48 protein-coding genes and 1 pseudogene (1 of these 49 only partly in view) are annotated in these 57,155 nt (G+C 68.1%); 28 read left to right on the forward strand and 21 right to left on the reverse strand.

Going from position 1 to position 57,155, the window contains the following annotated elements; genetic code table 11:
• Nucleotides 1-95 precede the first annotated feature (95 nt).
• Entirely contained in the window at nt 96-974 is an 879-nt protein-coding gene (galU, locus tag CCO03_RS06060) for a UTP--glucose-1-phosphate uridylyltransferase GalU (protein WP_087284272.1), read from the reverse strand.
• 243 nt (nt 975-1,217) lie between these two features.
• Between galU and CCO03_RS06065 the strand changes: the two genes are divergently transcribed.
• On the forward strand, nt 1,218-2,153 hold the full coding sequence (locus tag CCO03_RS06065; RefSeq protein WP_157667527.1) for an NAD(P)-dependent oxidoreductase: 936 nt from the start codon (nt 1,218-1,220) through the stop codon (nt 2,151-2,153).
• 310 nt (nt 2,154-2,463) lie between these two features.
• Here the strand turns inward: CCO03_RS06065 and mutL are convergent, their stop codons facing one another.
• Nucleotides 2,464-4,620, reverse strand: a complete 2,157-nt coding sequence (gene mutL, locus CCO03_RS06070; RefSeq protein WP_087278597.1) for a DNA mismatch repair endonuclease MutL — start codon at nt 4,618-4,620, stop codon at nt 2,464-2,466.
• Nucleotides 4,621-4,994: 374 nt separating this feature from the next.
• On the opposite strand from mutL, the gene CCO03_RS06075 reads away from it, so the two are divergent.
• A complete protein-coding gene (locus CCO03_RS06075; protein WP_087278600.1) occupies nt 4,995-5,462 on the forward strand; it encodes a SixA phosphatase family protein in 468 nt (155 codons plus the stop codon).
• A 506-nt stretch (nt 5,463-5,968) separates the two neighbouring features.
• Here CCO03_RS06075 and ppx read toward each other — a convergent pair.
• A complete protein-coding gene (gene ppx / locus CCO03_RS06080) occupies nt 5,969-7,498 on the reverse strand; it encodes an exopolyphosphatase (protein ID WP_087284275.1) in 1,530 nt (509 codons plus the stop codon).
• A 234-nt stretch (nt 7,499-7,732) separates the two neighbouring features.
• Here ppx and pstS point away from each other — a divergent pair, with 234 nt between their 5' ends.
• The 12 genes from pstS (at nt 7,733) to CCO03_RS06140 (ending at nt 19,606) form a co-directional block, all read left to right on the forward strand.
• Nucleotides 7,733-8,770, forward strand: a complete 1,038-nt coding sequence (pstS, locus tag CCO03_RS06085; protein WP_087278603.1) for a phosphate ABC transporter substrate-binding protein PstS — start codon at nt 7,733-7,735, stop codon at nt 8,768-8,770.
• A gap of 282 nt (nt 8,771-9,052) precedes the next feature.
• Nucleotides 9,053-10,018: a phosphate ABC transporter permease PstC gene (pstC, locus tag CCO03_RS06090; RefSeq protein ID WP_087284278.1), complete on the forward strand. Its 966-nt coding sequence runs from the start codon at nt 9,053-9,055 to the stop codon at nt 10,016-10,018.
• Nucleotides 10,015-10,881, forward strand: coding sequence for a phosphate ABC transporter permease PstA (gene pstA, locus CCO03_RS06095; protein WP_087278606.1), 867 nt, complete (start codon nt 10,015-10,017; stop codon nt 10,879-10,881). The genes pstC and pstA overlap by 4 nt, the downstream gene beginning before the upstream one ends.
• Nucleotides 10,882-10,955: 74 nt before the next feature.
• Entirely contained in the window at nt 10,956-11,771 is an 816-nt protein-coding gene (pstB, locus tag CCO03_RS06100) for a phosphate ABC transporter ATP-binding protein PstB (protein WP_087278609.1), read from the forward strand.
• Nucleotides 11,772-11,824: 53 nt separating this feature from the next.
• On the forward strand, nt 11,825-12,556 hold the full coding sequence (phoU, locus tag CCO03_RS06105) for a phosphate signaling complex protein PhoU (protein ID WP_087284281.1): 732 nt from the start codon (nt 11,825-11,827) through the stop codon (nt 12,554-12,556).
• Entirely contained in the window at nt 12,553-13,317 is a 765-nt protein-coding gene (phoB, locus tag CCO03_RS06110; protein ID WP_087278612.1) for a phosphate regulon transcriptional regulator PhoB, read from the forward strand. Before phoU ends, phoB begins: the two co-directional genes overlap by 4 nt.
• Before the next feature lie 322 nt (nt 13,318-13,639).
• Nucleotides 13,640-15,067, forward strand: coding sequence for an ATP-binding protein (locus tag CCO03_RS06115; protein ID WP_087278615.1), 1,428 nt, complete (start codon nt 13,640-13,642; stop codon nt 15,065-15,067).
• Nucleotides 15,068-15,488: 421 nt separating this feature from the next.
• Nucleotides 15,489-15,950, forward strand: coding sequence for a holo-ACP synthase (acpS, locus tag CCO03_RS06120; protein ID WP_087284284.1), 462 nt, complete (start codon nt 15,489-15,491; stop codon nt 15,948-15,950).
• Between the two features lie 250 nt (nt 15,951-16,200).
• Nucleotides 16,201-17,292, forward strand: a complete 1,092-nt coding sequence (gene nagZ / locus CCO03_RS06125) for a beta-N-acetylhexosaminidase (RefSeq protein ID WP_087284287.1) — start codon at nt 16,201-16,203, stop codon at nt 17,290-17,292.
• Nucleotides 17,293-17,505: 213 nt separating this feature from the next.
• Nucleotides 17,506-17,883 (forward strand): hypothetical protein, encoded by a 378-nt coding sequence (locus tag CCO03_RS06130; RefSeq protein ID WP_087278618.1) that lies wholly within the window; start codon nt 17,506-17,508, stop codon nt 17,881-17,883.
• A 166-nt stretch (nt 17,884-18,049) separates the two neighbouring features.
• Entirely contained in the window at nt 18,050-18,496 is a 447-nt protein-coding gene (aroQ, locus tag CCO03_RS06135) for a type II 3-dehydroquinate dehydratase (protein ID WP_087278621.1), read from the forward strand.
• Nucleotides 18,497-18,709: 213 nt separating this feature from the next.
• The gene (locus tag CCO03_RS06140) at nt 18,710-19,606 is read left to right on the forward strand and encodes an alpha/beta fold hydrolase (protein WP_335583034.1); all 897 of its coding nucleotides are present in this window, start codon (nt 18,710-18,712) and stop codon (nt 19,604-19,606) included.
• A gap of 75 nt (nt 19,607-19,681) precedes the next feature.
• Here the strand turns inward: CCO03_RS06140 and CCO03_RS19535 are convergent, their stop codons facing one another.
• The 3 genes from CCO03_RS19535 to CCO03_RS06150 form a co-directional block, all read right to left on the reverse strand.
• The gene (locus tag CCO03_RS19535) at nt 19,682-19,840 is read right to left on the reverse strand and encodes a hypothetical protein (protein WP_157667528.1); all 159 of its coding nucleotides are present in this window, start codon (nt 19,838-19,840) and stop codon (nt 19,682-19,684) included.
• Nucleotides 19,841-20,218: 378 nt separating this feature from the next.
• Complete coding sequence (locus tag CCO03_RS06145; protein WP_087284293.1) at nt 20,219-21,916, reverse strand: AMP-binding protein; 1,698 nt, start codon at nt 21,914-21,916, stop codon at nt 20,219-20,221.
• Nucleotides 21,917-22,533: 617 nt separating this feature from the next.
• Nucleotides 22,534-23,601, reverse strand: coding sequence for a quinone-dependent dihydroorotate dehydrogenase (locus tag CCO03_RS06150; RefSeq protein WP_418236041.1), 1,068 nt, complete (start codon nt 23,599-23,601; stop codon nt 22,534-22,536).
• A gap of 115 nt (nt 23,602-23,716) precedes the next feature.
• Between CCO03_RS06150 and rpiA the strand changes: the two genes are divergently transcribed.
• Nucleotides 23,717-24,403 (forward strand): ribose-5-phosphate isomerase RpiA, encoded by a 687-nt coding sequence (rpiA, locus tag CCO03_RS06155; protein WP_087278626.1) that lies wholly within the window; start codon nt 23,717-23,719, stop codon nt 24,401-24,403.
• A 564-nt stretch (nt 24,404-24,967) separates the two neighbouring features.
• Here the strand turns inward: rpiA and CCO03_RS06160 are convergent.
• From CCO03_RS06160 to CCO03_RS06175, 4 genes are all read right to left on the reverse strand, one after another.
• Nucleotides 24,968-25,216 carry a GlsB/YeaQ/YmgE family stress response membrane protein gene (locus CCO03_RS06160; RefSeq protein ID WP_087278629.1) on the reverse strand — a complete coding sequence of 83 codons (249 nt, stop codon included), beginning with the start codon at nt 25,214-25,216 and terminating at the stop codon, nt 24,968-24,970.
• A 564-nt stretch (nt 25,217-25,780) separates the two neighbouring features.
• Entirely contained in the window at nt 25,781-26,896 is a 1,116-nt protein-coding gene (locus CCO03_RS06165; protein ID WP_087278632.1) for an acyl-CoA dehydrogenase family protein, read from the reverse strand.
• Between the two features lie 13 nt (nt 26,897-26,909).
• A complete protein-coding gene (locus CCO03_RS06170) occupies nt 26,910-28,085 on the reverse strand; it encodes an acyl-CoA dehydrogenase family protein (protein WP_087278635.1) in 1,176 nt (391 codons plus the stop codon).
• A gap of 6 nt (nt 28,086-28,091) precedes the next feature.
• On the reverse strand, nt 28,092-28,835 hold the full coding sequence (locus CCO03_RS06175; protein ID WP_087278638.1) for a YceH family protein: 744 nt from the start codon (nt 28,833-28,835) through the stop codon (nt 28,092-28,094).
• Between the two features lie 23 nt (nt 28,836-28,858).
• Between CCO03_RS06175 and purN the strand changes: the two genes are divergently transcribed.
• The 3 genes from purN (at nt 28,859) to CCO03_RS06190 (ending at nt 32,943) form a co-directional block, all read left to right on the forward strand.
• Nucleotides 28,859-29,452 (forward strand): phosphoribosylglycinamide formyltransferase, encoded by a 594-nt coding sequence (gene purN / locus CCO03_RS06180; protein WP_087278642.1) that lies wholly within the window; start codon nt 28,859-28,861, stop codon nt 29,450-29,452.
• Between the two features lie 189 nt (nt 29,453-29,641).
• Nucleotides 29,642-31,078 (forward strand): patatin-like phospholipase family protein, encoded by a 1,437-nt coding sequence (locus CCO03_RS06185; RefSeq protein WP_236904046.1) that lies wholly within the window; start codon nt 29,642-29,644, stop codon nt 31,076-31,078.
• A gap of 425 nt (nt 31,079-31,503) precedes the next feature.
• The gene (locus CCO03_RS06190; RefSeq protein ID WP_087278648.1) at nt 31,504-32,943 is read left to right on the forward strand and encodes an RsmB/NOP family class I SAM-dependent RNA methyltransferase; all 1,440 of its coding nucleotides are present in this window, start codon (nt 31,504-31,506) and stop codon (nt 32,941-32,943) included.
• A gap of 439 nt (nt 32,944-33,382) precedes the next feature.
• Here CCO03_RS06190 and CCO03_RS06195 read toward each other — a convergent pair whose 3' ends face one another.
• The 6 genes from CCO03_RS06195 to CCO03_RS06220 all read right to left on the reverse strand — a co-directional run bounded on the left by CCO03_RS06195 (nt 33,383) and on the right by CCO03_RS06220 (nt 37,958).
• Nucleotides 33,383-34,321 (reverse strand): ZIP family metal transporter, encoded by a 939-nt coding sequence (locus CCO03_RS06195; RefSeq protein WP_087278650.1) that lies wholly within the window; start codon nt 34,319-34,321, stop codon nt 33,383-33,385.
• Between the two features lie 9 nt (nt 34,322-34,330).
• A complete protein-coding gene (locus CCO03_RS06200) occupies nt 34,331-34,957 on the reverse strand; it encodes a superoxide dismutase (RefSeq protein ID WP_087278654.1) in 627 nt (208 codons plus the stop codon).
• Nucleotides 34,958-35,006: 49 nt separating this feature from the next.
• On the reverse strand, nt 35,007-35,522 hold the full coding sequence (locus CCO03_RS06205) for a hypothetical protein (RefSeq protein WP_157667529.1): 516 nt from the start codon (nt 35,520-35,522) through the stop codon (nt 35,007-35,009).
• On the reverse strand, nt 35,519-35,998 hold the full coding sequence (locus CCO03_RS06210; protein ID WP_157667530.1) for a hypothetical protein: 480 nt from the start codon (nt 35,996-35,998) through the stop codon (nt 35,519-35,521). The genes CCO03_RS06205 and CCO03_RS06210 overlap by 4 nt, the downstream gene beginning before the upstream one ends.
• 704 nt (nt 35,999-36,702) lie before the next feature.
• The gene (locus CCO03_RS06215; RefSeq protein WP_236904047.1) at nt 36,703-37,485 is read right to left on the reverse strand and encodes a glycosyltransferase; all 783 of its coding nucleotides are present in this window, start codon (nt 37,483-37,485) and stop codon (nt 36,703-36,705) included.
• Nucleotides 37,485-37,958 (reverse strand): YhbY family RNA-binding protein, encoded by a 474-nt coding sequence (locus tag CCO03_RS06220; protein WP_087278663.1) that lies wholly within the window; start codon nt 37,956-37,958, stop codon nt 37,485-37,487. Before CCO03_RS06220 ends, CCO03_RS06215 begins: the two co-directional genes overlap by 1 nt.
• Before the next feature lie 174 nt (nt 37,959-38,132).
• Here CCO03_RS06220 and CCO03_RS06225 point away from each other — a divergent pair, with 174 nt between their 5' ends.
• Complete coding sequence (locus CCO03_RS06225) at nt 38,133-38,789, forward strand: RlmE family RNA methyltransferase (RefSeq protein WP_087278665.1); 657 nt, start codon at nt 38,133-38,135, stop codon at nt 38,787-38,789.
• Nucleotides 38,790-39,055: 266 nt separating this feature from the next.
• Here the strand turns inward: CCO03_RS06225 and cobA are convergent, their stop codons facing one another.
• Both cobA and CCO03_RS20720 read right to left on the reverse strand, forming a co-directional pair.
• Entirely contained in the window at nt 39,056-39,835 is a 780-nt protein-coding gene (cobA, locus tag CCO03_RS06230) for a uroporphyrinogen-III C-methyltransferase (RefSeq protein WP_087278668.1), read from the reverse strand.
• A 182-nt stretch (nt 39,836-40,017) separates the two neighbouring features.
• Nucleotides 40,018-40,992, reverse strand: a complete 975-nt coding sequence (locus tag CCO03_RS20720; RefSeq protein WP_205690364.1) for a C40 family peptidase — start codon at nt 40,990-40,992, stop codon at nt 40,018-40,020.
• Nucleotides 40,993-41,439: 447 nt separating this feature from the next.
• Here CCO03_RS20720 and CCO03_RS06240 point away from each other — a divergent pair, with 447 nt between their 5' ends.
• The 7 genes and pseudogenes from CCO03_RS06240 (at nt 41,440) to zapE (ending at nt 51,234) form a co-directional block, all read left to right on the forward strand.
• A complete protein-coding gene (locus CCO03_RS06240) occupies nt 41,440-42,546 on the forward strand; it encodes a PQQ-dependent sugar dehydrogenase (protein WP_236904048.1) in 1,107 nt (368 codons plus the stop codon).
• Between the two features lie 230 nt (nt 42,547-42,776).
• The gene (locus tag CCO03_RS06245; RefSeq protein ID WP_087278675.1) at nt 42,777-43,385 is read left to right on the forward strand and encodes an isochorismatase family protein; all 609 of its coding nucleotides are present in this window, start codon (nt 42,777-42,779) and stop codon (nt 43,383-43,385) included.
• 316 nt (nt 43,386-43,701) lie between these two features.
• Nucleotides 43,702-46,574: pseudogene (locus CCO03_RS06250) on the forward strand (2-oxoglutarate dehydrogenase E1 component).
• Between the two features lie 48 nt (nt 46,575-46,622).
• Complete coding sequence (gene odhB, locus CCO03_RS06255) at nt 46,623-47,891, forward strand: 2-oxoglutarate dehydrogenase complex dihydrolipoyllysine-residue succinyltransferase (RefSeq protein WP_087278679.1); 1,269 nt, start codon at nt 46,623-46,625, stop codon at nt 47,889-47,891.
• Nucleotides 47,892-47,898: 7 nt separating this feature from the next.
• Nucleotides 47,899-48,405 (forward strand): DUF2867 domain-containing protein, encoded by a 507-nt coding sequence (locus tag CCO03_RS06260; RefSeq protein WP_087278683.1) that lies wholly within the window; start codon nt 47,899-47,901, stop codon nt 48,403-48,405.
• 2 nt (nt 48,406-48,407) lie between these two features.
• Nucleotides 48,408-49,835: a dihydrolipoyl dehydrogenase gene (lpdA, locus tag CCO03_RS06265; protein WP_087278686.1), complete on the forward strand. Its 1,428-nt coding sequence runs from the start codon at nt 48,408-48,410 to the stop codon at nt 49,833-49,835.
• A gap of 304 nt (nt 49,836-50,139) precedes the next feature.
• The gene (gene zapE, locus CCO03_RS06270; protein WP_087284299.1) at nt 50,140-51,234 is read left to right on the forward strand and encodes a cell division protein ZapE; all 1,095 of its coding nucleotides are present in this window, start codon (nt 50,140-50,142) and stop codon (nt 51,232-51,234) included.
• A 238-nt stretch (nt 51,235-51,472) separates the two neighbouring features.
• Here the strand turns inward: zapE and CCO03_RS06275 are convergent, their stop codons facing one another.
• From CCO03_RS06275 to CCO03_RS06285, 3 genes are all read right to left on the reverse strand, one after another.
• Nucleotides 51,473-52,873, reverse strand: coding sequence for an MATE family efflux transporter (locus tag CCO03_RS06275; RefSeq protein ID WP_236904049.1), 1,401 nt, complete (start codon nt 52,871-52,873; stop codon nt 51,473-51,475).
• On the reverse strand, nt 52,870-54,615 hold the full coding sequence (locus tag CCO03_RS06280) for a hypothetical protein (protein WP_087278689.1): 1,746 nt from the start codon (nt 54,613-54,615) through the stop codon (nt 52,870-52,872). Before CCO03_RS06280 ends, CCO03_RS06275 begins: the two co-directional genes overlap by 4 nt.
• 255 nt (nt 54,616-54,870) lie before the next feature.
• Nucleotides 54,871-55,119, reverse strand: a complete 249-nt coding sequence (locus tag CCO03_RS06285; protein ID WP_087278692.1) for a type B 50S ribosomal protein L31 — start codon at nt 55,117-55,119, stop codon at nt 54,871-54,873.
• A gap of 199 nt (nt 55,120-55,318) precedes the next feature.
• On the opposite strand from CCO03_RS06285, the gene CCO03_RS06290 reads away from it, so the two are divergent.
• Together CCO03_RS06290 and thrS are read left to right on the forward strand one after the other, a co-directional pair.
• Complete coding sequence (locus CCO03_RS06290) at nt 55,319-56,935, forward strand: ParB/Srx family N-terminal domain-containing protein (protein ID WP_157667531.1); 1,617 nt, start codon at nt 55,319-55,321, stop codon at nt 56,933-56,935.
• Between the two features lie 189 nt (nt 56,936-57,124).
• Nucleotides 57,125-57,155 carry the 5' portion of a threonine--tRNA ligase gene (gene thrS, locus CCO03_RS06295; protein ID WP_087278698.1) on the forward strand. It continues 1,877 nt past the right edge of the window, so only the first 31 of its 1,908 coding nucleotides appear in the window; it begins with the start codon at nt 57,125-57,127; its stop codon lies beyond the right edge, outside the window.

Raw genomic sequence — 57,155 nt, forward strand, 5'->3', positions numbered from 1 at the left:
CCGCAGCGCCACCGGGCGTAAGCGCGAGGAGTCGCCACGCAGCCAACCGCCCGAGGCCGCGCCCACGCACCCGCGCGGCGGCGTGGAACGTGCACTCACAAGGGCACGCCGCGCAGGAACTCGCGGAAGGACTCGCCCACCTGCGGGTGCTTGAGGCCCAGCTCCACCGTGGCCTGCAGAAAGCCTTCCTTGCTGCCGCAGTCGTAGCGCTTGCCCTCGTACTGGTAGGCGTAGACGGCTTCCCGGCTCATGGCGCTGGCGATGGCGTCGGTCAGCTGGATTTCGCCACCGGCACCCGGCTTCTGGGTGCGCAGCTCCTCGAACACCTGCGGCGTGAGGATGTAGCGGCCCGCCACGGCCATGCGCGAGGGCGCGTCGGCCAGCTTGGGCTTTTCCACCATGCGCTGCACGCGCAGCATGCGCTCGCCCGCGGGCTGCCCGGCCACGATGCCGTAGCGGTGCACCTCGTCGTCGGGCACTTCCTGCACCGCCAGCAGCGAACGGCCCAGCTCGGAAAACGCCTGCACCATCTGCGACAGCACGCCGGGGCCGCCATCGAGGCCGGTCATCAGGTCGTCCGCCAGCAGCACGGCAAACGGCTCCCGGCCCACGATGGGCTCGGCGCAGAGCACGGCGTGCCCCAGGCCCAGCGAACGCGGCTGGCGCACAAAGGTGCAGACCATGTCGTCGGGCACGATGGAGCGGGCGACATCGAGCAGCTCGAGCTTGTGGGCGGCTTCCAGTTCGCTTTCCAGCTCGTAGGCGACGTCAAAGTGGTCCTCGATGGCCCGCTTGCTGCGGCCCGTGACGAACACCATGTGGCGCACGCCGGCGCCATAGGCCTCCTCGACCGCGTACTGGATCAGCGGCTTGTCCACCACCGGCATCATCTCCTTGGGGCTGGCTTTGGTGGCGGGCAGAAAGCGGGTGCCCAGTCCAGCGACGGGGAACACGGCCTTGGTGATGACGGTCATGGGTGTTTTGCGGTGAAAGAAAGCCACCAGGGCCATGCCAAAATGGTTCCCACGGTGCGCAGGGGGGCCTTGGGGCACGACGGGCGCGACAGCATGGGCAGGTGAGACGCATCGGGCATCTGCGGAGACACATTGGTGAGCGAATCCACAGCACACAGCCTTCACGAAGCGCATCCAGGCGCGCGGCCGTTGATGGCGAAAAACCCGCATATCTTACTGGTCCAGCCCCTGGAGGTGGCGGCCATGGACTGGCTCGCGGCCCGCCATCCGCTGGCCTACAAACCCAGCCTGCAGTACGACCGGGCCGCCCTGCTGCGCGAACTGGGCGAGGTGCGGGCCCTGGTGCTGCCCCCGCAGGTGCAGGTCAACGCCGAGCTGCTGGATGCCGCGCCGCACCTGCGCGTCGTGGCGCGGCTTGAAGAGGGCGATGCCAACACCGACCTGGAAGGCTGCCAGCGCCGCCGCGTGCGCGTGGTGCAGGCCGCCAGCGGCGTCGCGCGCGCCCAGGCCGAGTACGTGCTGGGCGCCCTGCTGCTGCTGATGCGGCGCGGCATGGGCGTGCGGCCGTTGAGCGCCAGTGCCGCCGAAGTCCCCGTCGTCCCCGTGGGGCGCGAGGTGCACGGCAGCACCGTGGGCCTGCTCGGCCTCACGGCCACGGCCCACGCCGTGGCGCCGCTGTTTTCGGCCATGGGCGCCAAGCTCATCGGCTACGACCCGGCCGTGCACCGCAGCTCGGAGTTGTGGGGCCGGCTGGGGGTCACGCCGCTGGGCCTGGCCGACCTGCTGGGGCGTGCCGACGCCGTGGTCTGTCTGATGGGCTATGCCTCGCGTTACCGCGGCCTGTTCAACGACCGGACCCTGGCCGACTGCCGCCAGGGCCAGTACTGGGTCAGCGTGAGCCGACACGAGCTGTTCGACCCCTCGGCCCTGGCCGACGCATTGCGCGCACGCACCATGGCCGCCTGCATCATCGATTCGGCCGATGCCAGCCTGACCGAGCCGGGCGCCGAGCTCGCCGGCCTGCCCAATTTCGTGCGCACCCCCGGTCTGGCCGACAACACCATCGAGACCAAGGTGCGCGAGAGCTGGTTCATCCTCGACCGCATCCACGAAATGCTGGATTTGCCCGATGCGGACTTCGACGGCCAGATGAGCACGCCCATGCCGCTGACGCTCTGAGCATCGGCGCGCAGGTTGGTCGACCAACCGGGCCTGGCGACGTGGGCGAACGCGCGCTGGCGGCGGCTGCCGCGCTCGGCTAAATACTCGATGCGGATGTGGGCGCTGCAGGCGAAGGCGGCCGAGCCGGCGACCATGGCCCGCATGACCCATGGGACCAGGACCGCAACGCCTGCAGGTGATCACTCCTGCCCGGGCTCATTCCCATGAGTGTAGGTGGCCCGTTGGTCGGCCATGGGTTCGCGCGGCCCGCAGCGCAACGACGCTTCTGCAGGTGCCGCGCTGACTCAGCCCACGCCTAGGCGCTGCTTCAGCGCCCGCGCAGGAACAGCGCATCGAGCTCGCGCATGCTCAGCTGGCGCCAGGTGGGGCGGCCGTGGTTGCATTGGTCGGCGCGGTCGGTGGCTTCCATCTGACGCAGCAGCGCGTTCATTTCGTCCAGCGTCAGCTTGCGGTTGGCGCGCACGGCGCCGTGGCAGGCCATGGTGGCCAGCAGCTCGTGCTGGGCGCGTTGCAGCACGGTGCTGGCCTCGTGCTGGGCCAGCTCGGCCAGCACGTTGCGCGCCAGCTCGATGGCGTTGCCGCCGCTGAGGCTGGCCGGCACCGCGCGCACGGCCAGGGTGCGCGGCGAAAACGGCGAGACCTCGAGGCCCAGCGCGCTCAGGGTGTCGACGTGCGCTTCGGCCGTGGCCACTTCTTCGGGCGTGGCGGCAAAGGTGGCCGGGATCAGCAGCGCCTGCGTGGCCACGGTGTGGCCGTCGATCTGGCGCTTGAGCTGCTCGTAGACGATGCGCTCGTGCGCCGCGTGCATGTCCACGATGACCAGGCCGGCGTGGTTCTCGGCCAAGACGTACACACCGTGGATCTGGGCCACCGCGCGGCCCAGGGGCCAGTCGGTGGCGGCTTCCGCGGCCTGAGCGGCTGGGGTCGCCGTGTGCGGACTGACGATGGGGGTGGGCGATTCAGGGGTATAGCTGGTCAGCCGTTCGTGGACAAACGACGATGCAACGGTACTGCCATTTTCATCGGCGAACTCGGCGTGCGGAGCCTCGCCCTGCGTGGAGCCTGCGGCCGGGGCGAAGTGGTCGGCATGCGCCGTGTCGCCGGCCGGCGATTCCGCGTCACTGGCCGACCCCGCCGGGGCTGCCGCCGTGGTGTCCGCGGCGTCCGGCGTGGGGGCGTCGGGTGTGGCTGCAGGCCGCCACAGCGCCTGCCAACCGGTGGACGCGGGCGCCGGGGGCTGGCTGAGGTTCATGCGGGCCTGCGACCAGGCGGGCGCGGCGGGCGGTGCCGCATCGTCCGCAGGCCGGGGCACCGCAGACGCGGCCTCGGTCTGGCCGGCCAGGGCGGCACGCGACGCGGCCAGCGCGTCGTCCACGGCGTGGCGAACGGCCTGGTGCACCTCGCGGCTGTCGCGAAACCGCACCTCGATCTTGGTCGGGTGCACGTTCACGTCCACACGGGCCGGGTCGATGTCGACGAACAGCGCGTACACCGGCTGGCGGTGCCCGTGCAGCACGTCTTCGTAAGCGGCGCGGGCCGCGTGCACGATGACCTTGTCGCGCACGAAGCGGCCGTTGACGTAGGCGAACTGCTGATCGGCACGGGCGCGCGCCACATCCGGCAGGCCCACGCGGCCGTGCACGCGCACGCCGTGCTGGGCGCCCAGCGCCTGGGCCGAGTGGTAGACCACGGGCAGCGAGTTGCGCAAAAAGTCTTCGCCCAGCACGTCGGCCAGGCGCCGGTCCAGCGCCGCCTCGCCGTGCTGCGCGCGCCACTGCGCGACCAGCTTGCCCTCGTGCCAGATGGCGAAGCCCACCTCGGGCCGGGCCAGCGCATGGCGGCGCACGGCCTCGAGGCAGTGCGCCAGTTCGGTGTTGTCGCTTTTGAGGAATTTGCGCCGTGCGGGCACGCTGAAGAACAGCTCCTTGACCTCGACCGTGGTGCCGGGGCTGCGTGCCGCGGCGCGCAGCTCGCCGGTGCGCGCATCCAGCAGGTGGCCCTGGCTGTCGTCGGCCGTGCGCGACAACAGCGATAGCTCGGAGATCGAGGCCACGGCGGCCAGCGCCTCGCCGCGAAAGCCCATGGTGCCGACGGCCTCCAGCTCGCGCAGGTCGGCGATCTTGCTGGTGGCGTGGCGCTTGAGGGCGATGGGCATTTGCGTGGGCGCCATGCCCATGCCGTCGTCCTCCACGCTGATCAGGCGCACGCCGCCGGCCAGCAGGCGCACGGTGATCTGCGTGGCGCCCGCGTCCAGGGCGTTGTCCAGCAACTCGCGCACCACCGAGGCGGGGCGCTCCACCACCTCGCCCGCCGCAATCTGGCTGATGAGTTCGTCGGGCAATTCGCAGATGGGGCGGCGCGGCTGGCGTGCCGGGCCGGCCGGGGGCGCAGCTGGCGCCGTGGGGGCCGCCGACGCGGGGGCCGCCCATGCGGTCAGCGGGCTGAAATCGAAGGTGTTCGCCATGGGGCGATTTTAGGGAGGGGCAGGGCGCACGGCGGCAGCAAGGTCAAGCGTCCGGGCCCGGGCTGACGCACCGCGGGAGGAGGCCGAATGCATGCGCGTATTGCCCTGGCGCGCCCAGCGCGGATCGAGCCTGTTCGTGGCATGACGCGCTCAAGCCGCGCGCATGCGCAGCGAACCGATGCCGCGGGTTGCTGCCCGCCAGGGCGGCGCTGTAGGCCACCCGGTGCATCGTCCCAGCCTGGCGCGGCGGCGGACGACGAGGTGGGGGCCGGCCGCGGGTCGGCGCCGGCCATCACCCTTGGGCACCGCGTTGACACCGGGGCTGGCTACCATCGGCCGCTGATTCATCAACCCGACGTGACAAGGACCCGACCATGGATTTGTTGGTGTGGCGCCATGCCCAGGCGCACGACGCGCGGCCCGGACAGGCCGACCTGGACCGTGCCTTGACCGCGCGCGGCCAGGTGCAGGCCGAGGTCGTGGGCGCGTGGCTGAACCAGCATTTGCCGCGCGACGCCCGCATCCTGGTCAGCCCCGCGGTGCGCACGCGGGCCACGGCGGCGGCGCTGAACCGCGCCTGGGACGTGGTGCCCGCGCTGGCGCCGGATCAGCCCGTCGAGGGCGTGCTGGCGGCCAGCGGCTGGCCAGAAGGACTGCCGGGCAGTGGGGCCACGCTCATCGTGGGCCACCAGCCGACGCTGGGTCAGGTGGTGGGGCGGGTGCTGGGCATGGCGGAGGGCTGTTCGGTGCGCAAAGGCGCGCTGTGGTGGTTGCGCCGCCGCGAGCGCGACGGCCGCGCCGAAACCGTGCTGATGACGGTGCTCAACCCAGACTGGATGTGACCGGCCGGCGCAGGCGCCGCTTGGCTTGGGCGCGCGTCGGGACCGATGTCGATGGCCAGCCGCTGGCCCCCTCGGTCATGCCCGCAAGCCGGGCCTCGCGCTCTTGCGCCTGTGCGGGCGCTCGGCCATGAACCGCAGACGATCGGCGGTCAGGTGGGTCACAACCAGCCCGGGGACGGACACCCGACCCTTGAGTGTCTTCAGCCCAGCTGCGACCGCTGAGACGTCCAAGGGCCTTGGACGGATTCAGGCCACTTCTTTGGAATTGAGGTATCGGGCTATTTCCGTCGGAGATGCGGACGCAAGCGGTCCATACTGCTCGGCAATTTGGCGGCAGCCGTCGCGTGCGGCCGCTCATCTGCTGATGAGCCACGCCAAGCGCCCTCAACGGCCTGCACAGGGCCGTTGGCACGCTGACTTGGAAGCTGGTCAGGGGCCGTCGCCCCGTCGGAGGACCGGTGACCGTCCGCTCGAAACGAGCCGCGCGGGGACAAGGGCGGCCCGCGTCAGCTCTCGGTTTCGAGCACCAGTTGCCAGGGCGAGCGCGCCCACATCTGCGCCTCTTCGTCCAGCAGGTGGGACGACAGCGGCCACTGCTGCGCCCAGGCGCGGGGCACGGTCAGCACCAGGCGGGCGGCGTTCTTGGTGCGGCAGCGCAGGCTGATGCCGCCCAGCACCGGGTCGCGCCGCGCATGGCAGAGGATGACGGCCAGGCGCATGCAGGCCAGCTGCTGCACCCACAGCGGGCTGGCCCAGTTGCCGATCATGTCGGTGCGCTGCAGCTTGCCGCGCTGGCTCAGCACCAGCTCGCTGATGCGCGACAGCTCGGGCGTGGCGAAGCCGGCGGCATCGGCGTTGCGCAGGATGTAGGCGCCGTGCTTGTGGTAGCCGCTGTGCGAGATGGCGGTGCCGACCTCGTGCAGCCAGGCCGCGCGCTCGAGCTCCTTGCGCCCCAGGGCCAGTTCGTCGGCGGTCAGCGTGGGCACGTCGGCCTTGGCGCGGGCCTGCACGCTGTCGAACAGGTGCATGGCGGTGTTGGTCACGCGGCGGGCCTGGGCGGCGTCCACGCCGAACTGCTCGGCCACGCGGTAGACGGTGGCGGTGCGCATGTCGGTGGCGTCGTGCTCGCGGTCGATCAGGTCGTACAGCACGCCCTGGCGCAGCGCGCCTTGTGCGGGGTAGAGCGTGTCGATGTCCAGCAGGTCGACCAGGGCGCTGAGCACGGCCAGACCGCCGGCGATGATGGGTTTGCGGTCGTCGCGGATGCCGGGCAGGTTCAGGGCCTCGGCCTGGCCGGCCTTGATGAGGCGGTCGCGCAGCCAGTCCAGCCCGGCGCGCGTGATGCCGCCCGTGGACTGGCCGGCGTTGACCAGGGTTTCGGCGACGGCCCCGATGGTGCCCGACGAGCCGTAGGCGCAGTCCCAGCTGTCTTTGGCGTACAGCTGGGGCACGTCGGCCAGCAGCGCCTTGGCGGCCATGTCGGCGGCGTCGAAGGCCTTGCGCGTGAGCTCGCCCTCGGGAAAGAAGCGCTGGGTCCAGCTGACCGAGCCGGCCTTGAACGATTCGGTCTGCTTGGGGCTGTAGGCGCGGCCGATGATGAGTTCGGTCGATCGGCCGCCGATGTCGATCACCAGGCGGCGTTCGTTCGACTGCGGCAGCAGCCGGGCGGCGCCGATGTAGATCAGACGGGCTTCTTCGCGGCCCGGAATCACCTCGATCGGGAAGCCCAGGATTTTTTCGGCCTGGGTGACGAATTCGTCACGGTTGGTGGCTTCGCGCAGGGTCTGGGTGGCCACGGCGCGCACCTGGGCGCGCGGAAAACCGGCCAGGCGTTCGGCAAAGCGGGCGAGGCAGGCCCAGCCGCGTTCCATGGCCTCGGGCGTGAGGGCTTTGGCGTTGGTCAGGCCGGCGCCCAGGCGCACGGTTTCCTTGACGTAGTCGGTTCGGTGAACCTGGCCCCGATCCAGGCGGCCGATCTCGAGGCGAAAGCTGTTGGAGCCCATGTCCACAGCGGCAAGTCGTGTTCCGTTGTCCATGTTGACCTTTGATGCGGCGCGCAGCATAGCACCCGGGCCAACCGGGGTCGGGCGCTGCAACGCACGGTGGCGCGCGTGCCGGGCCGCGTGTGCCGGCAGGGGCGCGGCGGCCGGCTGGCGCGGGCGGCGGCCTCACATTCCGACACCTTCATGACTGTCACAAACCTGTCATGCAACGTTCTTAAAGTCCCGTCATCTCCTCAACCGATCCATTCACGGACTCAAGGATTCGACATGAACACGACTCGCCAATTCGTTCTCGTGGGCCTCGCTGGCCTGGCCTTCGCAGGCGCCGCTTCGGCTCAGACGGTGACGGGCGCCGGTGCCAGCTTTCCGGCACCGCTGTATGCCAAGTGGGCGGCCGATTACAACAAGGCCACCGGCGCCAAGGTGAACTACCAGTCGGTGGGCTCGAGCGCCGGCATCCGCCAGATTGAAGCCAAGACGGTGGACTTCGGCGCCTCGGACGCGCCGCTGACCGACGAAGACCTGGCCAAGAAGGGCCTGGTGCAGTTCCCCACCGTGGTGGGTGGCGTGATCCCCGTGGTCAACATCCAGGGCATCAAGCCCGGTGAGCTGAAGCTGTCGGGTCAGGTGCTGGGCGACATCTACCTGGGCAAGATCACCAAGTGGAACGACGCCGCCATCGTCAAGCTGAACCCCGGCGTGAAGCTGCCCGATGCCGCCATCGCCCCCGTGCGCCGCGCCGATGGCTCGGGCACCAGCTTCGCCTTCACCAACTACCTGAGCCAGGTCAACGCCGAGTGGAAGTCCAAGGTTGGTGAAGGCACCGCCGTGAACTGGCCCACTGGCGCGGGTGGCAAGGGCAACGAAGGCGTGGCCGCCTTCGTGGGCCGCCTGCCCAACTCGATCGGCTACGTGGAATACGCCTACGTCAAGCAGAACAAGATGAACTTCGTGCAGCTGCAAAACGCCGCCGGCAAGTTCGTCAGCCCCGACGACACCAGCTTCAAGGCCGCCGCCGCTGGCGCCGACTGGGCCAAGTCCTTCCACCAGATCCTGAACAACAAGCCCGGCGATGCCTCGTGGCCCATCACCAGCGCCACCTACATCCTGATGCACAAGGAGCAGATCAAGCCCGAGCAGGCTGCCCAGGTGCTGAAGTTCTTCGACTGGGCCTACACCACCGGCGACAAGGCCGCGACTGACCTGGACTACGTGCCCATGCCCGCTGAAGTGAAGAAGCTGATCGCCGAGCGCGCCTGGAGCCAGATCAAGGACGCTTCGGGCAAGGTCCTGGCTGCCAAGTGATCTGATCAGTATGCCGATGTTTTCGATGCCTCAATATCAAGAACAAAGGCATACCTCATCAACAATCTGCATGAATCATGCAAGGCTGGCGACTGGCGGTATCGGTCCCAGCCTGGCGGTTCACGCGGCCTCTCCTCACCCCTCAAGAAGACCCCCGCCAGGACCTGAACGCTGCAGCCGTCAGCCTCCTGCACCCACCCAAGGCAGGTATAAAACGTGTCTTCCTCCATCCCCGTGAGCTCGCTGCCCGCCGAGGCCGCACCTCCGCGCAGCCCGTCTGCCATGACCGCACCTCAACCTCCGCGCCAAGCGCGCACCGGCCCCTTGGCAGACCGCGTGTTTGCAGGGCTGGCCAAAGGGGCAGCCCTGCTGACCCTGACCCTGCTCGTGGCCATCATGGTCACGCTCTTCATCGGCGCCTGGCCCGCCATCAAAGAATTCGGCCCCGCCTTCCTGACCAGCGCCGTCTGGGACCCCGTGCAGAACCAGTACGGCGGCCTCGTGATGATCTACGGCACGCTGGTCACCTCGTTCATCGCGCTGCTGATTGCCGTGCCCGTGAGCTTCGGCATCGCCCTGTTCCTGACCGAGCTGTCGCCGGCCTGGCTCAAGCGCCCGCTGGGCATCGCCATCGAGCTGCTGGCGGCCATCCCCTCCATCGTGTACGGCATGTGGGGCCTGCTGGTGTTCGCCCCCATCCTGGCCACCTATGTTCAGCAGCCGCTGCAGGGCTGGTTCGGTGGCGTTCCCGTGCTGGGCGCGCTGTTCGCCGGCCCGCCGGTGGGCATCGGCATCCTGTCGGCCGGCATCATCCTGGCGATCATGATCATCCCGTTCATCGCCTCGGTGATGCGTGACGTGTTCGAGGTGACGCCCGCCATGCTCAAGGAGTCCGCCTATGGCCTGGGCTCCACGACCTGGGAGGTCGTCTCCAAGGTCGTGCTGCCCTACACCAAGACCGGCGTCGTCGGCGGCATCATGCTGGGCCTGGGGCGCGCCCTGGGCGAAACCATGGCCGTGACCTTCGTCATCGGCAACATGAACCAGCTCAGCTCGATCTCGGTGTTCGAAGCCGCCAACTCCATCACCTCGGCCCTGGCCAATGAGTTCGCCGAAGCCGGCCCTGGCCTGCATCAGGCCTCGCTGATCTACCTCGGCCTGGTGCTGTTCTTCATCACCTTCGTGGTGCTCGCCCTGTCCAAACTGATGCTCAATCGCCTGGAGAAGGCCGAAGGGAGCAAGTCATGAGCCAATCGCTGACCTCGCCGGCCACGCTGTCGCTGTACCGCCGCCGCAAATTCGTCAACAGCATCGCGTTGACCCTGTCCATGGGCGCCATGGCGTTCGGCCTGTTCTGGCTGGCCTGGATCCTGTTCGAGGTGCTGCACGCCGGCATCTCGGGCCTGAGCGCGGCCACCTTCACGCAGATGACGCCCGCACCCAACGCCGAAGGCGGTGGCCTGGCCAACGCCATCTACGGCTCGCTGCTCATGGTGCTCGTCGCCACCTGCATCGGCACGCCCATCGGCACCATGGCCGGCATCTACCTGGCCGAGTACAGCCCGCGTGGCACGCTGGCCGGCGTCACCCGGTTCGTGAACGACATCCTGCTGTCGGCCCCGTCCATCGTCATCGGCCTGTTCATGTTCGAGATGGTGGTGGTGCGCATGCACGGCTTCTCGGGCTGGGCCGGCGGCCTGGCCCTGGCGCTGATCGTGATCCCCGTGGTGATCCGCACCACCGAGAACATGCTGAAGCTGGTGCCCACCGGTCTGCGCGAAGCCGCCTACGCCCTGGGCACGCCCAAGTGGAAGGTGATCCTGGCGATCACGCTGCGTGCGGCCCGTGCCGGCGTCATCACCGGCATCTTGCTGGCGGTGGCCCGCATCGCCGGTGAAACGGCCCCGCTGCTGTTCACGGCGCTGAACAACCAGTTCTGGAGCTCGAGCCTGTCGGAGCCGACGGCCAGTCTGCCTGTGGTGATCTTCCAGTACGCCATGAGCCCTTACGAAAACTGGCAGCAGCTGGCGTGGGCGGGGGTGTTCATCATCACCGTGGCCGTGCTGGGCCTGAACATCCTCGCACGCTTCCTGACGCGCAAGAAAGACTGATGGCCCTGCCGGATCGGCCCGCGTGATGCGCGTCGGCCCGGCACCACCCTCTCAACCTCACACCGAATCCAGCCATGCAATCCACCCTCAACCCCGAAGTCCTCGGCACCCGCGACGTCGCTGGCGCAGAGGCCCCGCGTTCCAAGCTGTCGATCAAGAACCTGAACTTCTACTACGGCAAGTTCCACGCGCTCAAGAACATCAACCTCGAAATCCCCGAGAAGAAGGTCACCGCCTTCATCGGCCCCTCGGGCTGCGGCAAGTCCACGTTGCTGCGCATCCTCAACCGCATGTACGAGCTCTACCCCGAGCAGCGCGCCGAAGGCCAGCTGCTGCTCGACGGCGAAAACCTGCTCGACCGCAAGCTCGACGTGGCGCTGATCCGCGCCAAGGTCGGCATGGTGTTCCAAAAGCCCACGCCGTTCCCGATGTCGATCTACGACAACATCGCCTTTGGCGTGCGCCTGTTTGAAAAGCTCAGCAACTCGGACATGGACGACCGCGTGGAGTGGGCACTGCGCAAGGCCGCGCTGTGGAACGAGGTCAAGGACAAGCTGGGCCAGAGTGGCTCGGGCCTGTCGGGCGGTCAGCAGCAACGGCTGTGCATCGCACGCGGCATCGCCATCAAACCCGAAGTGCTGCTGCTCGATGAGCCCTGTTCGGCGCTGGACCCGATCTCGACCGGCAAAATCGAGGAGCTGATTGCCGAGCTCAAGGACGACTACACCGTGGTCATCGTGACGCACAACATGCAGCAGGCCGCCCGTTGCAGCGACTACACCACCTACATGTACCTGGGTGAGCTGATCGAGTTCGGCCCCACGGAACGCCTGTTCTTCAAGCCGCAGCGCAAAGAGACCGAGGACTACATCACGGGCCGCTTTGGCTGAGGACGGAGGACACCATGCCCAACAACAAGCCCCCATCGGAGACCCCGCAAATCATGGTCGAGAAACACCTCTCCAGCCAGTTCGACAGCGAACTGAACACCGTTTCCACGCGCGTGCTGGAAATGGGTGGCCTGGTCGAAAACCAGATCCAGCAAGTCGTGTACGCGCTGGCCAATCTCTCGTCCGATGTCGCGGAAAGCGTGATCCGCAACGAGGTGCGCGTCAATGAACTGGAAATGGAGATCGACCACGACCTCACCAGCATCATCGCGCGGCGCCAGCCCACGGCGCGCGACCTGCGCCTGCTGCTGGCCATCTCCAAGACGACGGCCAACCTCGAGCGCGTGGGCGACGAGGCCACCAAGATCGCGCGCATGGTCAAGTCCGTGCTCGAGTCCGGCGTGGTGCGCTCGCTGCCCGCGCACGAGCTGCGCATCTCGGCCGACATGGCCTCGGGCATGATCCGCCAGGTGCTGGACGCCTTTGCCCGCCTGGACGTGCCCACGGCCTACCGCATCCTGAAGGAAGACGACAAGATCGACGCCGAGTTCGACGGCTTCGTGCGCAAGCTCATCACCTACATGATGGAAGACCCGCGCACCATCTCGTCGGCCCTGGACCTGGTCTTCGTGGCCAAGGCCATCGAGCGCATCGGCGACCACGCCAAGAACATCGCCGAGCAGATCATCTACATCGTCGACGGCGATGACGTGCGCCACTCGACCTCGTCGAGCGCCAACCATCAACGCCCCATGAGTGCAGAGGTTTCCAAGGTCACGCCATGAAGAACATGCCCCGCGTGCTGGTGGTGGAGGACGAATCGGCCATCGCCGAGCTGATCGCCGTCAACCTGCGCCACAACGGCTTTGCCCCGACCTGGGCCATGGACAGCGAAAGCGCGCAGCGCGAACTCGACGCCGTGCTGCCCGACGTCATCCTGCTGGACTGGATGCTGCCCGGTGAGAGCGGTCTGTCGCTGCTGAAGAAGTGGCGCGCGCACGAACGCACCAAGGGCGTGCCCATCATCATGCTGACCGCCCGCAGCGACGAGGCCGACCGGGTCGCGGGGCTGGACGTGGGGGCGGACGACTACATGGTCAAGCCGTTCTCGACCAAGGAAATGCTGGCGCGCCTGCGGGCCGTGCTGCGCCGCCGCTCGCCCGAACACGCGGGCGGGCAGGTGGCGATTGGCGAGTTGCTGCTCGACGCGGGTACGCACCGCGTGAGCTTCCGCGACCAGCCGCTCAAGGTGGGGCCCACCGAGTTCAAGCTGCTGCATTACTTCATGCAGCACCCCGAGCGCGTGCACAGCCGCGGCCAGCTGCTGGACCGCGTCTGGGGTGACCACGTGTTCATCGAAGAGCGCACCGTGGACGTCCACGTCAAGCGCCTGCGCGAGGCCCTGGGCGATGCCGGCGCCATGATCGAGACCGTGCGCGGCGCGGGCTACCGCCTCACGGCCCAGCCTCTGCTGCAGGCCAAGCGCGGCGCGGGCGCCGGCGCGGCCAGCGATCGCGGCATGGGCGGCCTGAGCCTGGCGGGCTGAACCGTTGGTCGATGCGGGTGCACCTTCAATGCCCTTTGTCAATGCAGTATGCATGGGTGGCTGTTTGAATGACAACGGCAATCCATGCATACTGTATTTTCATTGTGGTGAACCACCATGACGCGCAGGCGCTAGCCGGACCGGCGCGCATACGGACTTCGTCCTGGTCTGCCGGCGGGCTGCGGTGTGTGCTGCACCGGGGCGCGCGCAGCGGCCGCATCAGGGGCACACGCATCCAGCCAGAAGCAGGCCGGGCCGACGCGGCCGGGCCGGTGAACTGGTGAGGCCGTTGGCACAAGGCCGTTGAACAACCGAGTCGAGCATGCTGGCACGTCTTTTCTTTGTGGTGGTGGGCCTGGTCGCGGCGGGGGCGCTGGGCTGGCACCTGGCGGACTGGCCGGGCGCCACCGTCGGCGTGGCCCTCGCCGCCATCGGCCTGCAGCTCATCGACCTGGTGAGCGCGGCGCGCGTGCTGGGTTGGCTGCGCCAGAGCCTGGAGCAGGACCTGAGCGACCCGCCCCGCGTGATGGGCGCCTGGCGCGAAGCGGCCGACCGCATGCGCCGCCGCATGCGCCAGGGCAACCAGAAGCTGGACGCGGCCGGCGCCAAGCTCGATTCCTTCCTCGACGCCATCCAGGCCTCGCCAAACGGCGTGATGCTGCTGGACGCGCAGGGCCGCATCGAGTGGATGAACGCCTCGGCCTGCCTGCATTTCGACCTCGACGCCGAGCACGATCACCTGCAGCACGTGGCCAACCTCGTGCGCGACCCCCTGTTCGCCGACTACCTGCACGCCCAGATGAAGGCCAAGCCTCCGGCCGAGCGCGCCGCGGCCCCGTCCGCACGCCCGGGGCCGGGCAATGTGGTGGTGGCCGGCTCGGCCAACGCCCAGGGCGGCGGCATCACGCTGCTGCGTTGGACGCAGGCGCAATCGGTGCTCAAGGTGCAGCTGCACCCCTACGGCGACGGGCAGCGGCTGCTGCTGTCGCAGGACTTCACGGCCATGGCCAAGGCCGAATCCATGCAGCGCGATTTCGTGGCCAACGTGTCGCACGAAATCCGCACCCCGCTGACCGTGCTGGCGGGCTTCATCGAAACCCTGCAGACCTTGCCGCTGGAAGACGCCGAACGCGCCCGCTACCTGGACCTGATGGCCAAACAGGCCGACCGCCAGCAGGCCTTGATCAGCGACCTGCTGACCCTGTCCAAGCTGGAAGGCCGCGCGCGGCCCGGCACCGACGAGCGTTTCGAGGTGCAGGCGATGGCCGCCGAGTACCAAGAGCAGGCGCAGGCGCTGTCCGAGCAGGTCTGGGCCGAGGGACCGCCCCAGCAGCTCAGCTTCGAGGGCGGGGCCGGACTGCACATCGTGGGCAGCCGTAGCGAATGGCTGAGCGCCTGCACCAACCTGATCAGCAACGCCATCCGCTACAGCGGCCCCGGTGGCCGCGTGAACGTGAGTTGGACCGTGCTGCCCGATGGCCAGGCCGAATTCGCCGTGAGCGACAACGGCCCCGGCATTGCGCCCGAGCACGTTGCGCGTCTGTCCGAGCGCTTTTACCGCGTGGACAACAGCCGCTCGCGCGAGTCGGGCGGCACCGGCCTGGGCCTGGCCATCACGCGCCAGGTGGCCCAGCGCCATGGCGGCGAGCTGCTGATCCAGAGCACCCTGGGCAAGGGCTCGCGCTTCGCCCTGCGCGTGCCGGCAGCGCGTGCCCGGCTGGTGCACGACGGCCAGGCCAAGGCCGCGTGACGCGGCATTGGGTGATGGGGTATGGCGCTGCTACCGTTTCTCTGTCATCGGCATTGACAGGATACCCTGTGATGGGGTGTTGAGGTGGGCTGCAAGCAGCTGCATTCAGCGGCGGCCGCCACGGCATGCCCTTGCCCCAGGCCAATTGCTGGGGGCCTGACGTCGGGGCCGTGGCTCTTGGGCGTGGGCCGGCTGTCGCCACCGGACGCACATGCACCCATCTGTTCAACACCAGACCGCTCCTGCGTCGGTCACCCGCCGTCTGCGTGACCTGCGCCATCGTGTGGCGACTGCCGGCTGACTGACGCGGGATCGGCGATTGCGCGCGGCCTGCCCTCTGCAGGGCCAGGGCTTGGCGGCCGGTGGCGCCTGCGGCGCGCACCTTGCCGCAAGCTGCCGACATGCTGCGATGATCGCCCCCATGAGCACCACGCCTGTTCCCCCACCGCAGCTGGCCGCGTCGCCGCTGCCCTTCAGCTCGGCCATCTACGGCATCGGCACCGACGTGTGCGACATCCGCCGCATCCGCGACACCTTCGGGCGCCACGGCGAGCGCTTCGTGCAGCGCGTGCTGTCCGAGGGCGAGCAGGCGGTCTGGCGCCGCCGCAGCGAGCGCTGGCCCGAGCGCGGCGTGCGCTACCTGGCGACGCGGTTTTCGGCCAAGGAGGCGTTCTCCAAGGCCATCGGCGTGGGCATGCACTGGCCCATGCAGTGGCGCTGGTGCGAAATCGCCAACGCCGCCAGCGGGCAGCCGCACATCGTGCTGCACGGCGACCTCAAGCCCTGGTGCGACGAGCGCGGCCTGCGCTTTCACATCACCGTCAGCGACGAGAGCGACTACGCCACCAGCTTCTGCGTGGCCGAGCGCGGGCCCGTGGCCTGAACCTCCAGCCGGCTGGGCGCCTCTGTGCGAAGGCGCCTGCCTGCGGGGCTTTGGGGGGAGGGCGACGAGCACGGTCCCCCGTTCGGCCGGCTGCTGGTGAGCGCCGCCCCCGACTGGGTCGATGCGGTGACCGCCGCGCCCTAGAATTGCGCAACCCCGCCGGCGAAGCCCGTGCCCGTTGCACGCGCCGCAGTCGCCGGACCTGGCCCACGCCTTCACCGCAGCTCTCAGGCCGCGCGGCCTGCCCACCATGCTTGAACACGCCCCCCTCATCCTTGACGTTGCCGGCACCAGCCTGACGACCGACGACCGCCGCCGGCTGGCCCACCCGCTCGTGGGTGGCGTCATCCTCTTCACGCGCAACTGGGCCAGCCGCACCCAGCTGACCGAGCTGTGCGCCGCCATCAAGCGCGTGCGGCCCGACCTGCTGATTGCCGCCGACCACGAAGGCGGCCGCGTGCAGCGCTTCCGCACCGACGGTTTCACGCACCTGCCCAGCATGCGCACGCTGGGCGAGCTGTGGCTGAACGACGGCCGGGGTGCGAATGCCCGTGCCGGTCAGGGCGCCATGCGGGCCCAGAACGCCGCCACGGCCGCCGGTTATGTGCTGGCGGCCGAGCTGCGCGCCTGTGGCGTCGATTTCAGCTTCACGCCCGTGCTCGACCTGGACTGGGGCGACAGCCAGGTGATCGGCGACCGCGCCTTCCATGCCGACGCGCGCGTGGTGGCCACGCTGGCCAAAAGCCTGATGTTGGGGCTGCTGCAGGCTGGCATGGCCAACTGCGGCAAGCATTTTCCGGGGCATGGCTTCGTGGCGGCAGACTCGCACGTGGCCCTGCCGGTGGACAAGCGGTCGCTCAAGGCCATCCTGGCCGACGACGCCATGCCCTACGCCTGGCTGCAGACCGCGCTCACCGCCGTGATGCCGGCGCACGTTATCTACTCACGCGTGGACAAGCGACCCGCCGGCTTCTCGGCCCGCTGGCTGCAGGACGTGCTGCGTGCGCGCCTGGGGTTCGAGGGCGCCATCGTCAGCGACGACCTGTCGATGGCGGCGGCCCGCCAGCTCGACGGCCGTGAGCTGAGCTTTGCCGAGGCCGCCCTCGAGGCTTTGCGGGCGGGCTGCGATCTGGCGCTGATCTGCAACCAGTCCCTGGGCGGCGGCGCCGTGCTCGACGAGGTCATCGACACCGTGGCCCGCGCCGTGGTGCAGGGAGGCTGGCAGCCCAGCCGCGCCAGCGCCCTGCGTCGCCAGGCGCTGTTGCCGGCCACGCCCGCCCTCGATTGGGACAGCCTGATGGTGAGCCCGCGCTATCGGCAGGCCCTGGCGCTGTTGCCGTGATCGATGGATATCAGGGTATGCTGTTGGGTGGTTCATGAATTCATTGGGAGTGGGTTCATACCCCGTCATGTCTGGCATGAGGCAGGCAAAAATCCTTGCGACCGCCCTTGAAATTCCGTTCTCGCGGATCATGTGAACACCATGCGGGCCGGCCAAAACGGCAGGCCCCCATCCTTTGACTGCAACGGGGCATCCGCCCCCATACCGAGAGCCATGAACACCGTTTCCCGCGTCCTGTCCGATCTTCTGGCCACTGCCGTGCGCGTGCTGCTGTGGCTGACGGCAGGACTGGCGGCGCTGACCGTCACGCTGATGCTGATGCTGGGCTTGGCGCTGGCCGGCGTGTGGGCCATGCTCACCGGCCGCCGTGCCTGGTGGACGCAGTTGCGCCAGGCGCGCACAGCCTCGCAAGCCATGTGGCAGGCGCGCCGGCAGGCCGCGCATGGCGCCGACCACGCCAACCCGGGCGCGGCGGCCGATGCCGGTGACACTGCCGCCAGTGCCGCACGCGCCCCGCTGGCGCAGCGCCGCTTTGGCCGCGCCGGCCGCATGGACGTCAGCGATGTGAGTGCGCGCAAGGCGCACGGCTGAGGCCAGTACCCCGCTCAGGGGCGGGCGCCATCGTCATGCTGGCGCCAGGCGCTTGGGCCGCCCATGAGGCGGGCTGCTCCTGTGCCGATGACGTGACAGAGCCTCACCGGGCCTGGCGTACGCAGCCACTAAACTTGGGGTTTTCGCCAAGTTTGACCACGCCGCCATGAAAACCGCCTTCGTCTTCAACGGCCCCAACCTCAACCTGCTGGGCCAGCGTGAGCCGCAGGTCTATGGCCACCACACCCTGGCCGACGTGCAGGCCTTGTGCGCGCAAGCCTGTGCCGAGCTGGGCCTGGCGCTGGACTTTCGCCAAAGCAACCACGAGGGCGACCTGATCGACTGGATCCACGCCGCCGGCCAGGCGCAGCAGGCGGGCCAGGCCGTGGGGGCCGTCATCAACGCCGGGGCCTACACGCACACCAGCGTGGCCCTGCACGACGCCATCAAGGGCGCGCAGCTGCGCGTGATCGAGCTGCACATCAGCAACGTGCACGCGCGCGAGGCCTTTCGCCACCACAGCTACCTCTCGCCCGTGTCGCAAGCCGTGATGTGTGGCTTTGGCGTGGCCGGCTATGCGCTGGCCCTGCGCGGCCTGGCGGATGGCGCATGAGGTCGGCCCGAGCCGACCGGCCCAATGGCCCCGATCACCTGAATTGCCCCGAGAGGGGCCGCACGCAAGCAATGCATGCCAGTATGGCCCGGTCTCCGTTTTCTTGTGAACGGCAGGGCATGCATACCCCATTTGTATGACCATGTGGCGGTCTGCAAGCCCTCGCGGCGTGCCGCGGACGGCTTGCGACCCACGCCCAGCCCAGGAGCCGATGTGCCGTTGATCGATACCCCCCCGTCCTTGCCCGAAGCCGTGCGCAGCCGCCTGGCCCAGGCCACGCGTTTTTTCACCCCCGTCGATGGCGGCCGCATGAGCTGGTACGCCTGGGGCAACGCCCACAGCGCGCAGCCGCCCGTGGTGTTGTTCCACGGCGGCAGCGGCAGCTGGACGCATTGGGTGCACGCGATCTTGCCGCTGGTCGATGCCGGCCGCTACGTGGTGGCGGCCGACCTGCCGGGCTTCGGCCAATCGGACAAGCCCGACCGCGGCGGCGATGCCGACGCGCTGAGCGAGCCCCTGGCGCAGGGGTTGGCCAACCTGTTCGAGGGCCGGCCGATCCACCTCGTCGGCTTCTCGTTCGGCGGCCTGTCGGCTGGCCTGATGCTGGCGGCTGAAGCCGAGCGTGAGCGCCGGGGCGAGCCCCGGCGCGTCAACGCACAGCGCATGGTGTTCGTGGGCGCGCCCGCCATGGGCGTGGTGCCCGAGCGCCAGTTCGAGCTCAAGGCCTGGCGCCACCTCGAGACCGAGGCCGAGCGCGACGCCATCCACAAGTACAACCTGGGCGCGCTCATGCTGGCGCACCCGCAGAACATCGAAGGCCTGGCTTTCGAGATCCACAAGGCCAACATGGCCAACGACCGCGGCGGCCGTCGCCGCCTCGCGCACACCGACATCCTCGCGCGCTCGCTGCCCCCGGTGACCAGCGAGGTCTATGCCATCTACGGCCAGTACGACGCGCTCTACAAAGCCTGGATCGGCCAGCTCGAAGCCGCCTACCGGCAGGCCGCGCCGCAGTTCAAGGGCATGCAGCTCATCGAGGGCGCGGGCCACTGGGTGCAGTTCGAAGCGCCCGAGGCCTTCAACACCGCGCTGGCCCAGGTGTTGGCCTGAGCACCCGACGGCCGCCGCGTCCAGCCGCAGGACCGTTGGCCGGGGCCACGTGACCCGATCAGGCGCCTGAGCCGGTCATCGGGCGCTGGCGTCGTGGCTGACCGAGCGCCCGGCCGATGAGGGCGAGGCGGACGGTTCGGGCCAGTCCACGTCGGCGGGCAGGCGGTGCACCAGGGCGCGGGCCTTGATCGGTGCAGGCACTTGACGCAGCCAGGCGCTGGCTTTGCGTGACATTGTCAGCCAGTATGGGGTGAGTGCCGTTTATTTTATGAGGATAAATGGCTCATGCTGGTCCATCTTCTGATGGGCTACCGTTCTACCATTGAACTACACCCTATGGGCTGATCGGCGGCGCTACACCGATCACGCGCGGCCTGGCCAGGTGCCGACCGGCGGCTCACGCGCCGAGTCCGCCGGCCTCTGGCGCGTCACCGCACCCATCACCCGGCATAAAACACGCCATTCGGCTCGCGATTCGGCGCCATGGTCTCCATCGGCATGTTCGAGGCGGCGGGGCGCGCGTACTGGTGCGGCTACTTCGAGGTGCTGCGCGCCTGCCTCAGGCTGGGTGGCCTGCAAACAGACCTGCCGGCGCCGGACGGGCGCTGGCAGTCAGCGCACCTCGCGGCGCAGGATCTTGCCGGTCACGGTCTTGGGCAGCTCGTCGCGGAACTCGATCAGGCGCGGGTATTTGTAGGCGGCCATGTTGGCCTTGCAGTGGGCGATCAGCTCGTCGGCCGTGGCCTGGTGGCCGGCCTTGAGCGAGACCACGGCTTTGACGGTTTCGCCGCGGTAGGCATCGGGCACGCCGACCACGGCGACCTCGCGCACGGCGGGGTGCTGGTAGAGCACGTCTTCCACCTCGCGCGGCCAGACCTTGTAGCCGCCCGCGTTGATCATGTCCTTTTTGCGGTCGACCAGGTAGAACCAGCCGCGCTCGTCCATGAAGCCCACGTCGCCGGTGCGCATGCCGCCGTGCAGCAGCGCGGCTTCGGTGGCTTCGGGCATGTGCCAGTAGCCGCGCATGATCTGCGGCCCGGCCGAGACGATTTCGCCGATTTCACCCACCGCGGCCTCCTGGCCGGCGTCGTTCACGATGCGCACCGTGGTGTTGTAGACCGGCACGCCGATCGACATCGCGCCGCTCACCGGGTCGACCGGGGGCTTCACCCCCAGCGGCACCATGTGCGAGGGCGAGCAGGTCTCGGTCATGCCGAAGGCGTTGTGGATGACGTGGCCGGTCAGGCGCTCGAACGCGTCGGCCGTGGCCGGTGCGATGGGCGCGCCGCCCGAGTAGATGGCCCTGAAGCTGGCGAAATCGGCGCGCGTCACGCCCGGGTGGTTCATCAGCGCCAGGAAGGCCGTGATGGCGCCGATGGTGAAGGTCGGGCGCGTCTCGCGGATGGCATCCAGCATCACCTCGGGGGTGAAGCGGTGGCACAGCACCAGCGTGCACGGCACCCTCAGCGCCAGCGCCATGTGGCCCACCAGGCCCGTGATGTGGAACAGCGGCGCGAGCCCCAGCACCACGTCGTCGGCCTGCACGCCGACCCAGTCGCGGTAGACCTGGGCGTTGAAGGCCAGGTTGCCGTGCGTGTTCATGGCGCCCTTGGGCTTGCCCGTGGTGCCCGAGGTGTAGGTCAGCAGCGCCAGGTCGTTGGCGCTGGGGACGCTGGCCAGCGGCCGCGGCCGGTCGCCGCTGCGGGCGATGGCCAGCAGGTCGACCACGCCGTGGGGAACCGGCAGGCGCTCGCTGTGGCTGAGCACGCGCCGGTCGGTGCGCGATTGCCAGTCGAGGGCGCTGGTGGTCACCACCGTCTTCAGGGCCAGCGGACCGTCGTCGTTCTGGGCGCCATCACCTTGGGAGCCATCGCCCTGGGCCAGCATGGGCGCGACGACCTCATGCCACAGCTCGTCCAGGCACAGCAGCGCCTGCGCGCCCGAGTTGCCGAGGATGTAGCGCAGCTCGCGCTGCTTGTTCATGGGGTTGACCGGCACGGCCACGCCACCGGCTTTCCAGGCCGCCAGCAGGCCGATGACGAAGGCCGGGTTGTTCTGGGTGTAGACGGCCAGGCGGTCGCCAGGCGCAAAGCCGCGCGCCTGCAGCTGGGCGGCCAGGGCGTCGGCGGCCGCGTCGACCTCGCGCAGCGTGAGCTGGCCGTCGAAGTAGCGGATGAAGGGCCGGTCGGGCGCGGCGGCCAGGGCCGCGGCCAGCAGGTCGATCATGTGGCTGAACTGCGGCGTGATGCGGGCGGGCTGCCCCGGGGCGTACTGCTGCAGCCAGGGCTGGGTGGCGCTGGCGCCGGTCATGCGGCCACCCCGGCGCCGAAGCGGTGAAGCGGATGAAGCGGGTGAGGCAAGGTGGCGCGGCGGTGGGGTGCGTGGCCCATGTTCGGTCTCCAGGTCAGGTCGAGGCCAGCCTTCGGGGGTGCTGACCAGGCCCATTCGACGGGGTCGCGGCATGGCGGGCTGTCGCCCAATCGACAAAACGGCAGTATGGCCTGATTCCGTTGAGTAATTGATCGGCATGCTCGGATACTGCTGGCCACGCCACGCCACGCCACGCCACGCCAAGCCAAGCCAAGCCAAGCCAAGCCAAGCCAAGCCAAGCCAAGCCAAGCCAAGCCAAGCCAAGCCAAGCCAAGCCAAGCCAAGCCAAGCCAAGCCAACGGCGACAAGGGCGTACGGCGACGTACGGTGCAAAACCTCGGACGGGGTGGCCGCGGTGTTCAGAAGCCAATGTGGGGTCAGTCGACGCTTCGCACGACGTGGCGGAGGCCATGCACGGCCGAGATGCTGGTCCGCTTCGTTCACCAAGGCGCAGCTTGCGCGCCAAGCGCCTGCGCGAAGCACGCCGCGCCATGGCGAGCTGGCGCTGCGAGGCCGGCGATCGTGCCCGATGTGGTCACCGCCCCCCAGCCCGGCGATCAGCCCTGGGTGTGCGCCTTGGCAGTTGCCTGGGCAATGGCCTGGGCCGCTTCGTGCACCAGGGCCGGGCCCTTGTAGATCAGCCCGGTGTAGATCTGCACGGCGTCGGCGCCGGCACGGAGCTTGGTCACGGCGTCGGCGCCCGAGCCGATGCCGCCCACGCCGATGAGGGGAAAGTCGGGGCCGAGCGCGGCCCGCAGCTGCCGGATGACGGCGTTGCTGGCCGCGAAGACCGGCTTGCCCGAGAGGCCGCCCGCTTCGCCCGCATGGCGGTGGCTGGCCACGGCGTCGCGGTTCAGCGTGGTGTTGGTGGCGATCACGCCCAGGCGCTGCGTGGGCTGGCCGCTGTCGGCGTCGCAGCCATGGCGCTTGAGCGTGGCGGCGATGACGGCGACCTGGGCGTCGTCGAGGTCGGGCGCGATCTTGACGAACAAGGGCTTCTCGGCGCCGTGCTCCTGCGCCAGCTCGGCGCGGCGGCCCATCAGCGTGGCCAGCAGCGCGTCCAGGGCCTCGTCGCCCTGCAGCTCGCGCAGGTTCTTGGTGTTGGGGCTTGAGATGTTGACCGTCACGTAGTCGGCATGGGGGTAGACGCCGGCCAGGCCGATCAGGTAGTCGTCGGTGGCCCGCTCGATGGGGGTGGCGGCGTTCTTGCCGATGTTCAGCCCCAGGCGCATGCGCGTGGCCGTGGCGCGGGCGCCGGGCTGGCGGCAGCGCGCCGCCTTCACGTTGCGCACAAAGGCCTGCAGCCCGTCGTTGTTGAAGCCCAGGCGGTTGATGAGCGCGTCGTGCTCGGGCAGGCGGAACATGCGGGGTTTGGGGTTGCCGGGCTGGGCCAGCGGGGTGACGGTGCCGACTTCGACCAGGCCGAAGCCCATGGCGGCAAAGGCGTCGATGCAGCGCGCGTTCTTGTCCAGCCCCGCGGCCAGGCCCACGCGGTTGGGCAGGTCCATGCCGGCCAGGCGGATCGGGTCGTTCACCTGCGGGTTGCCCCAGGCGCAGGCCAGGGGGCTGTGCTGCAGCTTGGCCAGCGCATCCATCATGTGCTCGTGGGCGGATTCGGGGTCCATGGCAAAGAGCGCAGGGCGAAGCAGGGCGTAGGGCAGTGGCATTGGTCGGATAATTCGGGGTTTTTGGGCGCCGAAGGCAAGGCTTCGCGCGTTGAACTGGCACGGATTTTCTCAAATGACGCAAGACGAACTCAAAACATGGGTGGGGCAGGCCGCGCTGCGGTACGTGGTGCCGGGCGAGATCGTGGGCGTGGGCACGGGCTCCACGGTGAACAAGTTCATCGATGCCCTGGCCGGCATGGCCGGGCAGATCCAGGGCGCGGTGTCCAGCTCCGAGGCCTCGACCGCGCGCCTGCGGGCCATCGGCATCCCGGTGTTTGACGCCAACGAGGTGGGCGAGCTGGGCGTCTACGTCGACGGGGCGGACGAGATCGACGGCCGCGGCTACATGGTCAAGGGCGGCGGCGCCGCGCTCACGCGCGAGAAGATCGTTGCGGCCCAGGCGCGGCAGTTCGTCTGCATCGCCGACGAGTCCAAGCGGGTGCAGACGCTGGGGGCGTTTCCGCTGCCGGTCGAGGTCATCCCCATGGCTGCGCAGGCCGTGGCGCGCCGCTTTGCCGCCGGCGTGCAGGGCACGCGTGGCGAGGCCACGCTGCGCCTGAAGGACGGCGCCCCGCTGGTGACCGACAACGGCCAGCACATCCTCGACGTGCGCGGCCTGCAGATCACCGATCCGCTGGCGTTCGAGCGCGAGGTCAACCAGTGGCCGGGCGTGGTGACGGTGGGGGTGTTCGCCAACCAGCGTGCTCACGTGTGCCTGTTGGGCACGGCCCAAGGGGTGCAGACGCTGACCTTCGCCTGACGCGAAGCCGCGAACGGTGGGCGAGGAGTTGCTGCAGTTGAGGTGACAGGCCCCTGCCGCTGGCCAAGGCTTCATGCCCGCACGGCACGCGGTGCAGTCTTGGCATCAGATACAAGCCAATTTTTTGCAGTATGCATCCATCACCGATGGATCATGAACGGAAATTGGCTTATACCCCATCGGTGAATCGTGAGTGCTCACGGCCTGATGCGGGATGCGCCGGGCAGGCGCGGGCCCCGAACCGTGGGCAAGCGCCGCGCCCACCCATCTGCCCGTTCATGGGCCGAGCAGCAGATCCAGACGTCGAGCCCGGCCCGCGGTGATGGCGGAGGCGCGGGCTTGGGCGGCCTGCTGGGCCACCTCACGTCTTGCCCGCACGCGGCGCGACGTGGAACGAGCAACCATCCCGAATGCAGAGCGTCTGAGGCCGCCAGCGCATGAGTGGTGGGTTTCGCCGCGTGCGGCGGGCGCGTCAGCTGCAGCGGTGCATGACCACCGTTCGAGCGGGCAGCAAAAAGCCCCGAGCGTTGGCGCGTCGGGGCTCGAAGTCGGGGGTGGCAGCGCTTACTTCTTGCCGCTGACCAGGCCGTAGATGAACAGCACGACGATGGCGCCGATGACCGAGGCGATGAAGCCGGCCGACTGACCGGGCTGGTACAGGCCAATGGCCTGGCCGCCGTAGGTGGCCGCCAGAGAACCCACGACGCCCAGCACGATGGTCATGATCCACCCCATGGCGTCGTTGCCGGGCTTGATGGCGCGAGCGATCAGGCCGACGACGAGGCCAATGAGGATGGTCCAGATGATGCTCATGACGAGTCCTTTCGGTGTGACGATGCGCCGAGTCTAGCCAATGTGTGCGTGTCGGCTGTGACGCCTGGGATGCCCGGTGCGGGGAATCGAGGGATATGCACGCGCGCGCCGGTCCAGCGAAGGCGGCCACGGCGGTGGCGCGGGCGGCCGGTGTGCGGTGCAGCCGACTGGCAACGGTCTGCGTCGGCGGACGCCTGCAGGATCGGCGGTCATTGATGCGGTCATCGACCCTCCAGGCGGGCCCAGCGCCAGGGCCGCGAGACCCGGCCCCATGGCCATCGTGGGCACGCTGTCGCGGCGGGGTGCCCGCAGCTTGGCTGACCGCACGGATGTGGCAGCAAGCTGGCCTGCTGCCTGCCACCTGCCACCTGCCACCTGCCACCTGCCTCCTGCCTCCTGCCTCCTGCCTCCTGCCTCGAATTGATGAATGGAGTATGAGGTGTTTGCCGTTTCTGGAGAAACGGGATTGAGTCTATACCCCAACGAACATGCAGGCGAGGAACATCAACCGGCAAGAAAAAACCCCGTCGCGGGACGGGGTTGTGCAGGGAGTCAGGCCTGAGCTTATTCAGCCACGCTGACGAAGTCCTTCATGTTGGCCGACACGACGCCGAGGTTGTACATCGAGTCGCCGAAGTTCATCTCGATCTGCGTCAGGTACTTGAAGTAATGGCTGCCCACGTACTCGTCGGTGATGCCGATGCCGCCATGCAGCTGCACGGCGTTCTGGCCGAGGAAACGGGCTGAGTTGCCGATCTGCACCTTGGTGCGGGCCAGGGCCGTCTTGCGGTCGTCGGCCGACTGGGTCAGCTTCAGGGTGCCGTAGTAGCTCATCGAGCGACCGAGTTCCAGGGCCATCTTCATCTCGGCCATGCGGAAACGCAGGCCCTGGAAGGTGGACAGCGCCACGCCGAACTGCTTGCGCTGGTTCAGGTAGTCGGCGGTCAGGGCCATGAACTTGTCCATGGCGCCCACGGCCTGGGCCGAGACGCCGGCGATGCCCACGTCCACGGCGTGCTGCAGAGCCGCAGCGCCGTCGGCCGTGATCAGCGTGGCGGTGGCGCCGTTCAGCGTCAGGTCGCCCGCGCGCGAGCCGTCCTGCGTGACGTAGCCGGTGGTGGCCACGCCTTGAGCCGAACGCTCGACCAGGAACAGGGCCACCTTGCCGTCGGCCACGGCGGGCACGATGAAGGCGTCAGCCTGGTCGGCGGCGGGCACCACGCCCTTTTGGCCGGTGACGGTCCAGGCGCCGCCGGCTTGCGTGGCCTTGGCGTCGACCTTGGTCAGGTCGTAGCGGGCCTTGCGTTCCTGGTAGGCCAGCACGATCAAGGCTTCGCCCGAGGCGACCTTGGGCAGCCAGGCGCCTTGCACGGCTTCAGGGGCATAGCTGGAGAGCACCACGCCGCTGATGATGGCTTGCACCAGGGGCTCGAGCACCATGCCGCGGCCGGCTTCTTCGAGCACCACCATGGCGTCGATCGGGCCCAGGCCCATGCCGCCTTGGGCTTCGGGCACGGCCAGGCCGGTCAGGCCGAGTTCGGCCAGCTGGTTCCAGGTGTCGCGCGAGAAGCCACCGGCCGTCACGGCCTTGCGACGCGATTCAAAGTCGTACGCCTTGTCCACCCACTTGCGAACGGCGTCACGCAGGGCTTGTTGGTCTTCTGAGAAATCGAAATCCATGTTAACAGTCTCCTTAGCCCAGCACGGTCTGCGCGATGATGATGCGTTGCACTTCGGTCGAACCACCGTAGATGGTCGTCTTGCGCATGTTGAAGTAGGCCGGGGCCAGGGGAGCCAGGGCCTGGATGGCCTGGTCGCCTTGCCAGCCCGCTTCCATGGCTTCGCGCATGTAGGGCAGGCTGTAGGGGCCGGCGGCCAGCATCATCAGCTCGGTGTAGCGCTGCTGGATCTCGGAGCCCTTGATCTTCAGCAGGCCGGCGATGTCCAGCGAGTTCTTGCCCGACTTTTCAGCCGACAGGACACGCAGCACCAGCATTTCGAGCGCCAGGATGTCGATCTCGAGCAGGGCGATCTGGTCGCGGAAGCGCTGGTCTTCCCACACGCCTTCGGCCTTGGCCACTTGCTTGAGCTTCTCCAGGGCGTACTTGGAGCGGTTGACGTCGGCGATGTTGGTGCGCTCGTGCGAGAGCAGCAGCTTGGCGTAGGTCCAGCCCTGGTTTTCTTCACCGATCAGGTTTTCGACCGGCACTTCCACGTTGTCGAAGAAGACTTCGTTCACGTCGAAGCCGCCGTCCAGCAGCTTGATGGGACGCACGGTCACGCCAGGCGACTTCATGTCGACCAGCAGGAAGGAGATGCCGGCTTGCTGCTTGACTTCGGTGTTGGTGCGCACCAGGCAGAAGATCCAGTCACCGAACTGACCCAGCGTGGTCCAGGTCTTCTGACCGTTGACGATGTACTTGTCGCCCTTGCGCTCGGCGCGCGTCTTCAGCGAGGCCAGGTCAGAGCCCGAACCGGGTTCCGAATAGCCCTGGCTCCACCACACTTCGCCGCTGGCGATGCCAGGCAGGAAGCGCTTTTGTTGCTCGGCGTTGCCATAGGTCATGATGACCGGCGCCACCATCACGGGGCCGAACGGCAGGATGCGCGGGGCACCGGCCGCTGCGCAGGCTTCTTCGAACAGGTGCTTTTGCACTGCGGTCCAGCCCGGGCCACCAAATTCCTTGGACCAGCCGGCGCCGAGCCAGCCTTTTTTGCCCAGGATTTTCTGCCAGGACTGCATGTCCTCCTTGGTCAGTTCCAGGCCGTTTTTTTGTTTGTCGGCCAGAGCCTTGGGCAGGTTGGCGTTGACCCAATCGCGGACTTCGTCGCGAAAGGCGAGTTCTTCAGGGGTGTAGGCAAGATCCATAACGGTTCAGTCTCCAGTCAGAGGGTCGCTTTTATCACAATTTTGAGACAGACTTGGTCTTTTTTGAGACAAGCCCAAGGCTTCACAGAGTGCTTGCAGCTGCGTTTCCAACTCGCTCACGCGGGATTTCAAGGCGCTGATGTCGGCTGCCGTGTCGCTGTCCGGGGTGGCCGGGGCGGGGCTCTGGCCTGCCTGCGCATTGTGATGGGAGCCACCGGTCAGCAACTGCGTCCAGCGTGACTCCCGCTCGCCAACTGTACGGGCTAATCGGGTCACCAATGGACCGCCTTTTTCTGCACTGCGGTTTGCCAGCTCGTCCAGAAAGGCCTCGACCGAGGAAATGTCGGCAAAGCGGTGCCAGCGTTCGGCGTTCAGGCGCAGCTCACCCGCCGTTTGCGGGCCGCGCAGCATCAGCAGGCCCAGCAGCGCAGCCGACTGATCGGGCACGGCCAGCACGCGCGTGAACTGGTGGCTGTACTTGGGGGTTCGGCCACCGCTCACCTCGTGGACGAGGTGGCGCTGCCGCAGCTCGTCCAGCGCGGCCAGCACCTCGGCCTCGGACAGCTGCAGCACGGGGTCGCGGCTGGTTTTCTGGTTGCAGCCTGTCACCAGCCCGTTGAGGGTCATGGGGTAGGTGTCGGGCACGGTGCGGGCTTTTTCCATCAGCGTGCCCAGCACACGGGCCTCGACCGGGGACAGCGGCGTCTGTTGCGGGTCGAACGGGGTGGGGGCGGTGGGGGTGATGTCCATGAGCGCAGATAATTTCGGGTTCCATGAAAAACATCGTCATTCTCATCTCTGGCACGGGCTCCAACATGGCGGCCATCCTGGAGGCCGCCGAACGCCAGCATTGGGAGCGCGAGCACGGCGTGCGCGTGGCCGCCGTGATCAGCAACAAGGCCGATGCCAAGGGGCTGCAGACCGCCGCCTCGCGGGGGGTGGCCACACAGGTGCTCGACCACAAAGCCTACGCCTCGCGCGCGGACTTCGACGCCGCGCTGGCGCAGGCCATCGACGCCTTCGAGCCGGCCCTGGTGGTGCTGGCGGGCTTCATGCGCATCCTGACCGAGGGCTTTGTGCAGCACTACGCCGGGCGGCTGGTCAACATCCACCCCTCGCTGCTGCCGGCATTCGCGGGCCTGCACACGCACCAGCGGGCCATCGACGCCGGCTGCCAGTTCGCGGGCGCCACCGTGCACCTGGTGACGGCCGAGCTCGACAACGGTCCCATCCTGGCGCAGGCCGTGGTGCCGGTCTTGCCGGGCGACACGGCCGATGCGCTGGCCCTGCGCGTGCTGAGCCAGGAGCACGTCATCTACCCGCGCGCTGTGCTGCAGTGGCTCACGCGGCCCGGCACGGCCGCCTGACTCTCGGAGTCTGCGGCTTGCCTCCACCAACGCAGTTCGGTGTGGGTGTGAGGCGGCTTGGGGGGGTGAGCAGGGTCAAGCCCACGTTCGGACGCCTGAGCCGCCGCGGCAGTGCCTGGATCAGGTCGTCGTCGCTTTTTGACCGCAGGTGCGCGGCCCCAGGTGATTGCTGCAGTGCACAATCGGCCCATGCGCAAATCGAGATCCAAGCCCACGTCCCGGCTGCAGGCCGGCAGCCAACCAGGGCCACGCCCTACAGCGCCCCTGGCGCAAGCCGGCAGCGTGCCGGCGACGGACGCGATGTCCCAGGCGGGCGCTCAGGCGGCGCCGGCCACCACGCCTGAACCCGTTGAGACTCCCGCAGCGGCTGAACCGGCTGCAACCCACGCAACGCCTGAACCCGTTGTAACCCACGCAACGCTTGGACCCGCGGCAACCCAAGCGCCGCTGCCCAGCATCGTCGATGGCCAGTCGCAAACCTTCCTGAAGCGCGACCTCAGCCAGGTCACCAAGGCGCTGGTGCTGCAGGGCGGCGGGGCCCTGGGGGCTTACCAGGCCGGCGTGTTCGAAGCACTGCACCGCGACTACAAGGTGCTGGACTGGGTGGCTGGCGTCTCGATCGGCGCCATCAACGGCGCCTTGATCGCGGGCAATGCGCCCGAACGCCGGGTCGAGGCCTTGCAGGCCTTCTGGCGCCAGGTGTCCTCGGCCCCGGGTCAACTGATGCCCCGCTGGGGCGGCGACGAGCAGCTGCTGGCCGAGGCCAGCGCCGGTGCCGCCATGGTGTTTGGCATTCCCGGCATGTTCAACCCGCGGCCCACGCCGCTGTGGCTGTGGGGGCTGGATGCCCCGCTGGCCGGTGTGTACGACACCGCGCCGCTGCGCGAGACCCTGCTCAGGCTGGTCGACTTCGACCGCCTCAACCACGGTGGCGTGCGCTTCTCCGTCGGCGCGGTGAACGTGCGCACCGGCAACTCCATCTACTTCGACAACCGACACCAGACCATTGGCCCCGAGCACATCATGGCCAGTGCCGCGCTGCCGCCGGGCTTTCCGGCCGTGCACATCGACGGCGAGGACTACTGGGACGGTGGCGTCGTCAGCAACACCCCGCTGCAACACGTGCTGGACCAGCAGCCACGCGAGCTGCCGCTGATGGTGCTGCAGGTCGACCTGTTCAGTGCGCGCGGGCCCATGCCGACCACCATCGGCCAGGTCATCGCGCGCCAGAAGGACATTCAGTACTCCAGCCGCACGCGCATGAACTCCAACGTGCTCGAAACGCAGATCAACCTGGGCGAAAAGCTGGCCGCGCTGCTCAAGCGCCTGCCGCCCGAGCTGCAGGACGACCCCGAGGTCCAGCTGCTGCGCCGCCACCTGCACCGCAAGCCGGTCGACATCGTGCACCTCATCTACCGCTCGCAGCGCCCGTTCGCGGCGGCCGACTTCGAGTTCTCGCGCGCGGCCGTGCAATCGCACTGGCAAGCGGGTGTGCGCGACATGCAGCACACGCTGGCCCACCCCGATCTGCTGCGCGTCACCCACGCCCAGGGCGTGACCACCTACGACCTGGCCGACGACGCACACCACCAGGTGCGCCACCGCGTTGCGGCGGGCATGGTGTGAAACGAAATTCAGGCAGTATGGTGTGATTGCCGTTTCATCAGAAACGAGACTGATGCCATACTGCCTGAGTGTGTGACGCGCAAGACGGCACATGGCCACGCATCGGGGCCTGTCCTCACCAGCCCCCGGTCGTGACGGGGGACCTGTGACGAGACCCCCATCCAGGCAGCCGGGGGCCTGACGCGCAAGGCGCCCGCAGGCTCGGGGCTTGAACCCCACGGCCGCGCGGGTGAGGTGAATGCGTTGGTGACGCAGGGCGGACGCACGAGGGTCGTGTGCCGGGTGGTGACGCCGCACCTGCCGACCACGCCCATCGCGTTCAGGCCGTTGGCCCACGGCCGCGAACCCCCTGGACGAGGCTGAACCCGCGCTGGACGTTGTCTGCGTGGCAGGGGGCACGCAGGCCCGGATGGGACAATCGCCGCATGCCCAGCTCCAAACGATCCAGCCCTTCCCGTGCGCCGTCGGCGCAGCACCCGCGTGGCGGCCAGCGGCCGCGCAGCGGTCCGGCGACCGGCCACAGCCTGGTGGACCAGGTGGCGCTGCTGCTCACGCAATTGCGCCAAAGCCCGCAACCGGCCGATGCGCTGCTGGCCGCCCATTTCAAGCAACACCGCAACCTGGGGCCGCGCGAGCGCGGGGCCATCAGCGAGGCCTGCTTTGCCGTGCTGCGCGAGCGCAACTGGTTCACCCACCTGGCCAAGGACGGCCCCGGCGAGGCCGCTGGCCGCACGCGCCGCCTGGCCCTGCTGGCCCTGGCCCACACGGGGGCCGGCGTGGCCGGTGCCACACCCGAGGAGGCGGTCTGGCTGCAGCAGGCTCAGGCCACCGCGCAGCCGGCCAACCTGGACGACCCCATGCGCCACAACCTGCCGCAGTGGCTGGCGCAGCGCCTGCAGGCCCAGCTGGGTGACGAGGCCTGGCCGCTGGCGCAGGCCCTGCTGACGCCGGCGCCGCTCGACGTGCGCGTCAACATCGCCAAAGCCAAGCGATCGGCCTTGGCGGTATCGCTGGCTGCCGATGGTTTTGAGAACGACAGCACGCCGTACTCCCCCTGGGGCTTGCGCATGCAGGGCAAGCCCAGGCTCACGCAGAGCGACGCCTTCCGGCAAGGCGAGATCGAGGTGCAGGACGAAGGCTCGCAGCTGCTGGCCCTGCTCGTCGATGCGCGGCGCGGCGACATGGTGGCCGATTTCTGCGCCGGCGCGGGCGGCAAGACCCTGGCCATGGCGGCCATGATGCGCGACCAGGGCCGCGTCTACGCCTTCGACACCTCGACGCACCGGCTGGAAGGCCTGCAGCCGCGCGCCCTGCGGGCCGGTGTGCGCAACCTCTACCCCATCGCCATCGCCCACGAGGCCGACGAACGCCTGAAAACGCTGGCCGGCAAGATGGACCGCGTGCTCGTCGATGCGCCCTGCACGGGCCTGGGCACGCTGCGCCGCAGCCCCGACCGCAAGTGGCGGCTGTCCGAGGCCGAAGCCGACCAGTACCCCGAGCTGCAGGCGCGCATCCTTACTGCGGCGGCGCGGCTGGTGAAGCCCGGCGGCCGGCTGGTCTACGCCACCTGTAGCCTGCTGCGCGAAGAGAACGAAGACCTGGCCCGGGCTTTCGCGGCCGCGCACCGCGATTTCGAGCCGGTGCCCGTGGCCGAGGTGCTGGCCAAGGCCAAGGTGGCGCAGGCCGAGGCGCTGACACACAGCCTGGGGCCAAGTCGGGTGGAGGCGACGGTCGCCGCGGCGGACGAGGCGGCTTCGGAGCCGGCGACCGCGTCGCGGCTGGCGCCGTCGCCCTACCTGCGGCTGTGGCCTCAGCGCCATGGCACGGACGGCTTTTTTGCCGCCGTGTGGCAGCGCCGCCGCTGAACGGCGCAACGCGTGGCCATCGCCTGCTGCCGACATCGAAGCCGGTGAACGCGTGATGCGGTTGGCGATTTCGGCTCGTCTTCGGCTTCGGTGCGGCCCATCGACCGCAGCGGCAGGGCGCCTGAAGCGCTTGGCCCGCCCCTCCAGGCGGATGGTCTTTACCCATCTCGCCGAGGCGGACCCGCCCTGGGCGTCACGCTGCACGCGGAGCAACCCTGAAGCGGAGACCGACGCCGATGGCCGTGCGCGTCGGTTGGGCGAGGGCCGTGGCCTGCGGGCCTGTGAACCCCGCGTCGTCAGGCGGCCCGCATGCGGTCCAGCACGTCGATGCTGGGTTTTTCAGAGTTCTTGAAGGCAGTATGCGCTTATTGTCGTTGATGTGAAAACGAGAAATGCCACATACTGCTTGCTTTGAAGGCGGCAGCTTTGTGATGCCGCATCAAGCCAGGGCCGTGTCCAGCACCATCATCAGCACGAAACCCACCATCAGGCCGGTGGTGGCGTAGGCCTCGTGGCCCTTGCGGTGCGACTCGGGGATGATTTCGTGGCTGATCACGAACAGCATGGCGCCGGCCGCGAAACCCAGGCCCCACGGCAGCAGCAGGGTCGAGTGGCCGATGATGGCGGCGCCGGCCACGGCGCCCAGCGGCTCGATCAGGCCCGAGGCAATGCCCAGGGCCACGGCATGCAGGCGCGAGTAGCCGGCCGCAAGCAGGGCGGCCGCCACCACAAAGCCCTCGGGCACGTCCTGGATGGCGATGCCGATGGCCAGGGCATTGGCCCGCATGCTGTCGGTGCCGGCGTAGCCCACGCCGATCGCCATGCCCTCGGGCAGGTTGTGCAGGGCAATGGCGAACACGAACAGCCAGACGCGGCGCAACTGCCGGCCGTCCGCCCCCTCGGGGCCTTTGATGAAGTGCTCGTGCGGCAGCAGGCGGTCCATCAGCAGCAGGGCGGCACCGCCCAGCAGGATGGCCATGCCGACGATGCTGCCCGCCGCCCAGGGGCTGCCGCCCCAGATGCCGGAAGCCTCGGCGGCTTCGAGCCCGGGCAGCACGAGTGAGAACGCGCAGGCCGCGAGCATGACGCCGGCGCCAAAGCCGAACAGGGTGTCCTGCACCCGTTCGGAAGGCCGGTGCGACACGAGCACGGGGATGGTGCCCAGTGCCGTGGCGAGCGCGGCGATGCTGCCGCCCAGCAGGGCGGCCCGAACCGAGGGCTGGTGCAGCAGCGCGTCCCAGAGCATGGCGCAGGTGACCAGCACGCCGGCGGCGCAAATCGCCAGGCCGATCAGGGTCTGCAGCCGGAACGGCCCCAGGCGCAGCGCGGGTCGGCCGGCGTGGGTAGCTGCAGGGCCGTCGTTCGGGTGGTCGGGCATGGCAGGCCTTCAGCGCGGCTGGGCGGCGGCGTAGCGGCGGGCGACCTCGGCCCAGTCGACGACGTTGTAGAAGGCGGCGATGTACTCGGGGCGGCGGTTCTGGTACTTGAGGTAATAAGCGTGCTCCCACACGTCCAGGCCCAGGATGGGGGTGTTGCCCGAGGCGATGCCGGCCATCAGCGGGTTGTCCTGGTTGGCGCTGCTTTCGACGCCGAGCTTGCCCTGGGCGTTCACGGTGAGCCAGGCCCAGCCGCTGCCGAAGCGGCTCAGGGCGGCTTTGGTGAAGGCGTCCTTGAAGGCGTCGAAGCCGCCCAGGTCAGCCGTGATGGCGGTGGCCAGGTCACCTTGGGGCTGGCCGCCGCCCTGGGGCGACATCACGAGCCAGAACAGGCTGTGGTTGGCATGGCCACCGCCGTTGTTGCGCACCGCGGCGCGCACGCCTTCGGGCAGCGCGTCGATCTGGGCGATCAGCGTTTCCACCGGCAGGTCGGCGTGCGGCGTGCCCTCCAGGGCCGCGTTCAGGTTGTTCACATAGGTCTGGTGGTGCTTGGTGTGGTGGATTTCCATGGTTTGCGCATCGATGTGGGGCTCGAGCGCGGTGTAGGCATAGCTCAGGGTGGGCAGGGTGTAGGGCATGACGCGTCCTGTGGTGGTGAAAGGGAAAGAGCAGTCCAAGGTCCGTGCCTCATTGCAGCCGGCGGCCGGGCCAGCGGCTGGCCTGGGCTTCGACCGGCGGCGGGGGCTTGGACACCGCCGCGTGCGAGCCAGCTGGGCGCGATGCGGGGCCGGGCAGTTCGCGCTGGGCGGCCAGCAGGTGGTGCAGCTGGCGGCCGATGGCGCCCTGCAACGCGGCGGGGGCGGTGTCGTCGTGCAGCCGATGGGTCAGGTCCTGCCATGCGGCCTGCAGGCACTGCGCCGCGCTCGCGGTCTGGCCCAGGTCGACATGGCAGCCGGCGAGGTTCAGGTGGGCCACGATGAATGCCGCCACGCGGTGGTCGTCGACCACCTCGCCGACGGGCAGGTCCAACAGCTGCCGCGCCACCTGGGTCGCTTCGTCGTGGCGGATCAAGGCCGGCAGCGGGCGGTGTGCGCGGCTGTGGTCCAGGCCAGCGCGGCTGAGCCGCTGCCAGCGCGCAAGCAGCGGGTGGTCGGGCACGGATTCAGGCTTGGTCGGAGGGCAGGGCCTGGGCGTGTCCGTCATGGTGTGTCCCCGGCGGCGGTGCGGGGGGCGCGGGCCGTCAGCGGCACCGCGTCGGGGTGGTTCACCCGCACGCAGGTCTGGCCCAGGCGTTTGCAATCGTCGCCGTCGCGCCAGAAGTCGTCGTGGCTGACGCAGCCCGTCTGGCAGAGCACCAGGTCGATCGCCAGCAGGCCGTGGTGCAACCAGTGCTGGGCCCACTCGGGGGCAATGGGGCTGGCTTCGCAGGTGATCAGCTGGCCGCGGTTGGGCGCCAGGCTGGTGTCGCGTGCCAGGGCCCGATCCTCGCGTTCCCACGCCATGAGGGTGCCCTGCAGGATGAGCATGGCGCGCAGGCGCATCAGGTGGGTCTGCAGGCGCGCCACTTCCTGGGTCTTGCCTTGCATCAGGTCGGCCCAGCGCCGCTGCAGCTCGCCATAGCGACGCAGCAGCACCGCATGCTCGCGGGCCAACTGATTGACGTCTTCCGAAAATGACACCCAGCTTCTCCATGTCCGCGGCAACCGCGGCGCGGTGACGGCGCGTCTCTGTTGCACACGGGTGCCTGAGCATATCAAATGCTAATGATTCTCATTAATTTCCATGGAGTCGGCAGTGTTTTGCGGTGTGCCAGGCGACGGGAAGGAGGTCAAGTGGGGGCGCGCCTTGTCGCGTCTGACGTCGCGCCCTCGGCTGCGCAGGGCCTGCACGCCGGCAGCCGGGTGGGCGCTGCGGGCCAGGTTGCCACCTGCATGGTGAAGTGGAGCGAGCGGCCACTTCGGATTGCACTGTGCGCCGGCGGTGGGTCAGGGTGAGGCTGTGGCGCGTCCCGGGCTGCGGTGGACTGAACTCGGCTCAAGGGGTGATGAATGCGGGTCGCGTTGACGGCGCGGAGCCGCAATCGGGCGAATCGCCTTGCCCACCCGACGCTGCTTCAGCGCGTGGGCGATGACGCGTGCGTGCGCGGCGGCATCGCGACGGGACGGGACGTTGCACGACGCGCGAGGTCGAGGCGGGCATGTCAATCGGACGAGCGTTCCAGCGTTGGCTGGGCTCAACGCGTGTGACGCTGCCGGCGATGTTGCGCGGCTGATCCCGGCTGCTCGGCGTCGGGACCGCGCGGGCCGGGTTCAGGCGCGTCCGGGAAGGGGTGCAGCGTTGCAGCCCGCGCCACCGGCCAACCAGGCGCGGGCCGGCGCCGGGCTCACTCGCGCCAGTGATCGGCGATCCAGCGCGCGGGTTCGATGTGGGCAAACCGCTTGTTGCGCCGGCCGGCCAGCGCGTCGGGCGGGTTGACCTCGCCGTGGAAGATGACGATCTTGGCGTTCGCCGGCACAAAGGGCTCACGCCAAAGGTTGGTGGGCCAGGCCGGGATGCCGTGGTACTTGAAGCTCGGGCACCAGCCGTCGGGCCAGTAGTCGATCACGCCCTGCTGGTGCAGGACGTCGGACAGGAAGGCCTGCTCGTTGCGGTAGCGCTGCTGCACCTCGGCCATGTGGCCGCGGAAGTGGGCCAGCACGTCGGCATGGGCGCCCAGCTCGAAGCGGTAGACCGAGGAGTTGCCCGTCACGCGCTCGCCCAAGCGCCAAAAGCGCGGGTAGTCGCGGATGATGCGGAACGGGCCGGGCAGCTCGAAAAATGCATCGATGCTGTCCACGATCACCACGTCCAGGTCCAGGAACAAGGCCGTGCCGCGCAGGCCATGCAGGTCGGCCTCGAAGGTGGTCAGCTTCTTCCAGGCGCCATCGCGCTCGCCCGGCTTGAGGTTCAGGTTCAGCGGCGGGATCGGCAGGCACTGCACGGCGGGGTTGACCCCGCGGCCGTCGTCGGTCAGGCAGACGAAGTTGAAATCGCCCGTCAGGTGGCGCCGCACCATGGCGTACAGGCGGTTGACGTACTCGGGCCCGTACTTGGTGCCCCACTTCATGCACAGGATGTGGCGCTGGGCCGCGCCGGCCGCCGCGCTTGCAGGCAGTCCGTCGCTCATCAATCGGCCTGGCGCTTCTTCACCGACTTCTGCTTGGGCTTGGCGCGCTTGACCTTGCCGCTGGCCGTCAGGCGTTCGTTGCCCAGCACCTTGACCAGACGCACTTCGGGCCGCTGCCCGCCGCGCTTGCTGTGCTTGAGCACCTTGATTTCCTTGGGCCCGGGCATGCGGTCGTCGCCCAGGGCCTTCTCCTTGTCCGGGATGGGGCGCCACAGCACCAGCAGCTTGCCGATGTGCTGGATGGGCGCGGCGCTGAGCTCGTCGCACAGGCGCAGGTAGATGGCCTCGCGCGCGGCGCGGTCGTCGCCGAACACGCGCACCTTGATGAGGCCGTGGGCGTTCAGGGCACCATCCGCCTCCTTGAGGACGGCGGGCGTGAGCCCGTCGGCGCCGACCATGACGACCGGATCCAGGTGGTGGGCCTCGGCGCGATGGGCTTTTCGCTCGGCGATGGAAAGGGTAATTTGGGGCATAGGCCGTATTATCCCCGCCTCACCCGGGAAGACCGCGCCGTGACGGCGTGGCTTGTTGGCTGGCAGGCACACGGGCGGTCTGCGGCCACCTGCGCCGGCGCGGCGGCCGTTTCGGGCCGCAGGACGCCAGGCCTTCTCATTCACCGCGCCCGTTCACGGGCTGCTGCATTCCCCATGAAAGTCAAAACCAAAAGCAAGAAGGTCAACAAGGCGTGGCTGAACGACCACGTCAACGACCCCTACGTGAAGATGGCCCAGCGCGATGGCTACCGGGCGCGCGCGGCCTACAAGTTGAAGGAAATCGACGAAGCACTGGGCTTGATCAAGCCCGGCCAGCTGGTGGTGGACCTGGGCAGTGCGCCCGGTGCCTGGAGCCAGTACCTGCGCCGGCGCATGGCGCCCGAGGGCGCAGCCACGGGCGAGCTCAACGGCACGCTGATCGCGCTCGACATCCTGCCCATGGAGCCGGTGGACGGCGTGACCTTTCTGCAGGGCGACTTCCGCGAGGACGAGGTGCTGGCCCGGTTGCGCGAGACTGTGGGCGACCGCCAGGCCGACGTGGTGGTGTCGGACATGGCGCCTAACCTGTCGGGCATCGAGACCGCAGATGCCGCGCGCATCGCGCACCTGATCGAGCTGGCGCTGGAGTTTTCGCAAAGCCACCTGAAGCCGGAAGGGGCGCTGGTGGTCAAGCTGTTCCACGGCAGCGGCTACAGCCAGTTGGTCAAGCTGTTCAAGGACCACTTCCGCGTGGTCAAGCCCATCAAGCCCAAGGCCTCGCGGTCGCGGTCATCCGAAACCTTCCTGGTGGGCATCGGTCTGAAAGGCTGAATGAGGAGTATGGGCTGATTCCCGTTTCAAAATGAACGGAAATTGGGTGATACCCCATCCAGGCGCTGTGAGTGCGGTGGCGAGAATACCGGGCAGACGCCCATGCTGCGATGGCGCACGCCTCGAACGAGCAGCTGCAGCACGCGCATGTCGAATCGCTGATCGCCCTGGGGTCGTCCGATGCCGCCGTGACGAACAGCCAAGGCCGGGTCATCGCGCTGGCCGACCACGCGCCGCATCAGGCCCGCCCTCAGCCGCTCAGTGACTCAGTGGTGGGGCGCCAGCAGCGGATGCAGGCTGACCACGCCGCCGATCATGATCAGCGCTGGCGATTCCACCTGATGCGCCACGGCCAGGGCGGGCAGCCGGGCCACGGTGCCCGTCACCACGCGTTGCTCGGGCAGGCTGGCGCGCTCGATGAGGGCGGCCGGCGTGTCGGCCGGCATGCCGTGCGCGACGAGCTGCTCGCTGATGATGGGCAGCGCGCCCAGCCCCATGTAGATGACCAGCGTCTGCTTCTGATGCACGAGCGAGGGCCAGTCCAGGTCCACGTGGCGGTCGCCATGCAGGCCTTGCAGGTGGCCGGTGGCCAGCACCACCGATTGCGCGTGGTCGCGGTGCGTGAGCGGGATGCCGGCCAGGCACGACGCGGCTTGCGCGGCCGTGATGCCGGGGATGACCGTGAAAGGCACGCCGGCCTCGGACAGGCCCGCGACCTCTTCACCGCCGCGGCCGAACACATAAGGGTCGCCGCCCTTGAGGCGCACCAGCGACCGACCCGCGCGCGCGAAGCGGATCATTTCGGCCGTGATCTCGGCCTGGGGCAGGGTGTGCAGGCCTTTGCGCTTGCCGACGTGGATGCGTTCGCAGTCGGCGGGCAGCAGGTCCATCACGGCGTTGGAGACGAGGTGGTCGTAAAGCACCAGCGTGGCTTGCGCCAGCGCACGCGCGGCCTTGACGGTGAGCAGCTCTGGGTCGCCGGGGCCGGCGCCCACCAGGGTGACGTGGCCCAGGGCCGGAGACGGGGAATCGGGTGTGTTCGTCATGGAGGGGGCGAGCATACGCAAATTTCAGCCCCGAACGACTGCGCGGTGCGACGAGGGATCGGACTCATTGGGCATCCATGGGGTATGCCAAGGTGCCCATTTCATTGCCAACGAGGATGTGGGCATACTGCATGAAAAAAGCGCCTTGCGGCGCTTGGCTGGCGGGGCGGATCACCGCGCGATCACACCTTGCGGCCACTGGATTTGGCGGCGGTCTTCACCGAGCCGGCCTTGCGGGTGGCGGCGGATTGCCTGTCGGCCTTGGCGTTGGACTTGGTGCTGGCCTTGGCCGTGCTGCGGGCCTTGTCCCGGCTGGTTGACGCGGCGGCCTTACCGGCCGCCTTGGTGCGGGGGGCTTCGGCGCGTTGAGTCTCCGTGCGTTTGACCTCCGCGCGTTGGATCGCTTCAGCGCGCTTGACGGCCGGGCTGGCGGGCGCTGCCACGGCGTTGCGGGTGTCCGCTTCCGTCAGGTTGACAGCCGCGGCTTGGATGTCCTGGCCGGCTTCTTGCGCGGCGGCCAGCTGCAGGGCCAGTGAGGCGGTGTCGCTGCGGCTGGACGCGTCGCTGGCGGTCAGCTGGTAGGCGCTGGCGTCCTGGCTGGGGGCGTAGGCCGACGCCAGGCGCGGCGCTTCAAACTCGCCGCTCTGGGCGGTCACGCGGCGGGCGCCGTCGAAGCGGCTGCGCCAGTAGTTGATGTCCATGTTCTCAACGCGCACGCGGGCGCCGGTGCGCGGGGCATGGATGAACTTGTTGTCGCCGATGTAGATGCCGACGTGGCTGTACGAGCGGCGCATGGTGTTGAAGAAGACCAGGTCGCCGGGGCGCAGCTCGTCCTTGGCGATCTTCTGCGTTGACGACGCTTGCTCGGCCGCGCGGCGCGGCAGCACCAGACCCAGGGTCTGCTTGTAGACCGCGTGCACCAGGCCGCTGCAGTCAAAGCCTGTGTCGCGCGAATTGCCGCCCAGGCGGTAAGGCACGTCGAGCTTGGCCATGGCCGAAAACACCACGTCGCCGGCCCGGCTGGACAGGCCCTGGGCCTGCTGGGTGAGCCGGTGCATCAGGCTGGAACTCTCAGCCTCTGCAGTTGCTGCGGTCAGGGGGCCAGCCTGGGCCAGGCTGGCGGCAGAGAACAGGGCAGCAACAAGCAGCTTCTTCATCGGTCAACACTTCGTGTGCATTGGCTGTGACCCCACCGGCGGATGCCGGGTGACGCAACAACGCTGTTGGAGGATGTGCCCTCTCTGGCGAAGGCCTGCACGTTCTCGCAGGAATCGTGCCGGCCTGTGCTGGCTGGTGAGGGCATTGCAGAGGCCGTGAAAAACACCACGGCATCCTGCAAATCGGATGGCGGCAGATGATAACCGCAACTTTCTGCAACACAATCGAAAATAGCGTGAAAGTGCTGCTTCGGTGTCTAACGTGGGTGGATCGTGAGGGAATGGCTTTGTGTGGTCGAATGAAGCCTTCATTGCGGAGGAACAATGTCACACGACACGCCATGGCTCCCAGGGAATTCAAGGGTTAACCCTCATCATCCATTCGGCCTACTTCGGGTTGCTCGGCAGGCCCTCATCGGGATGGTGGCGGTGGGTGCATTGATGCAAATGGTTGCAAATGAAGCGACTGCGCAACCGGCCGTGGCCGAGCCCGTGACGCCCCAGGTCGTTGCCAAAGGCTTGCGCCACCCCTGGGCGGTGGCTTTTTTGCCGGAAGGGCGCTTCCTGGTGACCGAGCGCCCCGGAGCCCTGCGCGTGGTGCAGGCCGATGGGCAGGTGGGCGCGCCGCTGCAGGGCGTGCCCACGGTGGCGGCGGGCGGGCAGGGCGGCTTGCTCGATGTGGTGCTGGATCACGACTTTGAGCGCAACCGGCGCCTGTACCTGTGCTACAGCGAACCGGCCGACGAGCCCGGCGCGAAGGCGAACAGCACGGCGCTGGCGTCGGCGCGCCTGTCGGCCGATGGCGCGCGCCTGGAACAGGTGCGTGTGATCTTCAGCCAGCGCCCCAAAGTGGCCAGCACCGCCCATTTCGGGTGCCGCATCGTGCAGGGCATGCAAGACAGCCGGCCCGACGGCACGGTCTTCCTGGGCCTGGGCGACCGCTACTCGGAGCGCGATTCTGCGCAGAAACTGGACACGCACCTGGGCAAGCTGGTGCGCGTCAACCTGGATGGCTCGGTGCCCAAGGACAACCCCTTGGTCGGCCGGGCCGGTGCCCTGCCCGAGATCTACAGCTGGGGTCACCGCAACATCCAGGGCGCGGCGCTGGATGGGCAGGGGCGCCTGTGGGCCGTGGAGCACGGGGCGCAGGGCGGCGATGAGCTGAATCGGCCGCTGCCGGGCGTGAACCACGGCTGGCCCGTGATCACGCATGGGGTGGATTACAACGGCAGCAAGATCGGCGAGGGCAGCGCCAAGGCCGGCATGGCGCAGCCCGTGTGGCAGTGGACGCCCTCCATCGCCCCGTCTGGCCTGGTGTGGCTGACCAGCGACCGTTACGGCAAGGCCTGGCAGGGCAGCGCGTTCGTGGGCTCGCTGAAATTCCGCCATCTGGTGCGGCTGCAGATGAAGGGCGACACGGTGGCCGGGCAGCAGAGCCTGCTGCAGAACCTGAACCAGCGCATCCGCGATGTGCGGCAGGGGCCCGATGGCCTGTTGTACGTGCTGACCGACGCGCCCGACGGGCAGCTCATCCGCCTGCTGCCCAAGCCTTGAGCCTGCGAGACTGGCCGGCCCGAGCAGTTGCGGGTCAGGATGATCCGTTTGGTTGAATTGGCAGTATGGGGTGATTGCCGTTAATGTGAGAACGGGAATTCGATCATACTGCCTCATCCAAATGACGCCCCAAGCGGATCGTCCACCCAACGCAGAGGACGCCATCTCGCCGTGTCGCCGTCCGTCCCGACAATCGGCGGTTTGACAGGCTTTTTGGATAGGAGTGTTCCGTGTTGCTCGACGTCAACGATTCTCAGCTGGTGCTGGTCGATTTTCAGGCCAAGCTGATGCCGGCCATCGCCGATGGCGCCGCCGTGCTGCGCAATGCACAGCGGCTGGCGCAACTGGCCCGCTTGCTGCGCGTGCCGGCCGTGCTGACCGAGCATTGCCCCGACAAGCTCGGGCCCAGCGACGCGGCCTTGCTGGAGCTGGTGCCCCAGCGGCTGGACAAGGAGAGCTTCAGCGCCGTGCCGGCCGGCCTCGTCGAGGCCTTGCTGCCCCGGCCGCAGGCCAAAGCCCCGCAGGGCAACGCCCGCAGCCTGCCCAAACACCTGCGCAAGCCCGAGGTGGCCGAGCCCGAGCGGCGCTCCATCGTGCTGGCTGGTTGTGAGGCGCACGTCTGCCTGTTGCAGACCGCGCTCGATTTGTTGGACGAGGAGTGGGACGTGTGGGTGGTGACCGATGCCTGCGGCTCGCGCACCGACCGCAATCGCGATGCCGCCTACGACCGGCTGGCCGGGGCCGGTGCCGAGCTGGTGACCTGTGAAATGGTCGCCTTCGAGTGGGTGCGCGACGCCAGCCACCCGCAGTGGAAAGACGTGCTCGCCCTCATCAAATGAGGGCTTCTGCGGTGTGGGCGGGCCGGTGATGCACCGTCTGCCGCGCTGCGCAAGCACCCCGCACGCAAAGCCCTACATGCGCCGTCGCCTTGACGTGCCGAGGGGTGCACTGGCGGGCCAGGCGTGCGCAAAATGCCACACACCTTTCGCCCGTGCGGCCCATGCCTTGCGCCATGGTGGCACAATTCGGGCCGCATTCACTGTCCCACAGGTCCTTCCCTGCCACAGTCGCATCCGCCAGCCGGTTCAGCCGTGAAGCGGAAGGTGTGTCAAACCAACATTCTTCTCCCTCAAGGGGAGTAAAGGTGAGCGAAGCATGAGCGAGGAAAAAACCGTTTACACGGCTTTCCAAGGTAACTCGTATCTCTTTGGCGGCAACGCGCCGTATGTCGAAGAGATGTATGAAAGCTATTTGGCCAATCCTGGCAGCGTGCCCGATTCGTGGCGCGACTATTTCGATGCCTTGCAGCACGTTCCTGCCGTGGACGGCAGCAACAGCAAGGACACCCCCACCTTCCCGTCATTGCCGCCTTTGCCGAGCGTGCCAAGCAGGGCACCACGCGCGTCGTGGAAGCCAGCGGCGCCGATTCGGAGCTGGGGCGCAAGCGCACGGCGGTTCAGCAGCTGATCGCGGCGTACCGCAACGTGGGCGCCCGCTGGGCCCACCTGGACCCGCTCAAGCGCACGGAACGCCCGGAAATCCCTGAGCTCGAGCCGGCGTTCTACGGTTTCTCCGATGCCGACATGGAGACGGTGTTCAACACGAGCAACACCTTCTTCGGCAAGGAATCGATGCCGCTGCGCGAGCTGCTGAATGCCCTGCGCGAGACCTACTGCGGCACCATCGGCGCCGAGTACATGTACATGACCGACCAGACGCAAAAGCGCTGGTGGCAGCAAAAGCTCGAAAGCGCGCGCACCAACCCGCAGCTCAGCGTCGAGCAGAAGAAGCGTGTGCTGGAGCGCCTGACGGCTGCGGAAGGCCTGGAGCGTTTTCTGCACACCAAGTACGTGGGTCAGAAGCGTTTCTCGCTCGAAGGCGGCGAGAGCTTCATCGTGTCCATGGACGAGCTGGTCAATCAGGCCGGCAAGCACGGTGTGCAGGAAATCGTCATCGGCATGGCCCACCGCGGCCGCCTGAACGTGCTCGTGAACACGCTGGGCAAGATGCCCTCGATGCTGTTCGCCGAGTTCGACCACACAGCCCCCGAGAACCTGCCCAGTGGTGACGTGAAGTACCACCAGGGCTTCAGCTCTGACGTGTCGACGCCGAATGGCCCGGTTCACCTGTCGCTGGCGTTCAACCCCTCGCACCTGGAAATCGTGAACCCGGTGGTCGAAGGCTCGGTGCGCGCCCGCATGGATCGGCGCGGCGATCCCATGGGCAAGCAGGTGCTGCCCGTGCTGGTGCATGGCGACGCCGCCTTTGCCGGCCAGGGCGTGGTCATGGAAACCCTGGCGCTGGCCGAAACCCGCGGCTACCAGACGGGCGGCACGGTCCACATCGTCATCAACAACCAGATCGGCTTCACCACCAGCGATCCGCGCGATGCCCGCTCGACCATCTATTGCACCGACGTGGTGAAGATGATCGACGCCCCCGTGCTGCACGTGAACGGTGACGATCCCGAAGCGGTGGTGCTGGCCACGCAGCTGGCCCTGGAATTCCGCCAGACCTTCGACAAGGACGTGGTGGTCGACATCGTCTGCTACCGCAAACTGGGCCACAACGAACAGGACACGCCGGCGCTGACCCAGCCGCTGATGTACAAGAAGATCGGCCAACACCCCGGCACGCGCAAGCTCTACGCCGACAAATTGGCCGCCCAAGGCCTGGGTGAAACCCTGGGCGACGACATGCAGGCGGCCTACCGCGCTGCCATGGAAGCCGGCCGCCACACCGTGGACCCCGTGCTGACCGATTTCAAGCGCAAGTTCGCGGTGGACTGGTCGCCCTTCCTGAACCAGAAGTGGACCGACGCCTGCGACACGGCGATTCCCGAAGCGGAATGGTCCCGCGTGGCCGAGCGCATCACGACCGTGCCCGACGGCTTCACCGTGCATCCGCTGGTGCGCAAGGTGCTGGACGACCGCGCGGCCATGGGCCGTGGCGACATGAACGTGGACTGGGGCATGGGCGAGCACATGGCCTTCGCCACGCTGGTGGCCAGCGGCTTCCCCATCCGCCTGTCGGGTGAGGATTGCGGCCGTGGCACCTTCGTGCACCGCCACGCGGTGCTGCACGACCAGAAGCGCGAGCGCTGGAACGAGGGTACCTACCTGCCTCTGCAGCACGTGACCGACAGCCAGGCGCCGTTCACCGTCATCGACTCCATCCTCTCGGAGGAAGCGGTGCTGGGTTTTGAGTACGGTTACGCCTCGACCGACCCCAACACGCTGGTGATCTGGGAAGCCCAGTTCGGCGACTTTGCCAATGGCGCACAGGTGGTCATCGACCAGTTCATCGCCTCGGGCGAGGTGAAGTGGGGCCGTGTGAACGGCTTGACGCTGATGCTGCCGCACGGCTACGAAGGCCAGGGTCCCGAGCACAGCTCGGCCCGCCTGGAGCGTTACATGCAGCTGGCCGCCGACACCAACATGCAGATCGTGCAGCCGACCACGGCCAGCCAGATCTTCCATGTGCTGCGTCGCCAGATGCTGCGCAACCTGCGCAAGCCGCTGATCATCATGACGCCCAAGTCCCTGCTGCGGAACAAGGACGCCACGTCGCCGCTGGTCGAGTTCACCAAGGGCCAGTTCCAGACCGTGTTGTCCGATGCCAAGCAGCCCAAGGGCAGCGATGGCGTCAAGCGCATCGTGGTGTGCTCGGGCCGCGTCTACTACGACCTGGCCAAGCGCCGCGAGGAAACGGGCGACAACAGCGTGGCGATCCTGCGTGCAGAACAGCTGTACCCGTTCCCGCACAAGGCTTTTGCGGCGGAAGTCAAGAAGTACCCCAACGCCAAGGAAATCGTCTGGTGCCAGGATGAGCCGCAGAACCAGGGTGCCTGGTTCTTCGTGCAGCATTACATCCACGAGAACATGCTCGATGGCCAGAAGCTCGGTTACGCCGGCCGTGCCGCGTCCGCATCGCCCGCCGTGGGTTACTCCCACCTGCATCAGGAGCAGCAAAAAGCCTTGATCGATGCCGCGTTCGGCAAGCTCAAGGGCTTTGTTCTGACCAAGTAATCGGTCCTGTCTCCACGTACATCAAGAATTTCTAGGAATACACGTCAAATGGCCATCGTAGAAGTCAAAGTCCCTCAGCTCTCCGAATCGGTTTCGGAAGCGACTCTGCTGCAATGGAAGAAGAAAGTCGGTGAAGCGGTCAAGGTCGACGAGATCCTCATCGAAGTCGAAACCGACAAGGTGGTGCTCGAAGTGCCCGCGCCTTCGGCCGGCGTCATCGTCGAGATCGCCCAAGCAGACGGCGCCACGGTCGTGGCCGATCAGCTGATCGCCAAGATCGACACCGAAGCCGTGGCGGGTGCTGCAGCCCCTGCGCCGGCCCCGGTGCAGGAAGCCCAAGCTAACGCGGGCGCCACGGCGACGCCTGCGGCCGCCGCGTCGGGCAACGCCAGCAAGTCGGACGTTGCCATGCCGGCAGCGGCCAAGCTGCTGGCCGACAACAACCTCAAGGTCGGCGACGTGGGCGGCACCGGCAAGGACGGTCGCGTCACCAAGGGCGACGTGCTGGCCGCTGTGGCGGGCGGCGCCAAGCCTTCGGCGGCACCGGTGGCCATCCCCACGGGCGTGCCCACCAGCGCGTTGCCGCAGGTGGCTGCACCCAAGGTGGACCTGGGCCAGCGCCCTGAACAGCGCGTGCCCATGACCCGCCTGCGCGCCCGCATTGCTGAGCGCCTGCTGCAGTCGCAAGCCACCAACGCCATCCTGACCACCTTCAACGAGGTCAACATGGCGCCCGTGATGGAGCTGCGCAAAAAGTTCCAGGACGACTTCGTCAAGGAACACGGCGTCAAGCTCGGCTTCATGAGCTTCTTCGTGAAGGCCGCTGTCCACGCGCTGAAGAAGTTCCCGGCCGTCAACGCCTCGATCGATGGCAACGACATCATCTACCACGGCTACTTCGACATCGGCATCGCCGTCAGCTCGCCGCGTGGCCTGGTGGTGCCCATCCTGCGCAACGCCGACCAGATGAGCTTTGCCGACATCGAGAAGAAGATCGGCGAGTTCGGTCAGAAGGCCAAGGAAGGCAAGCTGTCGATCGAGGAAATGACCGGCGGTACCTTCTCGATCTCGAATGGCGGCACCTTCGGCTCGATGATGTCCACCCCCATCATCAACCCGCCGCAGTCGGCCATCCTGGGGGTGCACGCCACCAAGGACCGTGCCGTGGTGGAAAACGGCCAGGTCGTGGTTCGCCCGATGAACTACCTGGCCATGTCGTACGACCACCGCATCATCGACGGCCGCGAAGCCGTGCTGAGCCTGGTCGCGATGAAGGACGCGCTGGAAGACCCTTCGCGCCTGCTGTTCGATCTGTGATCGAGGCATGAAGCCGCTCAGCACCTCGGTGCCGGTGCAAAGCGTGGTGGCAGCCCGGCTGCCCACCGCGGACTTTGCGGACGCCTACGAGGTGCGCAACCCCGATCCCGGTTTGAGTGCCTTGGCCTTGTGGCTGCGCACCATGGCCGGTACACCCTGGTGGGTGGACCGGGCCATGGACCTGCGCAATGCCGTGGTCAAGCGCCTGGGACTGAAGGATCTGGGACGGCTGGGCGGCGTGGATTTCAACCAGCCAGCAACGCAGTACCGCGTCGGTGACCGGGTGGGCGTGTTCCACCTGCAGCACCTGGCGGAGCACGAGGTCGTCATGGCCGATTCGGACCGGCACCTCGACGTGCAGGTGTCCTTGTGCAAGACCGGAGCCGACCGGGTGGTGGTTTCCACCGTGGTCCATGTGCACAACCTGCTCGGGCGGCTGTACATGCTGCCCGTGGCGCCGGTTCACCGCCTCATCGTGCCGAGCATGCTGGCTCAGTTAGACAAAAGGTTTTGATCATGAGCACTCAATTCGACGTCATCGTCATCGGCGCCGGTCCCGGCGGCTACATCGCCGCCATCCGCGCAGCACAGCTGGGCTACCGCGTGGCCTGCATCGACGAATGGAAGAACGCCAAGGGCGGCGCCGCACCGGGCGGCACCTGCACCAACGTGGGCTGCATCCCCTCCAAGGCACTGCTGCAGAGTTCGGAGCATTTCGACCATGCCAACCACCACTTTGCCGAGCACGGCATCAGCGTGGGCACGCCCAAGATGGACGTGGCCAAGATGCTCGCCCGCAAGGACAGCGTGGTGAAGCAGAACAACGACGGCATCCTGTACCTGTTCAAGAAGAACAAGGTCACTTTCTTCCACGGTCGTGGTTCGTTCGTGAAGGCCGTGCCGGAAGGCTACGAGATCGCGGTCCAGGGCGACAAGGCCGAGACCCTGTTGGGTCAGCAGGTCATCGTCGCCACGGGCTCGTCGCCGCGCGCGCTGCCCGGCACGCCGTTTGACGAAGAAAACATCCTGTCGAACGACGGCGCGCTGCGCATCGGTGCCACGCCCAAGAAGCTGGGCGTGATCGGCGCCGGCGTCATCGGCCTCGAGATGGGCTCGGTCTGGCGTCGCCTCGGCGCCGAAGTCACCATCCTGGAAGGCATGCCCACATTCCTGGGCATGGCCGACGAGGCCGTGGCCAAGGAAGCCAAGAAGGTGTTCGACAAGCAGGGCTTGAAGGTCGAGGTCGGTGCCAAGGTTGGTGAGGTCAAGGTGGCCAAAAAGGGCGTGTCGGTGGCCTACACCAACGCCAAGGGCGAAGCCCAGACGCTGGACGTCGACAAGCTCATCGTCTCCATCGGCCGCGTGGCCAACACCCAGGGGCTGAATGCCGAGGCCGTGGGCCTGAAGCTGGATGCCCGTGGCGCGATCGAGGTGGATGACGAGTGCCGCACCAGCCTGAAGGGCGTGTGGGCCATCGGCGACGTGGTGCGCGGCCCCATGCTGGCGCACAAGGCCGAGGAAGAAGGCGTGGCCGTGGCTGAGCGCATCGCAGGCCAGCATGGCCATGTGAACTTCGACACCATCCCGTCGGTGATCTACACCAGCCCTGAAATCGCCTGGGTGGGCAAGACCGAGCAGCAGCTCAAGGAAGCCGGCGTCAAGTACAAGGCCGGCAGCTTCCCCTTCCTGGCCAACGGCCGTGCGCGTGCACTGGGCGACACCACCGGCTTCGTCAAGATGATTGCCGATGCCGAGACGGACGAGATCCTGGGCGTGCACATGATCGGCCCGCTGGTGTCCGAGCTGATTTCGGAAGCCGTGGTCGCCATGGAGTTCAAGGCCAGCGCCGAGGACATCGCTCGCATCTGCCACGCTCACCCGACGCTGTCGGAGGCCACCAAGGAAGCCGCCCTGGCGGTGGACAAGCGCACGCTGAACTTCTGATGTCAGGATGCGCAGCGGCGGCACTTGGGTGACGCTTCTGCGCGCAAGCATGGGGTATGGTGCGATTCGCGTTGATCAATGAACGTGAATCGTGGCATACCCCATGATTTTTTGGCTTGGGTCCTGACGAGGCCCGCAGTCCCGTGGCCGATGCGGCGCGGGCGACACGCTCCAGCGCAGTTGGCGTCGGCCGTGATTGGATGGGAGATTCCTGGTGACATCGAAACAGGCTGACAAGCCCAAGGCGGGCGCCGCCAAACTGAAGCTGCCGGCTTCGGCCCTGACAGGGCCCACGCAGGGCGGCGTGTGCAAGGCCTATGAGGCCGAGTTGGCCGAACGCGGCTACGTGGCGGACGAGGCACAGCTGAACGCCATCATCGCCTTGCAGCATTGCGCCGACGAGTGGGCGACGTACAAGGACAAGCGTTCCAACGCCTTCAAGCGCCTCATCAACCGCGTCGAGATTCCCAAGGGCGTGTACATGTACGGCGGCGTGGGGCGTGGCAAGAGCTTCCTGATGGATTGCTTCTTCAACGCGGTGCCGATTCGCCGCAAGACGCGGCTGCATTTCCACGAGTTCATGCGCGAGGTGCAGCACCAGCTCACCCATGAGCTGCAGGGCATGGCCAACCCCCTGACCGAGCTGGGGCGCCGCATCGCCAAGAAGTACCGCCTGATCTGCTTCGACGAGTTCCACGTGGCCGATGTGACGGACGCGATGATCCTGCATCGCTTGCTGGTGGCGCTGTTCGACAACGGCGTGGGCTTTGTCACCACCTCGAACTTCACGCCCGATGGCCTGTACCCGGATGGCTTGCATCGCGACCGCATCCTGCCCGCCATCGAGCTGCTCAAGCAGCGCATGAACGTGCTGAACGTGGACGTGGGCGTGGACTACCGCATGCGCACGCTGGAGCAGGTGGAGCTGTACCACGCACCCCTGGGCAAGGCGGCCGACCAGGCCCTGAACGAGGCCTTCAACCAGCTGGCCACGGGGCCGGATGAGGACCCGGTGCTGCACATCGAGAGCCGCGAGCTGAAGGCGCGCCGCAAGAGTGGCAGTGTGGTGTGGTTCGACTTTCGCACGCTGTGCGGCACGCCGCGGTCCCAGAACGATTACCTCGATCTGGCCACGCGCTTTCAGACGCTGTTGCTGTCGGACGTGCCCCGCATGGCACCGGCGCAGGCGTCGGAGGCGCGGCGCTTCACCTGGCTGGTGGACGTGCTGTACGACCGGCGCGTGAAGCTCATCATTTCGGCCGAGGTACCGCCCGAAGAGCTGTACACCGAAGGCCAGCTGTCGCATGAATTCCCGCGCACGGTCTCGCGCCTGAACGAGATGCAGTCCAAGGAATACCTCTCGCTGGAGCGGCGTACGGTGGACACGCACCTGACCTGAGCCAAGCCGGCCGCGGCGCAGCGGCGGCCTTGGACGCGTCGCGCGTCGCTGAACCGGCTGGATCGGTCAGGAGGAAATGTCCATCCCTGCATGGAGTATGGACTGGATGCCGTTGATATAGAGACGGGAATCGGCGGATACCCTGTTCAGTGGAAGGTGAACATCACCCGGCATGGCCCCATCACGGTGGGTGAAGCGCAGGCGTCGCTGGCTTTCCCTGTGCAGGGCATGGTGGACCTCAGAGCGGGGCGGCCAGGGCCCGATGTGCGTCCTCGGGTGAACGGGCGTGGCGCCAGACCAGCAGCAGAAACAGGCCTGCCACCACGACCAGGGCGCAGGTGCTGGCGAGCCAGAAAGCTCCGGGGCTGTGCAGGGCAGGCCACGGTCCCAGGCCGCTGTAGGCCAGGTGATACCCGCCATAAAGACCGGCCCCCCACAGCAGCAGGCAGTAGATGAGCAGCGGCTGCAGCGTGACGCCATAGCACCGCAGCACGAACAGGCTGACCGATTGCAGCGCGTCGGCCAGGTGGTACAGGGCGACCAGGCCCAGCAGCGTGATGGCGAGTTGCGCCACATCGGGTGCGGGGCCATAGCCGCCGACGATGGCGGTCCGGGCCAGCCACATCAGGCCCGCGCCACCGGCGGCCACGGCAGCCGTGACGCCCAGCCCCAGCCAGGCGACGCGCCGGGCGGTGTCGGGGTGGCCGGCGCCCAGCCAGAAGCCCACGCGGGCACTGAGCGCGATGCCCATGGACAGCGGCATCATGTACAGCACGGCGGCGAGGTTGGAGGCGATCTGGTGCGCCGCCAGCGCCACCGCGCCCAGCCGGGCCGAATACAGGGCCATCAAGGTGAAGGCGCTGACCTCGACCAGCACGCTGAGCCCCGCGGGAATGCCGAGCTGCAGGAAGCCGCGCAGCTGGCGCCAGTCGGGGGCCTCCATGGGTTGCCAGATGCGGTAGGGCCGGTACCAGGTGTGCCTGCGCATCAGCGTCAGGCCCAGCGCGCACAGCGCGGTGTACACGACCAGCGTGGCCCAGGCGCAACCCACGGCACCCAGGGCGGGCAGGCCGGCGCCGCCGAAGGTGAACCAGATGGAGAGCGGCACCTTGAGCCCCAGCGCGGCCACCTGCAGCCAGGTCACCATCTGGGGGCGCCCCAGGCTTTGGTTGAACGTGGCGTACAGGCGGAACAGCAGCGCGGGCGTCAGGGACCAGGCCAGCACCTGCAGGTAGGCGGTGACCGCGGCCTCTTGCTCGGGCGGCACCCGGGTCCAGCGCAGCATGGGGCCGGGGAACATGAGCACGGCCATGCCCAGGGCGATGGCCGCGCCGCACAGGTAGAGCGACTGGCGCAGGCTGGCGCCCACGGCGGCCTGCTCGCCTGCGCCGTGCAGGCGCGACCAGATCGGCAGCAGGGCCTGGATGACGGAGAACAAAGCCACCGACACGCTGATGTAGACGGCCGAGCCCACCGAGAGCGCGGCCAGCGATTCGGTGGCGTGGCGGCCGGCGACGACGGTGTCGGTCACGCCATAGGCCATGACCGCCAGCTGCCCGAGCCACACCGTGCCCGCATGGCGGGCGAGCACGCGCGATTCATGGCCCAGTTGGGGAAGGGGGCTGGCAGCGTTCGTCAAGGCATCACTTTCTGGCGATACACCAGCATGTCTTCGTCACGGTCATCGCGATCGGTGGGCCGGCGGATGGCGCGCACCTGTTCCCAGGCGCTGGCGCGGGGGTCCTGCGCCCAGGCGGCGCGGGCGTCGGCGTTGACGATGGTGAACGCGCAGCGGTCGTCGGTGCCGAAGACGCGCAGCACCGAAGGCTGGCCGTGGTCATGCTCGAAGTAGTACTGCACGGCCGCGATCTGCGGGGCCCGCAATTGGTAGCTGTTCAGACAGGTGGCGCCGGCCACCACGCTGTGCAGGCGCTGGATCTGGGCCGCATAGCTGCGCGCGTAGTCCAGGGCCGGCAGCCACAAGGTCATCAGCAGGCACCAGCACAGCACCGCGCCCCCGGCCGGCAGGGCCAGGCTCTTCCAGATGGCGGCGCGGCTGCGCTTGGTGCGCCAGCGTACCAGCCAGGCCCAGGCCAGCGTGGCCACCACCGCCACCACCGTGGCGACGATCGAGAAGGTGGGCGTGAAGCCTGGCGCCAGCCGCGCGACGTTGGCGGCGGGTTTGGGCGGGAAGCCCGTCATCATGGACAGCCAGACCACCCAGATGACGATGGCCCAGGCACTGAAGAACAGCAGCGTGCACCAGTCGATGAGGGCGGAAATGCTGCGGTCGAACGTGGGCAGGGCAAAGGCGGCCAGCACCGCCAGGGCGGGCAGGGCCAGCAGCAGCGCGCGGTCGCCGCTGGCGGTCGCGCACGCCGTGAACACCGCGGGCAGCATGAACAGCAGGGGCAGGGCGAGCTGCCGGTGGCGGTCCAGCTGCCGCAGCTGGCGGCGCCAGCGCCACAGCGTCCACAGCAGGAAGGGCCACGCGGGCCACAGGAACCAGATGAACAGCCGCACCTGGCTGGTCCAGTGGTTGGGGTTGCCACTCAGGTTCCAGGTGAAGAGGTCCAGCTGCACAGCCAGCAGGGCGCCCAGCAGCGTGGCCAGGCTCATGGCCGCACAGGGCAGCCAGGTGCCGTGTCCGCGCGTCTGAGGCTGCGGGTTGCGGACGGTGCGGGCATGGGCCAGCAGCAGCAGCAGGGCGCCGCCGCCGCCATAGATCAGCGACAGCCAGGGCGCGCCCGACAGGCTCATGGCCACGAGCCCCAGGCCGGCCACGCCACTGCCGCGAAGGGGGCGATGGGGCATGGCGGCCAGCCCATACAGCACCGCGGTGGAGGCGGTGAGCTGCACCAGGGGCGCCGCCGTTTCGTGCGAATACTGGGCCAGACCCAGGGTGGCCAGCAGGGCCAGCAGCGTGCCATCGGCGATCACGCGCGCGTAATCGGTGCTCTGCGCCTCGCCGCCAAAGGCGAACGCCACGGGCTGGGCGCCGACGTTGCGGGCCAGGTGGTAGGCCGCATACCAGGTGCCCCACAGCGTCATGCCCAGCAGCGCCATGAACGGCAGGCGGGACACCAGGTCCTGCCAGCCCGCGAAGGGCAGCCATTGAAGGGCGATGGCCCCGAGCCAGTAGGGCAGCGGGCCGCTGCCGGCATCGGCGGCCACATCGAGCAGACGGGGCTGCAGCCAGTCGGACCAAGGCGAGCGGGCGAGCTCGCGCATGAAGCCAAAGCTGGCGATGTCGGCGGCTTTCCAGGGCTCGCGGCCCAGGTAGCCCAATGCCACGTAAGCGGCGCACAGCAGCCACAGCACCGCCCGCGGCAGGCGGCGCACCGCAGACTGGGCAACGATGACGGGGCTGGAGGTGTTCAAAACGAAGCGGAGGTGAGGCGAGGGGCCAAGCCTAACGCAATCCGGTGCACACGATGCACGCTGGCTTGCATGGCCATGTTGCGGCAGTATGCATGAGTTGCCGTTTGTTTTTTATCAGGAGTGGGCTGATACCCCCTTGGATGGAAAAGCGGCAAGGACAGTTTGCCGCGTGTTTTGCGCGCAAGCGGGGTGCGCGCGTCACGCAAAAGAAAAGGCAGCTCGAATCGAACTGCCTTGCGCGGGGGCGAAGAAGGATTACTTCTTGCCGAAGCGATTGCGGAAGCGCTCCACGCGGCCACCCATGTTGTCCACCGACTTTTGCGTGCCGGTGTAGAAGGGGTGCGATTCGCTGGAGGTGTCGAGCTTGAACAGGGGCAGCTCGCGGCCGTCGTCAGCGGTGCCGGTTTCCTTGGTGGGCGCGCACGAACGCGTCACGAACTTGAAGCCGTTCGACAGGTCCACAAACAGGACGTCGCGGTAATTGGGGTGAATGCCTTCTTTCATCTCTCTATCCTTGCTCAGCGATAGCCGCAGGCCGCCCCTTGCAAACCCTTTGCAAGGTCATGAAGCGCCAGTACTTGTCGCAGGAAACCGCGCATTATAGCGCTGCGGATGCGAGCAGTGAATGCCGCCAGCGGATGTCATACGCCTGTCGTTCAAGCCCCCTAGCCTCGCCGCTTGCTTGACTGTTGCCTGTTGACGTATGCGATTGCTTCACACCCTGCCGGCGCTGACCCTGATGGCGGCGCCCGCGGCCTGGGCTCAGGGCGCTGCCTTGAATTTGACCCTCCAGTTTTCTCCCTTGGCGGCCGGCGGTGGCGCCATCTCTGCGGTGCCTGTTGGGGGTGCCGCGACCTGGTGGGCGGCGGTGGCCGTGGCCGGCGGCCTGGGTTGGCACCTGCGTCGGCATCGCCTGGCGGGTGCCATGGCGGGGCTGGCCGCAGGACTCGCGGTGGCGACTGCGCTGCTCACCAGCGCCCCGGTTGAGGCGCTGGTGCAAGAGCAGGCGTTGGAAGTGGCCCTTCAGCGCAGCCCGGTTTCGGTCGACATGAGCGGCGCGCAGCGCCATGTCATGACCTTCCGCAACGACGCCGGGCAGGCCATTCGCCTGAACGGTGTGGCCTTGGCGGGCACGGACCAGGCTGCCCACACGATCTGGCGTTGGGGTGCGCCCGTGGGCAGTGCCCCGCGTTGCGAGGTCGGCCTGGCCTTGGCGGCGGACGCCAGCTGCACGGTGGTGGTGGCACCGCGCCCGCAGGTGGGCGAGGCGATTCAGGTCGTGCTGAAGGATCTGCACCCCACGCAGCCGTCCGTGGGGTATGACCAGATCTACTACCACCTGGCGCGCAAGCAACCCAACGCAGCGCGGTTTGAGCCAGGCACCAGCCGGTATGACGACTACATGAAGGACACCGTGGGCAAGCGCGTCTCGGACTATTGCGCGGACAACGGTTTGGACGATGTGGTGGCCGGCAGTTTTGTGCCCGAGACGGTGAAGCTCAGCGATGCCAGCAGCTTTGCCTGCAAGCGTTCGGCGACCGAGGTGGAAGCCGGTGGCTTGAAAACGGTGGTGGTGGGCCCGGGCGGCCAGCTGTACCTGACCGACGGCCACCATGGCTTCACGACGCTGTGGGAGCTGGCCGATGGCGGGCCGGACCTGCCGGTCTGGGTGCGGGTGACGGGCGACTTCAGTGCCGCGGCCACCTCCGATGCGTTCTGGCAGCAGATGGTGGCGACAGGTAACGCCTGGCTGTACGACGCGCAGGGTGCTGCCATCACGCCGGCGCAGCTGCCCGCGCAACTGGGGCTGGCCAACCTGCGTGACGATGCCTACCGCTCGCTGGTGTATTTCACCCGTGACCTGGGCTACAGCAACAGCGACGTGTCGGAGTTCGCTGAGTTTTACTGGGGCGCCTGGCTGCGCCAACGCGTGGCGTTGACGGCGGACACCACGCTCCATGCCGGAGCGGACGAACAGTTGCAGGCGGCGGGCGTGGCCTTGGCGGATGGCGCATTGGTCACCACGGGTGATGCGGGTTACCTGGCCCTGGTGCGCGATGCCTCGCTGGCCATGGCGACGCTGAATGCGCAGGACGTGGTGGCCGGCACGCGCACTGCGGCGGATTTGGGCAAGCTAGCGCTGCCCGCCAAAGCCAGCGCCGTGAACGACTGGAACGACATCCTGGAAGAGCTGGGGCGCAATGACATCAAGCAATCCGGTGATTCGCGCAAGGGTGGCAAGGCCTGGTATGCCAAGCGCTATCGCCAGTGCGGCGGGCCGCCCAGCACCCAGGCGGCTTGCTGGGGCGCGGCGTCTTGATGGCTGACGGACAGGGCTGATCGAGAGGGACGGGGACATCGACTCCGGGTATCCTCCCGTTGTAAAATCTTTCCCCTTTGCCGGGGCCCAAGCGCAGGTGCGCTGCGTGGGCCTGGCGTCAACCTCAGACCAGCCATTTGACAAGCGCGGTTCCAGTCCGCGCTTTTGCTTTGGTGAATGGACGCTCACATGTTGCAAGTAACACTGCCCGATGGTTCTC

The organism is Comamonas serinivorans (assembly GCF_002158865.1).
Classification (GTDB): Bacteria; Pseudomonadota; Gammaproteobacteria; order Burkholderiales; family Burkholderiaceae_C; genus Comamonas_E; species Comamonas_E serinivorans.

Excerpts from the sequence above, each read along its gene's own strand:
- galU (WP_087284272.1), bottom strand. The coding sequence starts at position 974 with ATGACCGTCATCACCAAGGCCGTGTTCCCCGTCGCTGGACTGGGCACC.
- CCO03_RS06065 (WP_157667527.1), top strand. The coding sequence starts at position 1,218 with ATGGACTGGCTCGCGGCCCGCCATCCGCTGGCCTACAAACCCAGCCTG.
- mutL (WP_087278597.1), bottom strand. The coding sequence starts at position 4,620 with ATGGCGAACACCTTCGATTTCAGCCCGCTGACCGCATGGGCGGCCCCC.
- CCO03_RS06075 (WP_087278600.1), top strand. The coding sequence starts at position 4,995 with ATGGATTTGTTGGTGTGGCGCCATGCCCAGGCGCACGACGCGCGGCCC.
- ppx (WP_087284275.1), bottom strand. The coding sequence starts at position 7,498 with ATGGACAACGGAACACGACTTGCCGCTGTGGACATGGGCTCCAACAGC.
- pstS (WP_087278603.1), top strand. The coding sequence starts at position 7,733 with ATGAACACGACTCGCCAATTCGTTCTCGTGGGCCTCGCTGGCCTGGCC.
- pstC (WP_087284278.1), top strand. The coding sequence starts at position 9,053 with ATGACCGCACCTCAACCTCCGCGCCAAGCGCGCACCGGCCCCTTGGCA.
- pstA (WP_087278606.1), top strand. The coding sequence starts at position 10,015 with ATGAGCCAATCGCTGACCTCGCCGGCCACGCTGTCGCTGTACCGCCGC.
- pstB (WP_087278609.1), top strand. The coding sequence starts at position 10,956 with ATGCAATCCACCCTCAACCCCGAAGTCCTCGGCACCCGCGACGTCGCT.
- phoU (WP_087284281.1), top strand. The coding sequence starts at position 11,825 with ATGGTCGAGAAACACCTCTCCAGCCAGTTCGACAGCGAACTGAACACC.
- phoB (WP_087278612.1), top strand. The coding sequence starts at position 12,553 with ATGAAGAACATGCCCCGCGTGCTGGTGGTGGAGGACGAATCGGCCATC.
- CCO03_RS06115 (WP_087278615.1), top strand. The coding sequence starts at position 13,640 with ATGCTGGCACGTCTTTTCTTTGTGGTGGTGGGCCTGGTCGCGGCGGGG.
- acpS (WP_087284284.1), top strand. The coding sequence starts at position 15,489 with ATGAGCACCACGCCTGTTCCCCCACCGCAGCTGGCCGCGTCGCCGCTG.
- nagZ (WP_087284287.1), top strand. The coding sequence starts at position 16,201 with ATGCTTGAACACGCCCCCCTCATCCTTGACGTTGCCGGCACCAGCCTG.
- CCO03_RS06130 (WP_087278618.1), top strand. The coding sequence starts at position 17,506 with ATGAACACCGTTTCCCGCGTCCTGTCCGATCTTCTGGCCACTGCCGTG.
- aroQ (WP_087278621.1), top strand. The coding sequence starts at position 18,050 with ATGAAAACCGCCTTCGTCTTCAACGGCCCCAACCTCAACCTGCTGGGC.
- CCO03_RS19535 (WP_157667528.1), bottom strand. The coding sequence starts at position 19,840 with ATGTCACGCAAAGCCAGCGCCTGGCTGCGTCAAGTGCCTGCACCGATC.
- CCO03_RS06145 (WP_087284293.1), bottom strand. The coding sequence starts at position 21,916 with ATGACCGGCGCCAGCGCCACCCAGCCCTGGCTGCAGCAGTACGCCCCG.
- CCO03_RS06150 (WP_418236041.1), bottom strand. The coding sequence starts at position 23,601 with ATGGACCCCGAATCCGCCCACGAGCACATGATGGATGCGCTGGCCAAG.
- rpiA (WP_087278626.1), top strand. The coding sequence starts at position 23,717 with ATGACGCAAGACGAACTCAAAACATGGGTGGGGCAGGCCGCGCTGCGG.
- CCO03_RS06160 (WP_087278629.1), bottom strand. The coding sequence starts at position 25,216 with ATGAGCATCATCTGGACCATCCTCATTGGCCTCGTCGTCGGCCTGATC.
- CCO03_RS06165 (WP_087278632.1), bottom strand. The coding sequence starts at position 26,896 with ATGGATTTCGATTTCTCAGAAGACCAACAAGCCCTGCGTGACGCCGTT.
- CCO03_RS06170 (WP_087278635.1), bottom strand. The coding sequence starts at position 28,085 with ATGGATCTTGCCTACACCCCTGAAGAACTCGCCTTTCGCGACGAAGTC.
- CCO03_RS06175 (WP_087278638.1), bottom strand. The coding sequence starts at position 28,835 with ATGGACATCACCCCCACCGCCCCCACCCCGTTCGACCCGCAACAGACG.
- purN (WP_087278642.1), top strand. The coding sequence starts at position 28,859 with ATGAAAAACATCGTCATTCTCATCTCTGGCACGGGCTCCAACATGGCG.
- CCO03_RS06185 (WP_236904046.1), top strand. The coding sequence starts at position 29,642 with ATGCGCAAATCGAGATCCAAGCCCACGTCCCGGCTGCAGGCCGGCAGC.
- CCO03_RS06190 (WP_087278648.1), top strand. The coding sequence starts at position 31,504 with ATGCCCAGCTCCAAACGATCCAGCCCTTCCCGTGCGCCGTCGGCGCAG.
- CCO03_RS06195 (WP_087278650.1), bottom strand. The coding sequence starts at position 34,321 with ATGCCCGACCACCCGAACGACGGCCCTGCAGCTACCCACGCCGGCCGA.
- CCO03_RS06200 (WP_087278654.1), bottom strand. The coding sequence starts at position 34,957 with ATGCCCTACACCCTGCCCACCCTGAGCTATGCCTACACCGCGCTCGAG.
- CCO03_RS06205 (WP_157667529.1), bottom strand. The coding sequence starts at position 35,522 with ATGACGGACACGCCCAGGCCCTGCCCTCCGACCAAGCCTGAATCCGTG.
- CCO03_RS06215 (WP_236904047.1), bottom strand. The coding sequence starts at position 37,485 with ATGAGCGACGGACTGCCTGCAAGCGCGGCGGCCGGCGCGGCCCAGCGC.
- CCO03_RS06220 (WP_087278663.1), bottom strand. The coding sequence starts at position 37,958 with ATGCCCCAAATTACCCTTTCCATCGCCGAGCGAAAAGCCCATCGCGCC.
- CCO03_RS06225 (WP_087278665.1), top strand. The coding sequence starts at position 38,133 with ATGAAAGTCAAAACCAAAAGCAAGAAGGTCAACAAGGCGTGGCTGAAC.
- cobA (WP_087278668.1), bottom strand. The coding sequence starts at position 39,835 with ATGACGAACACACCCGATTCCCCGTCTCCGGCCCTGGGCCACGTCACC.
- CCO03_RS20720 (WP_205690364.1), bottom strand. The coding sequence starts at position 40,992 with ATGAAGAAGCTGCTTGTTGCTGCCCTGTTCTCTGCCGCCAGCCTGGCC.
- CCO03_RS06240 (WP_236904048.1), top strand. The coding sequence starts at position 41,440 with ATGGTTGCAAATGAAGCGACTGCGCAACCGGCCGTGGCCGAGCCCGTG.
- odhB (WP_087278679.1), top strand. The coding sequence starts at position 46,623 with ATGGCCATCGTAGAAGTCAAAGTCCCTCAGCTCTCCGAATCGGTTTCG.
- CCO03_RS06260 (WP_087278683.1), top strand. The coding sequence starts at position 47,899 with ATGAAGCCGCTCAGCACCTCGGTGCCGGTGCAAAGCGTGGTGGCAGCC.
- lpdA (WP_087278686.1), top strand. The coding sequence starts at position 48,408 with ATGAGCACTCAATTCGACGTCATCGTCATCGGCGCCGGTCCCGGCGGC.
- CCO03_RS06285 (WP_087278692.1), bottom strand. The coding sequence starts at position 55,119 with ATGAAAGAAGGCATTCACCCCAATTACCGCGACGTCCTGTTTGTGGAC.
- CCO03_RS06290 (WP_157667531.1), top strand. The coding sequence starts at position 55,319 with ATGCGATTGCTTCACACCCTGCCGGCGCTGACCCTGATGGCGGCGCCC.